The following is a 57,671-nucleotide window of genomic DNA, read 5'->3' on the forward strand; positions in this document are numbered from 1 at the left end:
GCAATGATCAGACAATCGACCTAGATAAACTAGTTAAGGCCAATGAGACAGTAACAAAATTAGTGGATAATAAAGATGGATCTTATACTTACTATAATGAAAAAGAAATAGATTCACAAGGAAATGAAATTACAGGTTTAGGGTTGACTTTTAAAACAAATGATGGTTATTCTTTAAGTGATATTGCTAGTTATAATAAAAGTCTAGCAGTTAATAAATCTTATAATTTTGGAGAAATAGTAGGTGAAAATATAACCTCTGAAGGAGAATGGCGTTATAAACCTAAATCAGGTGTGGATTTTAATACTGCAATTTATAGCGTTAGTTTTAAATCAAATGCTCAAAAGTCTACAAAAAAATATGTGCATTTATCAAATATTATAAAGACTACATTTGAAACTATAAATGACTTTACAGTAAGGAAAAATTCAGCTGCAAAAGTTGTAGTTACTATATCTATAAATAATCAAGTAGTAGCTTCTTATAACGAATACTTGTCTTTGCCTTTAGGGGGGGGAGATCCTATTTTAATAAAAGATACAAGAGATATTGAAATAGATGCTGTAGAGTTGCAAGAAACTAATAATAAATTAGATATAAAAGTTTCTGTTGAATCATCAACATTTATGTATAACAAAGGAGCAGAAAACGGAAATTTTGCAGAAGGGAACGCTAAGTTGATGACTTTTAGTGTAGAGGATTTATCATTCCAATTATTCGAAAAATAGAGAAAGTCATGAGAAAAATACATTTATATATAATCTGTTTTTCTCTGTGGAACTTTGCTGTGTTTGGGCAGGAATCTGTAGAAGAAAAATTTATCAATCAAGGAGAGTTGATTGTATTAGAAGGAGGAATCTTAAGTATAGGTTATAATTTTGAGAATAGTATTTCTGGAAATTTCGAAAATAAAGGAGAGGTTTATTATTATGATCATTTTAAAAATGACAATCTTTTTTATCCAGGTACTTTATCAAAAAAGGCAAAAGTATATTTTCATCCCAAGAAAGAATTAATAAGACAAGAAATTTTAGGACAAAGTGTTAGTGAATTTCATAATGTAGAATTTAGAACTGATAATTCTAACCAAAGTTTTTTACTTGGTAATGAAATTAGTGTTAAAGGAGAATCCAATTTTATTTCAGGAATCATAAAGGTTTCTGAGCAAGAAGGCATGTTTACTTTTTTGTCTAATTCTAAATCAATAGGCGCCTCAGATAAAAGCCATGTAGAAGGGTATGTAGAAAAACAAGGTAAGGATTCCTTTATCTACCCAATTGGGGATAGTGGCTATTATCGTCCAGCAAAATTATCTGCATCTTCTAGTGAAAAAGATTTATATATGAGTAGATATGTCTATTCAGAGGAAGATTTTTTCTTAGATAAGTCTAGTAAATCGGGAGTTATAGAGGATTTGAATACAAAAGAGTATTGGGAAATAAAACGCTCAGACTCTAGTTCAGGGAATGTATTATTAACACTAAGTTGGGATGATCGAACCACTCCATCAGAATTGTTGACAAACCCAGAGAAAGAATTACACATTGTACGTTGGGATGCTAAGCAACAGCTTTGGGTAGATGAAGGAGGAGTAGTTGATCTATCAAATAAAGAGATAACAACAGTTTCAGGTTTAAAAGGTTATGGGTATTTTACTCTAGCAAGGGTAAAAACAGATTTACTCTTAGAAGGAGATTTAGTTATCTATAACCTAGTATCTCCTGATGGAGATGGAAAGAATGATTATTTTATCATTGATAATATTAATCGTTATCCTAACAATACAGTAGAGATTTACAATCGATGGGGAGTTAAGGTATATGAGACGTCAAATTATAATAGTTCAGATAATGTATTTAGAGGTTATTCAGATGGACGTGTAACAGTGGAGAAGTCAGATAAATTACCTTCAGGAACCTATTTTTATATAGTTACTTATGAATATAAAGATACTCAAGGCTCTCGTATGATTAAAAAATCAGGGTATTTACATTTAGAAATGGACTAAAGTTAGAATTATGGAATTGAAAAAGAGAATTATATTACTTGGGATGAGCCTACTAGGGGTAGGCTTAATCCCTTCCCTTTACGCTCAACAAGATCCACAGTATACCCAGTATATGTATAATACTAATATGATCAACCCAGCTTATGCAGGGAGTCGTGGAACACTGAATGTGTTTGGGATGTATAGAACACAGTGGGTAGGACTAGATGGAGCACCTAAGACAGCGAATGTATCAGTGTCAACACCTCTTGGAGAAAGTGGTTTAGGATTAGGAGTTAACTTTATCAATGATCGCATTGGGGCGATGGATGAGAATAATATCTCTGTAGACTTAGCTTATGCTATTGACTTAAATGAGAATTACAAATTAGCTTTTGGTTTGAAAGGAACAGCTAATTTATTAAGTGTTGATTATACAAAGCTTAACATCCACAACCCTACAGATCCTGTAAGTCAAGAGAATATTAATAATAAGTTTAATCCTAATATTGGAGCAGGAGTTTATTTATACTCTGATAAAGCATATGTAGGGTTATCAGTTCCGAACTTCTTGACTACAGATCGCTATGATGATAACGATATCACGACTATGCGTCAGAAGATGCACTTTTACTTAATGGGAGGGTATGTATTTGATGTGAGTGAGAACTTGTTAATTAAGCCAGCAGCTTTAGTTAAGGCAGTAAGTGGAGCACCATTACAGGTCGATTTAACAGCTAACTTTTTGTTCTATGACAAGTTTACATTAGGAGCAGCTTATCGTTGGGATGCATCAGTGAGCGCCTTGGCAGGATTCCAAGTCAATGAAAATCTATTTGTAGGTTATTCTTATGATTTTGATACTACAACGCTTCGTCACTATAATTCAGGTTCACACGAGATCTTCTTAAGATTTGAATTATTTAACCGTCGTAGTACAATTAATGCACCACGATTCTTTTAGTTATTAATAATATATAAAAATATAGAAATGAAAAAGATATTTATTTTAGGAACACTAATGTTGTTGTCATCTTTTACTTATGCTCAACAAATTGAAAAAGGTAAAAAACCATTAGTAATAGATGAAAAAGTCGTTGAGATTGAAAGTAAAGTTTATTTAGTTATAAATAAAAAAGATGCACAGAAACTAAATACAGGAGGAACAACATATAACGCAAAGTTTGATGGAGCTGTAGAGGGAATAAATAAAGAAAAAATCAAGATAAGTAGCAATCAAGAAGAAATAATATTTCCTCCAAATAAGGTTTTTAGAGTAACAGGAGCTATTGGAGTACGCGGAGCTAACGCTTCAGGAATAGGGACATCTAATCCGGGATATATAACTAGTGAATTTCAGATAATTAGTGGAGGAAAATCTTTAGTTAGTACAAAAGGATATACGGAATCTTCAACAGAAACTTTCGATGATGGCGGAGTAACTCAACCTGTGATGATTTTAACATCAAATGAAGATGGAGCTCGCTTAAATTTGAAAGTTAGATATGGGGGAGGGCAATCAGGAACCAATGGATACTATCTGGCAGGGCAAGCTACCAATTCCACAGTAGGAACTTATATTTTGATAGAAGAATTATAATAAACGTAAATATTATACAGACCAATGTTTAGTGTTTTTTGCATATTTTTAATGTATAAAAAATACAATTTATTTAATGGGTTTTAATAACTACAAGAATAATGTGATTTATCTTAAATAACCTCCTAAAAGGAGGTTATTTAATTATATATATATTTAAATATACAATTTAAAACAAATAATTTTTTTGTTTTGTAAATAAATATTTTTTTAATTAGTTATAATTATTACAATATTTATTGTTAAATTTAAACTAAATATTTTTTAAAATTTAATTGTATTATGAAACAACAAAACACCTTATTTTCAGAATTGAACTTATTAAGGGGAAGTGATCAATATCCTTCACAAGAAATCAAAGAAAGACTAGTGGATTTGTATCTTCCAGGATCTGTATCAGATTTAGCCATTAACTTATCTAATATTACCTCACAGTTCTATGCCTTGCAATTGCAATTAATCGGGCAAAGACATGGGGTAGATCAAATAAGAGTACATTCAGAAGCATTATTCTATGATCTAGGAAGAGTAAAAGCACAACAAGCCCTAGATAAGGATCCTGATATGGATAGGGATTGTAGATCATTGATCTTAGTGGCTATTTCTGCCATTTATACCTCTAGCCCAGAGTTTAAGTTTCAAGTCAAAGATTATACTCCAGATTATGCAGTTATTGAATTAAAAGGGGCAGATCGTTATCACAGGGCGGCTAAACTCTATAAAATCGATCAGTATCTAAGTTTTCCTACTTTAATTGCTTTTATGGAAGGAATTAAAGATTATCTTGGATTAAATCATATTGAGGTTCAGGTACCTCAGTGTTCTTATGATCAGCATTCAAATATAACATGTACCTATATATTTAAACAAAATCGTTTATAGCATGAAGAATATAAATGAATTTATAGGGGAGAGTTATCCGTATCTATTTGAACTAGATAAACTAATTATAAACCAATCCAGTGTAGAATATACCACAACTAGTTCTGAAAATCAGTTTAAGGAATTTAAAAAGATAGGACAAACTGCCGCAACACTAGCTAGTATATCATTGCTACAGGATATGGGGATCTGTGAGAAAACCTTTTTTCTAGCTGAAAAAATTCGAATAAGAAAGATTAGTAATACCATAAGGGATCAAGAGTTAAGATACTGCGCTAGAACTGTTTGTTTTTCAGAGCGAAAAGGTAAGGTATTATTAGATATTTTTGATACTCAGTCACAATTGGTTTATACTTCTGAACTAGAATATGTGGTTTTTAATCAGAATGCTTTTCAGCAAGTTTTTAGTGGTTTTTATACCCAAAGGATCCCTGTTAAAAATGACCTAGTATATCAAGAAGTGGAAATTGATTTAGGAGGTAAGCCAGCACATTTTAATATTGATATTCCAGCATTTACCATAGAGCATTGTAAAGGTCACTTTGATAATTATCCAATTGTTCCTGGGATTTTTATAGTTGGTAGATTGTTAGAAGGCATTGAAAAATTCTTCAAACTTCATGATAAAGAGTTTCAAAATAAAACTTTAGTGGTAGATAACCTGGAAACATTTTTAAGAACAGCCACCCCTATTAATAGATCCTTGCAATCTTTGGTTACTTATTATCAAGTATCAAGAGATAGTTATTTGTTTGTTTGCCCTGTTGGTGATAAAAACACAGAGTATGGTTATTATATCATTACTATAAAGCTTTATTAAATTAAGCTACAATGTAGCCTTTAAACAAGAAGATTATTTTAAGGTAAACTCAATGTTGATATTCTAGGGTATTTACCTTTTTAGTTTAGACTTGTAGTTTTATGTATTAATTTTTATTATTAATAAGATGGTTATAATTGGTTTTGGAAAAGTATTTTTCTAAAACCAATTATTTTTAAAATCAAAAAACACATCAATTATTACTAATGATGTGTTTAAAAATACTAATATTTGCAAATTTAAAGCGAACTTAGATGTAAAAATTACTTCTAATATTATGCTCTTTTTACATTTATGGCATTGAAACCTTTTTGTCCTTTCTCTATGTTATATGTTACATTATCACCTTGTCTAATGTCTTCTTCTAAACCTGTAGCGTGAACAAAAATATCTTCATTTCCATTTGTTATAAATCCAAATCCTTTTGTTTCATTGAAAAATTTTACTGTACCTTCTTGCATAATCTTAATTATTAGTTTAATATTTTAATTGTCCCTAATAAAGTATTTACTAGGGATTTTATCTTAGATAATTTATTCTATACCCCTCTTAATTTATAAACTAGAAGGCTTTTTTTTAAATAGTTGAAGGTATAGTTGTAATATCCATCCATTCATACTTTTTGATATAATCATTTCTTCTAAGGTAAGATCATTTCTATGATCTTGGTGTTGTATTTCTATTCTATTCATATATATTGTTATTGGCTTGAAATTCTTTGTGGAATTCATAACCTATTTGTTTTTTATAATAAGATAATTTGGCTATTTAGTATAACTAAATGAATCTTTTTGTGTAAATATTTATTGTATTAGTTGGATTTGTATTACTTACTTTAGTTAGATATAATCTTCTTAAATGCGTTGTGCAATCTAAACTCAATATTATAAATAAAGTATTAACTATCTAACTTTTTAATATGTTTGTTAAAAATAATATTAGTGGTTAGGTTTAAGTATTTTATAAGTTGTAAGACATAAAAACACCTAATAAATGGTTGTTTTTTTATTCCTATTATATAGAAGGAGTATTTTTTAGATACTTTAAAAGATGTTGATTAAATTGAAAAAGAACAACTTATTTAAATCATCAATTACTTTTATTAAAAGAGGATAAATATTTAAAATCATACAATGTCTATTTTTTATTTACTTTGATACAGTAGAGGTGTTGTATAAAAGATAACCATGTTTTGAGTACATGAAATTTTGCTTAAAAAAATAAAAAAATGATTTTTTTAAAAGTGCTATTAAATAATAGAATTTATTTTATACTGAAGTTTAAAGAGTAATAAATTCTTAATATAGTGTAGAACTACTAAAGTAAATAATCAGCTGTTATTTTGATAAAAAAATTAGCCTATTCATATTTACATCGGCAAATGTAAGTATATTATTTGTAATAAAAAAATATTTTTCATTATTTACCTAAATATAGTCTACCTATAAACAATAAGAACGTTATAATTGGTTTTGGAAAAAGTGTTTCTCTAAAACAAATTATTTTTTAAAACCAAAAGCGTTATTTTATTTACGATAAAGCATACTTTGGTAGAATCATAGATTATAGAAGACACTTGATGAAAAATAAAATTATAATAGGACTTATAATAGTGTTGAATCTTTTTGTTATTGGTTATTATACTAATTTGCAACAAGAACAAAAAGTGCTAAGCAATTACACTACAGGGTTTAAAGGAGTAGTTGTAGAGAAATTTAATCCTCGTGAAAAACTACCTCATACCTTTTTAAGAATTAAAATTCAAGATGATAAATTAATCAATGTATATCCCACTACTATCATTGGAAGTTATGCCACAGTTGGAGACAGTATTATAAAAATGGAGAACTCAAATAAGTGTATCGTCAAGAAAAGTAATGGAGTGATAGAGCATTTTTCTTTTGAAGGTCAGTATATTGAATTTTTAAATGAGTAAGATAAAAATCAACAATTAGAAATAAAGATTACACAGATGAAAAAAACAAAACCGCTTGTAAGTAAGAGCTTTAAAAATTTATCAATACTATTTTTTACTTTGTTTACTTGTCTGCTGGCTTTTGGTCAAAACAACCAGATTAAAGATGTTATTTTAGTGGATGCGACACAGCTTAAAAATAAAGACAAAATTGCACAGCTTGTTCTGTTTAACGTTAAATAGTACTGCTGAATGGATTTCTTTCAATGAAAATAAAGAAAATCGGCAATGTTGTATATTCCTGTGAAAGTACACCATCATTCCGACATAGTACACCAGTTAGACTACCTCTTAATAATCTTTTACTTCACTGATATTATCAGATTTACTAAATTTTTCTTGTTCTTAGAGATTTTCTTTTTAAAGTTAATCGATGTGTAGAAGCAGTCAGTCTGTCAAGTATGACGTCTGCTAAAGTTGGTTTATCAATAAAGTTATACCAATTCTCAATAGTTAGTTGAGAAGTTATTATTGTACAACTCTTTCCATAGCAATCTTCAAGTATATCCAGTAGTGTTAATCTAGCACCTGGAGTTAAAGGTCTAAGTATAAAATTATCAAGGATTAATAGGTGTTGATTAGATATGTACTTAATTCATTTAAGGTAAGTACTATCTAATCTTGTTTGAGCTAAATTTTCAATAAACTTACTCATACTAAAATAAGGGGTTTTCTAATCTAGCATACAAGCCGATCTGCCTATATAGTGCAAGCTAAGAAGCTTTTTATCTTAGCCCCTACAAATTACTTTAATTTTGTTGATTAAAGTTTAGCCCTAATACATTTTTATTTTCTTTTTTAGTGATTAAGGGTAATTGATAATTATCTTCAATACACTTATCTATTAAGTGGTTAGAAGCTAAATTTATTTTTCTTAAAAAAAAATGATTATTAGATTTTATTTTTTTTAGAATTAATTCAATTGGTTCGCTTTTTGAAAATAATATTCTTTGGTCATGATTGATTATTATACGTTTGTAATCAGAGTTTAATAAGATTGTAGCAAAGAATGAATTAGAAGGCAATAATGATTTTGAATATAATTCTATATAATGGTCAACTTGTTTACTGTAAGAGAGAAAAGCACATGAATCTCGGGTTAGTATTAACCATGTATTACTCATATAGGGTATGATTGTATTTTCAGTAAAAGTAGCTTTTTTTAGCGCGATTAAGCCGCTGTAGTTATACTTATTACTATTATAAGTATCTAGATCGTACCTACTTTTATCATAATAGATAAAATAATTATGCTCTTTATTATTACTTAAGTATTCACAAATTCTGTATTGAGATTTTAAGGGGTAATGATCATCAGTTAAGTTAATGTAATAGTCCCATTTAGCGCTGACATTTAATAAGTATTGCATCGCATTTAATTGAATTTTGTATTTATTATGACTATCTGTTTGTAGATAGAAACTATCTAGTATGTATACATTTGATAAGTGGACTATGTAGGTTTGAATCATGTTTTTTACCTCTATAGAACAAGTATGATCGATATAAATAAGATACAATTGATCTTTGTTGTATAATTTTTTAAACATAGTTAAAAAATGATCTGGATTGTATTTTATGGTAATAAAATAAGCTACGGTAATTAATTTATTTACTGTATTATTTTTAGTTTCAAATTTCAATTCGGGATAATTTTTATCTTGGTTAGTTGCCATTGGTTATATCTGATATTGTTTTCAATAATTTAGAATTGTATCATTTATATAAGATGTAAAATCTTAATTATAAATAACATATGCAATATAGTGATTATATTCAGGTAAATTTTATTGTAAAAAAATTAAGTGATAGAATATGAAAAATAACTGTATTATATAAACATTATTTTTTATTATATAAATCTTAAAAGCTTAAAAACTCTACATTTACTAAATAGTAATTAAGCTATAATAAAATTCTTTATTATGAATAATAATAATAATAAAAGATTGGAAGTACTTAGAATTTCAAATTGGGATGAATCGTCAAAAAAGTTAAAAGAGCAATTTTCGCAATTGACAGACGTTGATTTGAAATATGAAGTGGGAAAGGAGAATGATTTATTAAATCGTCTTGAGAAGAAAATTAATAAAAAACGCTCAGAAGTGATTGATTTAATCAATAAATATGAAAAACAGAGTAAAGTGTAACTTTTTTTTATAAAAGCGCTTTAATTTAACTATTAGTGCACTTTAGGGTGCACTTTATTTTTTAAATTATGTTTATCTCAGTTAAAATTTGAATTATGCAAAGTATATTGTTCCGTCTTCACCCAGAAATAAATCAATTATTATGGGGAGGTCATTTATGGACAAGTGGTTTTTATGCAAAATACAATAGGCTTGTATGGGAATAAAGAAGTGATATGAGAGTATATAGAAAGCCAAGGTAAGTTAGATAAAGATTATCAGAAAGTATATACTGTACAACTTACTCTGTTCTCACAATACCTCTTGGGGTTGCTCCAAGGTTATTTTATTGAATGTTATATAGAATCAGGGTAAGAAAAACAGGCATTGGTATTGAACGATAAAAGTTTTTTTTGATATGCTTACCTTTTTTTGATCAATTTTTTTTGGAGAATCTCCGCTGTAAGATTTAACTAAATAGGGTTTTGTTAGAAGAGGAAGATTTATATAGATCTTCCTCTTTGTTTGTATAGTTTATATGTTAATTCGTTTTTTTTAACTATTACCATCAGATAATCAATTCTTTAGGTTACCTTTAGATAAAAGTTCTTAAGTATGAAGATTTTCATAAAATACATGGTGAGTTTTCGCTGTAAGATGATAGTGAAGATGGTATTAGATAAACTCGGAATCATTTATGGTAGTGTAGATCTTGGTGAAGTTGAATTAAAACAAGAACTTACCAATGAAGAGTTTATGCAATTAAAAAAGGCTTTACTTCACACAGGATTAGAACTCATAGAGAGTAAACGAGCTATTTTGATTGAGAAAATTAAAAAAGTAGTAATCGAAATGGTCTATGGTGATATAGATGTTTTAAAAATAAAAAAATCAGATTACATAAGTAAACAGCTAAATTATGATTATACTTATCTGGCTAATATATTTTCTGAGTCTACAGGTACTACAATAGAACAATTTGGTATTGTTCACAAAATTGAACGAGTAAAAGAACTCCTGATTTACGATGAATTGAATCTATCTGAGATTGCCTATAAGCTTAACTATAGTAGTGTAGCACATTTATCTGCTCAATTTAAAAAAGTTATGGGGTTGACTCCAACTTTTTTTAAAAAGCTTAAAGATAAAAAAAGGATAAATCGCGAAGATGTGTGAATGATATAATAGATAATGATTATTATGTAATTATTTTATCATCAGTAATTTATATTTTTGTGTTCTAGTAATTAAACTATAATACAAAAAGGAGATATTGACAAGAAAGATAAAAAAATAAAGCTTTAACTAGTAGTTCACAAAATGAAATCACGAATTATCGTGAAGTAGCTAGTCATTTAGAATCAGCTGTAAGATATCATTTAGATGCTGCGAGACATTATGAGGATAGATTGGTTGAAAAGTTGTAGAATGTAATACTAAGGCACAAGCTTGTACAGAAAAAGCAATCAGTAAAACTGGTAAAAAAATATGTACTAGCCTTTAAGGAGAAGTAAACAGAATATCAAATTTTAATACTATTAATTCTTAGCCATAATAAATAAAACATAATTATTAACTTGTTACTTCTTTAAAAACCACTTGATATTTGTTGTGATCAGGTGGTTTTTTGATTATTGATAAAATTAAATTCTAGCAAAAAAATTTCCTATACCATGATTATAAACTCTTTGACAATCAATAAGTTTTAATTTGTAAAAGATAATAAAGATGAACGCATTAGTAGAAAATATTGATTTTAGTATTTATATTGAAGAATTTAAGAAGCAATTGAAATATCTGTTTCGAGAAAAGTATAATTATAATGCTATGGGACTTACTCGTGATTTTCCTGTTGAATTAGTGGATGAAATTATGGATCTAAACCCCTTATCTGTAGCTATTCCTAAGGTCTATGGAGGTAGGGGGGTAAAAGTAAAGGAATGCCTGCAAATTCTCTCAGTAGCTTCCTATGAATCTTTACCTCTTTCGTTGATCTTTGGGATAAATATCGCTCTTTTTTTGGAACCTTTAGCTAAATACGGACAGGTTAGTGTTCAGCAAAAGGTGTTTAAAGAGTTTATAGAAAACAAAGCAATGGGGGGATTAATGATTACAGAAAAAGCACACGGAAGCGACGCTTTGAATATGAAAACAGCTTTTGAGCAAAAGCAAGAGATGTTTTATATTAAAGGACAAAAACATTGGCAGGGTCTAAGTGGTGTGGCTGATTTTTGGATTGTAGCGGCTAGAGAGAGTAAGCTAAATGGAGAATTAGCAAGAGATATTGATTTTTTTGTTTCTGAAAATAACAAAGAACATCAACATATTCCTATGGTTCACCGTTATAATAACTTGGGTTTATATGCTATTGCTTATGGTATTAATGAAGTTGATATAGTTGTTCCTAAGGAGCAAAAATTACTTAATGAAACAACAGGTATTAAATTAATGCTTGATACACTTCATCGAAGCAGGCTGCAATTCCCAGGTATGGGATTAGGTTTTATTAAAAGGCTTTTAGATGAGTCTTTAGCACATTGCCAAGAAAGACAGATAGGGGGCAAACCTTTGTTGATTATTGATTCGGTTAAAAATCAAATTGCAAAAATCCAAGCCGCTTACACGTTATGTTCTGGTATGTGCCTTTTTAGCGTTAATGCAAGCGGAATTGACAAAAATGTAGCTTTGATGAGTATTGAGGCTAATGTACTAAAAGCATTAGTCACAGATTTAATGCAAGAATCAGCTCAAATTAGTTTACAATTAGCCGGAGCTAATGGATATCGATTAGACCATATTGCCGGAAGATCTTTAGTTGATTGTAGACCTTTCCAAATTTTTGAAGGATCAAACGAAATGCTGTATACCCAAATTGCGGAGGGGATAATAAAATTGATGAGAAAAGCTAAAGAAACGAATCTATATGATTTTTTAAAGTCTTATGAACGCACGAGTTTGAGTGCTGAATATTTTATATCTCAATTAGATTTAAGTGTTGATAATACATTAAAACAACGAGATTTAATACTTATAGGTAAAATGATAGCTCGAGTTATAAGCTTTCAATTTGTCTTGATGCTAGAGGGGTTTAATATGCAACTTATAGAAATTACACGTCAAAGCCTTCTTTTAGATTTAGCTTCTTTCTATGGTCAATTTAATGTACAAAATGATGTAAATCCCATTTTAGATTATGAGATCAATTCAGATTGGACTACTTTTTAACAAAAATTAAAATCAAGTTTAAATATTGAATAATTGCAATGGTTTACTACATAATTTAAGAAACTTAAAATAAAGAAAAAACTTGATAAATAAAATGTGTAAATTATTTAAAATAATTTATGTTTTGTCGAGATATTAGTATTTAGTGTGTTAAATATTTGTTACTTGCATAATGTCTTTAAAAATAAAAACAATCTAGAGTATAAAGCACAGAGTTTCTAACAATTATGAAAGCTAATTTTAAAGAAAAACTTGGACTATCTAGGATTCGTTTAATGTGCTTATTTATTGTTGTTCTACAAAAAGTAAGGTTAGTGTATTTCTCTAAAATATCCACTGCATTTGCCTAGTGTGCAGAAAATTGCAGTAACTATAAGATGTGCTGAGCATTTTATATGTACAGTAGACTTTCAATTAGTGTGGGGTTCAAGACTGATCTTGATGCAATTAACTCTTCTGCCACTACAAGCCAAGAATTATGATCACCCCATGAATCGTTTATAAATACAATAGGTGTACCTTGCCCTTTTTAGAGGCTATAGCTAAATCAATATCACTAGTATTGATAAGATAAAGACGGGTATTTTCAATTGTAAAATATTCTAGTTCTGTTTTTGTTTATTTATAATTAAAGTTTTTAAAATCAGTGTCTTATTTTATGGTTTTAGCCACTAGCATATTGAGACATTTAGTTTATTTATTATGATGTAAAGATTTTCTTTTAAAATGAAAAAGACCACTGTAGGCTAAGTCTATATGTAAGTGGTCTTTTTTGGCTTTATTTTTAATTCCTATACTAGTAGTCCTTATCCATATAATCCTCAAGTGATTGTTTTAATTTATCTAAAAACATTGTTCTTGAGTAATTTCTTGTTTTCATCCGGTGAAAGGTATGATGAATATCATTCAGGTTAATATTAAAGTAGTTCTGAAATAGATAGGCTATTTTTCTTATTTCTAGTTCTCCTTGATTAATAGCTCTACTAGCATATAAAGCGTATATAAGTTCTATTAGTGCTGCTGAGGAATCAGACCAAGATAAGGCATTGTTTATGGTTATGCTTTTAGAAAATCTAGGAGATTCTATTTGATTTAATCTTATACTTAGATACTCATAAAGCAGCTTACTTGATAAAATACGAGAGAGTTTATAATCATAATATGTTGAGAATTGAAGATCTATTTCAAATGCAAAGCTGTTTACTCCTTTTAAAACATTGATATTACCTCTTGTGTAATATTCTATATCTTTATCTGTTCTGTGGCTTTTGTAGTATTTGTAGAACTCGGAACTAGTATAGTATAGCTTATATTCAGATGAAACTTGTTTTATTTTTTTTAAGTAGTATTGTTTTTGAGTTTTGCTTGCAGTATTGGGAGAGTGAGTTTCTATTTTATATATTTTGTTATAATACATTAACTTGGAGAGAATCTTGGGTTTAAGAATCTTAAAGAAATAGATCTCTTCTTCTTGATTTGAAAACCCATGGGTTATAATCATTTGTTTTTGCTTTTGTAAAATACGGCTAAGGTATGTGGTCATGTATTTAGCCTCTTTAATAATTTGACTTGGATCTAGAGTTAACTTTGACTCTTCTTTTAAGATTAAGTCTTGAGTGGTTTTGCTGTTGAGTTGTATCATAATTTATTTATTATTGGTTAATCTAAGGGGTAAGAAATAAATTACTATAAAGTTGTTTTATTATTTAAGGTTGTAAATTACTGATTTTAAGTGGTGTATGTGTTAAAATGTTTACTTATTGTGATTTTTAAGGTAATAAGTCTTAATTTGTAATGTTTTGTAAAACAATGAATTATGATTTTGTGTGATATTATAACAAAAGTCTCTTAGGATTTTCTTGTTATTCTGTAAAGCTTATTTAGGTAATGAGATTAGATTTAATTAAAGATTTTAGCGGTGTATTAAAGCAGTGTTTCTCTTTGTTTTTAGAGGGGTTAAATGATAAAACAGTTAATGATTTAGACCATGGAGTATTACAGCATGCTTGTTTTGTTTTTGATAAGCTGCTTTATTTTGTGTGTCTAAAAAAGTATTATGGATTAAATCTTAAATTATATCAAAATCCTAATGTAAAATCTTTTGTTGTTATTAAAAAGCAAAGTGCAAAGTGGGACATCTCAGGGATGATAAAAAGCGATAAGTTATTTGGACTAGAAAACTCCGAAATTATTGATTGGTTAGAAAATACTACACCTTATGATGTGTTGAGCTCTAAAAAAGTGATAAACCAGGTAATTGTTAAAAATTCAAATGCCGTTTTGTTATCAGGTTTTAGCATCAATATATCTTCAGTGAATCAGGTATTTTATATCTGGGGAATAAGAATTAAGATTAAACCAATTACTTCAGGGAACATTGTAATTAGCAAACAGAAAAGGATTTTGTATAAAAAATACTATCAGGATTATTGTTTATTAAAACAAGAAGACCCTAGTATTAGTTTAAAGTGGTATACCCAAGAAATAAATATGCACACTAGAACCTTTCAGCGCAATTTTAAAAAATATTTAGGTACTTCCTTTTATGATTATCATATTCAAAACAGACTCATTGAGTCGTTGCTTCTTTTAATGTTCTCTTCTTATTCTGTATCAGAGATTGCCTACAAATGTGGATATGAAAGTTACAGAGGTTATTTAAGAGCTTTTAATAAAGATCAAAAGTATCAACCTTTACATTATCGCAACCTTTAAGATATGATCTTAGAGTAAGAGATTTGTTATACAATAACAAGCTAAGCTGTAAATATTATTGCTAAAGAAGGCTTTATAGCAGTATTATAATAAGTTGATTTCAAGTCTGGAAGAGAATACCAAACAAGGATAGTATACATGTTTTTACAGAAGAGTTACCTTGATATATTATTGGATAAACTTATTTTAAAGGGGTATCGAGTAAGTCCTGTAAAAAGAAGTATCTCTTTTTATTTTAAAAGAAAAGAGTAAAGTATTAATGAGTGAGATTGAGCCACAAATAATGGCCCTTGGTAATAAGTCTTAACCTTTATTTTTTGTATTTGGCTAAAAAAATATAGCTAGATCTTTTGCATAAAATTATTTTTAAGAGGCTACTTAAAATAATATTGTTTTACTTGTTTTTGGTTTCAAATCTTTTCAAAGTAAACCTATTTGTCCTTTTTTATCATAAAATTGTCCTTTATACAGACACTTTTGTCCCTTTTATACACAAGTCTATCTATATAAATGATAGAGCTTTGTAAATCAATTTAGTAGATAAAAATAGCACAGTAACTACATTAAAGTGTTTTGCCTTTAGAATTCTAGTATTATTTATAGACTGTTTTATTATAAATACCTCGCGAGTTTTTTATAAAAGTGGTGGATTGATTTAAAAAGCTAAAGTAAATCAACTAAGTAGAAGATTTTTGTTTGTTAACCTTAAAAATGAGATTATATTTTAAATCAACTAGCAAAAGGCTAGTTGTTGTAACTAAAAACATTTATTATTATGAAAACACTAATTAAAAACCTACTAATGCCATTGGCCGTTTTTGCAATGCTAACAGTAGGTGCATTTACTATAAATGCTAGTGAAAAAACAGATAATGCTGTTAACACAGAATCTGTAACGGATTTAAAAGCAGATGATCCTTTTAGTGGAGATATTTATATTAGAACTTTAGACCCTATAACAGAAGAGTATGTCTTTACTAAAGTAGGTACAGTTGAAGAAGGTGATTGTACTCCAACTGAATTTGTTGAAAGATGTACAATTAAGATAGATGGTATAGATTATGATTTATGGGGAGAAGTAGCACCTAATGTATATTTACCTCTTTATAAATTATAAGAGTTTACAAAATTAATATTTAAAACGGTAAAAGGGGGAACTAAAGATCCCCCTCTTTTTATCTGTCTAGTAGGTACTTATCGAATATTTATTATAATCAAGCCCCTTTTTTATCCATGGGATGTTTTTCTTGTTTTTTAAATGATAATCAAACCAGTCTAATACTTTTATACTTATATCATTTTTCTCCATAGGAGTTGATAGACTAAAACCATGATTAACATTTTTGTAGAAAAGTGCTATAACGGGTTTTTGTTCTCTTTTAAGGGCTATAAACATTTTTCTAGTATTTTCCCAGTCAACATTATCATCTTGCAATCCTGTAAAAAGAAGCATAGCAGTTTTGGTTTTATAGGCGTTTAGTATAGGGCTATTGTTGTAATATTTTTCAGGATTTTCAGAGAATTTAACCATCATATTAGATTGAGATTTCTCAGCCATAAACCAATCAGGCATTCTTCTATAATAACTGTATCTAAACATCATCCCACCTATAAAATCATGAACACCAGCTCCAGATACAGATGCTTTAAAGATATCAGTAAGAACAGATACAGATGAGGATTTATAACCTCCGAATGAGTGACCTATTAGCCCTAAATTATCGATATCTATACTTGGTTCAATTTCTAGGGATTTGTTAACAGCATTAGTAACGCAGTCAACAGCGCTAACTCCTGGTCCTTCTTCAGTTACATACGTCTGTGCACTTAGAACGAAATACTCATTTTCGGTTAGTAATGAACTATTAAAACCAGAATCAGAATCAATATGTACAGGAATTGAAAATACATCTGGATCAGATACTAATTTTAGATCATATACTTGAACTATCATTGGATATTTCTTTGTAGGATCATAGTTTTTAGGATAGAAAAGGTATCCATGTAGCTCTTTATTAAATTTATCTGTGAAAGTGAAATCAATTCTTTTTCGCCATTTATACAGATCTTTATTAATATCAGATTCAATTAGTGTACTTACTTTTTTATTTTGAATGCTTAATATCTTCATTGGTAAATTATAATCTTCTATTGTAAAAAGTACAGTTTTATAATCATTACTAAATGTCTTATTTGATGTTGGTGTAAGTGATAAATTGGTTCTAGTTCTATAAATTGATTTTATTTTTTGTTTATCAAACATATATATAGTTTTGTTGTTTTGTTGTGTAGCTATAAAATAAAAAGGCTTGTTAGTATCTACATAAGAAGCATATGATGGTATTGACTCTTTGTTTATTAGTCTACCAATATGTACTTTGTCTGTTTTTTTAAATTGAGTTAGGTGTATAGTTTTTCTGTTTTCTAAATTATAAGAATGTAGATTGCCATTATAAGTATAAAAGATGTTTTTTGAATCTTGTGACCAAACAGGAGAAAAACCTTTGGTTAGATTATCTGCATCAAAGGAATGTTTTTCTAATGTTTTTATATTTAATACTTCCCATTTATCTTTAGTATAGTTAACTGGATATAGAATGTGTTTTCCATCAATAGATGGATAAAAAGGAGATTGAGAGGTCATCGATAATGACGTTACATTTTTTTGTTTATCTATATCGTATAATGAATATTCTATAGGAGGGAAGTAAGTATCAAAGTCTATATTTTTAAAATAATTATAAGATAATAGATAACCAGGAATACCAATATTTAAATAGTCTTTATCAATTTTTCTTTCAAGTGATGTGATAGTGTCTTGTTTGTTTTTATAAACAAAGGCTTTATAGATTTTTTTATACTTTGTTTTAAAAGTGCTAGGTAATAATTGTCTAGAATTTCCTTGCCATATATCTAAGTATTCACTCTCTGGTATAATCTTATCAGAATTGAACTGGTAGGAAACAAAAAGATCATTATTTAAAAAGAAGCTTAATTTCAAGTTTTCAATATCTTTATCTTCAGTAATATCTATAACTCCAGTTTTATTAGAGTTAAGATCTATTACATGGAGTTTATTGTCAATGTGTATAACAAAGCCATCTTGATTAATATTCCATTTTAATGTCTTTATATTGTCTTTTAAATCAATAATTTTATTTAGTGTAAAATCTTTTAGATTTATCTGTATTAATTCTTTCTGTTTGGTTATCACAACAAGTTTATTTGAATTAGGCGATAAGTAATATTTGTCTACTGCTTGAAGTGATAGTTCAGTTTTAATTTTCTTTAGATTCTCATTAAGTTTAGTGATGGTAAATTCACTGTTATTTTTTAAGGTAAATAATAGATTTAATTCAAGACTTGTATCAAACTTTGCTACCTCTTTAATTAGTAATGAATCATTGTGGTTTAAAGAAAAAATAGCAAGGTCTTTTTTGATGTTTCCAACAACTATTCCTTTGTTTAAAAATGATTTATAAAAATTTGAAAAATGTGTAAAATCTTTTTTTTCTTTTGTTGTTGTATTTACAAAGTATGTTTTATTAGGTCTCGGATTTTTGTTGTATCGTTTTCCCACAACAGCCCACTGACCATCAGGAGATAAAGCAGCAGGGGACAAACTACTCCATGTAGGATCATTAAAAAAAACATTTTTGTCCGTTTCTTGAGAGATTGTCTTTTGAAAAGAATAAAGGCAAAGAGTAAGAAGTACTAATATTTTTAATTTTATTTTCATTATTTTATAGGTAAAGGTTAATAATTGTATCATTTTTAGCTGTAAAGTCAATATGATTAGAATGTCCATCAGTTATAAGGATCTGACTATTTTTGGGTGATTTTAAAGAGAATTGACCATATTTATCAGTAAAATGAAAAGAGCTTGCTCCTTCAGTGTTATATAAAAAACTATTAACTATGTATATGTTTTCCAAAGGAGTCTTTGTTTTTTTCTTGTTTACTATTCCTGATACAGTTATTAGATTATCTTGATTAACAGTATTTAAAAAGTTATAGTAAGTTTGATATGCGGAAGGATTCTTTTTTTCAAAATCTTGAATTATTTGTTGAGGTAAAGGCTCTAGTTCTATGTTAATTATTTGATTTTGAGTAAGACCAGTAATGTGTTTTGGCTGTTTGTATAAGAATTTATCAGGTATAAGAGCTAGGGTATCATTTTTATCAATGGTTATTTTGTAGTATCCTTGTTTATTTACAAATGCCATTTTGTTCTGGCCATAAGCTATTTTTTTTCTCGGTGACTCTTCTTTTAGGAATTTTGTTATATCTTTTGAAAAAGCCCATTTATTTTTAATGTTTACAGTTGTAACACCCAAAGGAGCATTATCTGTGTTTTTAACTGTAATTTGCCCCTGTATAGTAATGCTACCATCAAGATTTTCAAGACAAGAGTTTGTTTGTGGTTGTTCTTTGGTATTTAATTGTTTGTCTTGGCAAGACAAGAAAATAAATAGATTAACAACACATGTAATTATCAATATTACTTTTGTTCTCATTTTTGTATGTTTTAAAGGTTAGTATCCTGGATTATTAGGAAGTAAGTTTTTGTTTATTTGTAATTGTTTATAAGGGATAGGAAATAAGTTGTGGTGAGGTTTAAAGTTTGGTTTTATGAGTTTTAAATCTTCAAGTAGATCAGTTATTTTTAAATCAATAAAGCGTCTAGCATTTTCTGTAAAGAATTCTTTACTGCTTTCTTCTAAGTAATTTGTTATAAATTCTTGACTACTTAAGGTATAAGGTAGGTTCTCTAAGCCTCTTTTTTCTCTTACAATGTTTAGCGTTTCTATGGCTTGTTTTGTGTTTTCTTGTCTAAATTGGCTGTAGGCTAACTGAAAGTATACTTGCTCGATTCTATAGAAAATTGAAAACTCATCTGTATTGTTTTGTTGATTTTTGTATTTGTATACTTGATAGAACTCTTGATTATTAATATTTATCTTTTTTAACCACTGTTGTTTTCGTTTATCACTACTATCAAAAAGACTTAGTAAGTGGTTACTCATGGTAGAGCTATTGTTTGTGAAATTAGAAAAAAGATAGAGTGATGCTTCTGATGTTATATCAGAGGCAAATCTTGGTGCAATTTGCCAAATTGTACTTTTTGCATCTTTTTTAAATGTTCTAGCTAGATTATCTTCTATGCTGTATAATTTTTGCTCTAAAATTAAGTGGGCAGTATTTTCTGCCTTGTCATATTTTTTCTGTAAAATATAGTTTTCAATTAGTAAAACCTGTGCAATGGATTTATTTATGTAGAATTTATTGGGATCTCTATATGAGTAATCTAGTAGCTCTATAGCGAGAGTAAGATCTGATTCTATTTTTAAAAGTATCTCTTGATAAGGAAGCTTTTGTAACGACTTATTTATGTTATAATCTGTAGATGTCGTATAGGGAATATCTCCATAGAGAATACTTAAGTAATGGTAATATAAGGCTCTTAGAGCATAAGCTTCTCCTAGTAACGGCTTTTTTAACTCTGCTTTTAAAAAAGTAGAATTGGTGACTCCTTCAATAAAAGCATTAATAGGATATATTTTTTGATAAGAATCATTCCACCATGCAGTTGTTCTGGAATGAGTATCTAAAATAGTGTTTTCATACATGTCTTTTGCCGCAGTTTCTGTACCTGTGTAGTTTAGTTCATCTGTAAAAAGACTAAGGTTAAAACTAACTCCTGTATTTGACTTATTAAAAATAGAGGAGTAAGATAAATCTAGATAAAGCCCATTTAGTGCTGATTTAGTTGTTGCTATATCTTTATAGATTTCCGAATGCTCTATTTTATCATTTGGCATATCTACTTCTATTTGATTAGTACAAGAAGTAAAAAGTAGGCCTACAAAAATAAAGGAGATTGTTATTTTATATGTATAGGTAATGTTTTTCATGATTTTTAGAATTAAAAGGTTAATTGAGCTCCAAAGGAAATTGTTCTAAGAGGAGGTAATCCTCCAAAAGAAATAAACTCAGGATCCATTCCTTTATAAGAGGTAATTGTCCAAAGGTTTTGTCCTTGTAAGAATAGTTTTACAGATTCCATCTTAAGTTTTGGCATTTTTAAAGTATAGGATAGGGCTACGTTTTTTAGTCTTATATATGACGCATCTGAAATTGTAGCAGTACTTTCTGTGTATGGTAGGTTATTGTTAGGATTACCTATATAAGCAGGCATATAGGCTGCATTTGGATTTGACTTAGAGTAGTAATCTGTCATAACAGCAGGAAGGTTAATAGATGATATTCCAGGAGGACTATAATATTTATTAATATTGTAATTATCTGTTTTAATAAAATAGAATAAAAAGTCAAGACTAAAGTTTTTGTAGGTAATTGTGTTTTGTAAACCTCCAAAAAACTTTGGTGCAAGGCTAACTATCTGTTGTTGATCTTCGGATGTTATTTTTCCATCCTCATTGTAATCTTTGAATGTGAAATTTCCTGTTTCGGGGTCTAATCCCTCATATTTATAGAGTTTTACAATGTTTATTGGTTTACCAATAACATAAAAACTACTCTCGGTCCCTTCTTCGAGCCCAGGATAAGAAAGGAGTCTATTTTTAGTAAAAGAGATATTAAAGCTAGTGTGCCAAGAGAAATCTTTGGTTTTTATGTTTTGACTAGAGATAGCAAATTCCCAACCTTGATTTTCTACAACAGCTAGAGAGTTACCAGTAATAGAGGTAAATCCTGTTGTGGTGGGTAGAGTCATACCAACTAATTGATCTGAAGAACGATTGTTATAATAGGCAATAGAGGCATTTATACGATCTTTAAAAAAACTAAGCTCTGTAGCTACTTCAAATTTTTTAGTTTTTTCCCATTTGTATGTTGGGTTAAAAAGAGCAGTTGGTTTTAGAGTAGGTATATCATTGTAGATAGCTCCCACTGAGTAGGTATCTAAATAAGCATAATCTCCGATATTATCACTACCCGTTATTCCGTAACTTGTTCGCAGTTTACCAAATGATAACCAAGGAATACTTTTAGCAAAATCTTCTTTAGAGAATATCCATGCTGCTCCAAAGGCTGCGAAGTTTCCAAATTTATAATCATTTCCAAATCTGCTAGATCCATCACGACGAGCTGTTAGGTTTGCAAAGTATTTAGAGTTATAAGAGTAATTAACTCTAGTAAAAATAGAGGCATATTTGTATTGATTACTTACATTAGGGAAGAGAGTTTTTTCTTTTGCAGCTCCAATATTTTTAATAAAAGCGTTTGAAGAGAAATTCTTACCATATAACCAAAGAGATTCAGAATCTGTTTGTTGGTATGAAAAACCTAAAAGCGAGTTTATTTGATGTTTCCCCTTTGATAAAACATAGTTTAATTGAGGCTCTATTATAAAGCTATTGTGATTTTGATTTGAGAGGCTAGATTCAGATTTTTCACTTGTTGGGTTGGCTGCTGGATTTAGTCTTGTGTGAGGCAAGATTTTCCTTTCTTCAAATTGATTGGTTGTATAACCAATGTTTAGTTTTGCGTATAGGTTTTTTAAAAGCTCATAAGAGATATTAGAGTTTAATATAACAGTTGAGGTTTTATTCTCATAAGTACTTTTAAGCTGTGCTAATGGATTTATGAAAGTGTTGTTCTCCCTATTTAGGCTTCCATCTTCTTTGTATAGCGAAGGAGCATTCGGGGGTAAGGTAAGGGCTTGTCTAGTAAGATCAGTAATTGGAAGATTATTACTCTGGTTAGAGTAGGTAGTAGAGGAGTTTACTGATAGTCTACTGTCTTTACTTTTATAGTTGTAGCTAAGTAGGGCAGAGTTTCTCTTATAACCTTTGTCTGTTGGAAAAACAGTTGTGTTTTCACTATGAGAATAATTGATATTGAAATTTGAAAACTCATTACCACCTCTTACCCCTAAAGAAAACTCTTGACCTGTTGCAGTGTCTCCGATTAACTTTTTTTGCCAGTTGGTATATCTGTTTTTATCCCACACTCCATTTATATCATAAGCATTGGCTGGAATTTCTCTATTGCCATTTAAATAAGCCTCTTCACGCATTTTTATATACTGCGGGGTATTCATCATATCTAAATATTTACCTACTTTACTAAAACTAGTAGAAGAGCTTAGGGTAAAGCTTGTTTTAGATTGATATCCTTTTTTTGTGGTAATAAGCACCACACCATTAGCTCCACGCGATCCGTAGATAGCCGTAGCATCGGCATCTTTTAAGATTTCGATGCTTTCTATATCACTGGGATTTATAGCGTTTAAGGGGCTTATATTATTGGATAAAATTTCGCTGGAAAGACCTCCATTATTTCGTCCAAGAACATCTGAAATAAAAGGAACCCCATCGATAACGTAAAAAGGATTATTTCTTCCTGTTGTTTTTCCAGCTAAAAAGTTCTGTCCTCTAATCTCAATATCAATTCCACCGCCAGGGATACCTGTAAGATTTGTAATATTTACCCCTGGAGCTCTTCCTTGAAGAGCTTGAAGAGGATTATTAATAGGTTGAACTTCGATATCCTTGGCAGTAACACGAGCGATGCTGCCTGTGCGCTCACGGTCTTTTACAGAGTAGTAACCAGCGTTTATAACTACTTCATCAAGAGTGCTTATCTCTTGAGTTAGTTTAATATTTAAAGAGGATTGACCAGTGTAGGTAATTTGTTTAGAAGCATAGCCCATCATTGAAAAGAGTAGGGTTTGTCCTTTGGCTATTTCAATTGAAAAATTACCATCTATATCTGTTATAGTTGCTATATTAGATTCTTTTACCATAACATACACCCCTGGCAGCTCGGCTGTGGAGTCACTAACTTTACCAGTTAGTTTTATTTTGTCTTGATAATCTAGATAAAATAGATTATCTTTAGACATAGTATATGTTGGATAGATAAGAATGAAACTTAACATTAAAGCTATCCTATAACCAGACTTGGTTAAAAATTGAGTTTTCATAATTTTTATAATTGGATTTAATACAAGAAGACTTTAATCCTAAAGATTTTTATTACAGAAGTATCTAAATAAGCCTTTGTATTAAGGGTTAGTTATTGGTTTATACACAATTGTTTTAATAGAACTATCTCCCTTTGCTCTTTAACATGTCTCCCAAAATGCATAGCAAGAGCTTAGGGAGGATAGTCATGGACTTTTAGTATGACTTAAAATCCCTTTAAGCCATACAATGTGTTGTTTGTGTTTTGTGCCTACAGACTTAACTACTTTTAAAACCTTCTTACTAGTTAATTTCAAACAAACCCAACTAATTAAGCAGTAGCCTGTAGACGTTTTTTTCCATAATGTGATAGTGTTTTATTTGGTTAATAATAGTACAGTGGATCGTCTTGTTTCATAGCATTTTTATCCTTACTAACTAAATTATTTACTGCCTATTAGGTTTAAATAGATGTGATAACTAATAGGCAATAGAGGTCCTGTACGCATTCAGAAACTTTTCTGAACCTAGCGTAAAATGTAATTTTACTTGGTAAACTATATGTGAATCCCTTAGAGTTAGGGCTAAGTTGTTTATGAATTCAAAGTCTTAAAAAAAACATAACTCTAAGGCTAGTTACACAAGAATCTAATCATAGGCTAAATGTGAGTTTGGTTACTACTAATTGTTGTTTATTGTAATAAATAATTGAAAAAATTTCGAATTGAATCATTCGATAAGTCCATTAAGGATAAGGTATTGTAAGTACTAGAAAAAGAATACTAACAAATCTACCTTGCTTGTTTAAACCTTTATAGCCTAATTGGGAGACGGCTAGAAATAAAAGGTTTATGCGGTATGTTGAGGTATAGAACACTTGTTTCTAATACCTTAATTCTCTTGGATAGTCTAACACCTAGATGTTAGACTATCGCATTTTATCATCTTTTATTTAAAAATTACTAGTTATAGTAAGTTTTCTTTTTGGAAAACATTAAGAAAGGATTTACTTTTAGAGTGCGAATCATTTAAAGAAAAACCAATCTTGCTTAAAACACTAGTGTTTTTAAGTAAAGATGTAGTGTAAATAAATCAAGGAATCACGGCCTTTTTTTATCACACTATTTGTATGAGAACAATTTAGAGTTTGAACCTTATACTGTGTTTTTCTTTTTAAGAATCACAACAGAGAGTGGTTAAAACAAAAAATCGCTCACATAGATTATAATTTATAGGTCTTATGATGCAAAAGAAAAGGGAGGGCCCCTAACTGTACTAATCATAACACTTGATAAAACGACCACTGTTACAATTTTCCAGTAAGGAGCCCTCCCTTAAATGAGAAAGCAAATATATCACTTTTTCTTGAAAGGGCTATTCTTACTGTGCTCGAAGTGGTCGTTACTCAAGATTCGAGACTTATAAATATTTTTTTATAAGCAGAGCTTACATAAAAGATCTCTGTTTAAGATTTAAAGGTAAAGATATTAAAAATATTCCTAGTTACAAAATTAATTAAATAAAGAATATTCGGTATGCATAAAATAGGTAATTATATTGATTTAAGAATGAATAAGTTAGGCTTTACAGAAGAAATGGTAGCTACGAAGATGAATATGTCTCAAAGCCAGATTAATAAATTGAGAAATGGAAACGTATCTAAACTCAGTGCTTTTACTTTTTATAAAGCTGTTCTTGCTTTAGGTGGTGATTTTAATGAAGCAATAAGAATTGTTTTTCCAAATTTTCAAAAAGTAAAGCTTAAGAGAGTACCAGAGAAGAAAAGAAATCAATTCGGAACTTTTATGTTAAAATTTGAAAATGTAAAAAACACACCTAAAATTATATCAATAAAAACTGGGATTCCTGAAGCAAGAATTTCGGATTTGTTCTTTAGAAAGGGGAGTCTTGAAGCTTTAGAATTACTTTTAATTGAAAAAGCAATAGATAAAGAACCAGGGGAGCTTTTTATGAATTATTTTCAAAATCAATAAATCTAATTATGTATGTACTATCAAAGAACTTTAAAGAGTTCATTCAGAGTCAAAAATCAGAGAATAATTCTGTAAATGATATTATTTCTATTGTTGTAGCAAAAGATACTACAATTGATAAACTAAAAGAATACTTATTGGAACATGATGGTGTTTTAGAACGTGTAAGAAATTCAACTCTAGATTATTTGTTACTGTATGCTTATGATACTTTAAAGGATGATTGTATAACAACAGAGGAGTTGAATGATTTTATTGCCTTAAAGAAAATATTTTCAATTAAAGAAGGGGATTTTATAAGGTATAAAGAGTTTGAAGTACAAGAGATTTTAAAACAACAATTCATTAGAATGTATTCTGATAAGTTTATAGATAACAAGGAGGCTATTACTCAAGTAAACCTTCAAATTATGTTTGACCTTAGTTATGATAAATTTGAAGAGTTTAAAAAAGAAGAGGTAATATCAGCCCTTATTGATGGAGCAGATCCTAGAAATTTAGACATATCAACTTTGCCTAAAGGTTTTATTTTATAGTGAAATAGACTAATTATGTACTATCTAAAAAGCCATAATAAGCCAAATCATTCCCCTAGCTTCCTATTTTTATATAGTAGCTTATTTAAAGTGTTTTTTGATGTGGTTTATTATAATAATTAAAGAAAAAGAAAATTGACACAACAACACAACATACTAAAGTATTGGAGAGACATTGAGGTATTTAATCTACCTGGTTTTAATAAAAACGCTGTTTTATTAGATTTAAATCAGATCCTGCCTTGGATGCTTGACCAGATAAAAGCTAAAGATAATTGTAAGTGGAGGTACACACTTTTTTTTGGTAAAATTGGCAATAGCAATATTATTAGCTATTTAAATACATTACTTAAATCAGAACAGATTCAAGATTGGCAAGAACCTGTAACTGGTTTTAGCTGTTTATCCGCCTTAATACTTAATGAAAACGGATCTATAGAACAAGATAGTTACATACTTGCTAGTTATATACTAGGAATTAACGCTCTTAAAAGCGGTAAAGACTTATCTACTATATCTGAAGAACTAGAAAAGGTTAAGGAAGATTTTCTAGAAAGACATAATATACTTGATAACTCTAGTGACTCACATCAGCAAAGTGATAAGCCTTTTTGCTTAACACAAATCCAAAATGAGATTGCTTATCTGTCTTGGCTAGCTCCTTGGCTTAATTCTGATATTAAAGTGTTTGTTTTAAAAGAGCAAGTTTATAAGGATAGTGAGGCTGTAATTAGCTTTTTAAATAGTTTTTTCCTTGATGATCTTAACTATTTAACTAGTATAAAAACTAGTGAATTCAGCCCTAGTTTAAAACAGTATCTTACCCTTAAACCCAGTATTGATAAAAGAAGAGACTTAATAAAAGACAAACAGCATTTATTTGAGGCTCTTAATCCTTGCTATCTTACAATGGGAAGATGGCCTTCTAAAATTGAATATGGACTTTACTCGGCTCAAAGCGCGGCGGTAAACACAATCTTTAAAGACCTTAAGGACTCTGAGGGGATTCAAGGTGTAAATGGGCCTCCTGGTACTGGTAAAACCACATTATTGTTAGATGTTATTGCTGAGGTAGTTGTAAAAAGAGCACTTGTTATATCAGATTTAGGTTGTGATCATATTTTTGATCAAGGACATAATGTTATACCTAAAGAAAATGGCTTTGATTTATATACCTATCCTCTTAATGCAAAACTTCAAAGAGATTTTGGAATTGTTGTGGCAAGTAATAACAATGCAGCAGTTGAGAATATAACTAAAGAGTTACCTGCTAAATCAAAAATAGATAATGAAACATTTTCAAAGGCTAGTTATTTTTCAAACTATTCTCAAAGACTTATACATCAACCTAGTTGGGGAGTTTTAGCAGCAGCCCTTGGAAATAGTGAAAATAGAGCAATTTTTAAACAGGCCTTTTGGGAATCTAATGAAAAAGAAAACCATTTTGGTTTTGAAGCTTTACTTTACAGTGTTTATAAAAAGACAGATAATACTGATCTTTACGCTAGAGAATTTGAAAAGCAAAACCAAAAATTCAAATCCTTGACAAGCGAGTTTACTCAGTTTCAGAGTCTTTCTAGTAAATTTCATGATTTACTCCCGCAGTGTATTGAAAATCAGAATCAAAAAGATAAACACTTATCTGAGATAATATTAATTGATAAAAAAATTAAGGATTGTGTAGATAGAGAAAAGTTACTTTTAAATCAAAAACAGGAATTAGAAAATGATTTTAGCAAAATAGAATCTACTTTAGGGGTTTTATCACTTAGAAAACCTTCTTTTTTGTTTTTTCATAAACTTTTTAAAACCAGTGATTTTAAAAGTTGGGATGCTCAAGCTAGTGCAATACTACAAGAGTTTAATAAAATAAACAAACAAATATCTGATTTAAAAAATCAGATAGACAGCTGTTTAAAAAACATAAAGGATTATCAATTAGAAAAAAAAGCACTAGGTCTTGAGATTGAAAAAATCGATGAGTTTTTTATCTATTATAATGATATTAAAAAAGAATTAAACCACAAATACGGCATTGATACTAATGATATTTGTGATTTAAAATTTTTAGATAAATCAATCAAGCAGATACATCTTTTAAACCCATATCACTCAAAGAAGATAGCGCATTTAAGAAGTGAGATATTTTTAACATCTTTAAAATTACATGAAAATGCAATTTTAGTTAATGCAAAAAAAATTAGAAATAATCTAAATGCATATTTTCAGCTAATACAAAACACGATAAAGACAGATGATAAAATCTATCAGAATCTTTGGGATACATTTTTTATCTGCGTTCCTGTTGTATCAACCACACTAGCCTCTGTGGGTAGGTTATTCTCTAGTTATAGTAAACAGCAAATAGGCTGGTTGTTACTTGATGAGGCAGGTCAAGCTACAGCTCAATCCGTTGTAGGGTTGATTCAAAGGTCTAAAAGATGCGTAGTAGTTGGAGATCCATTACAGGTAGAACCTGTAGTTACAATGCCTGTCGAGCTTGTAAAAAGACTAAGACAGGAATACAGGGTTGATATTTCGTGGTCTTATTCTAAAACATCAGTACAACAATTAGCCGATAGAATCTCAAAATATGGAACTTACATGGATGTAAGTGGAACTGATAAGAAAATATGGACTGGTTTTCCGCTTCGAACACACAGACGTTGTGATGATCCAATGTTTAGAATTGCCAATGATATTGCCTATAACGGGCAAATGGTTAAGGCCACTAATCTAACCTTTGAGGAGGAATCATTAGAAGTATCGCAGTGGTATAATGTCAGTGATCAAGTAATACTTCAAGACAGACATGTTGTTATTGATGAGGTAAGACTATTAAAAGAAAAGATTTTTCAATTAAGAAGCTCAGGGTTTAATAAGCAGATTTATGTAATCTCTCCCTTTAAATCAATAGCTCGTTATTGTCACAATGAATTTTTATATGACAAAAAGATAGAATGTGGAACCATACACAGATTCCAAGGAAAGGAGGCAGATGTTGTGTTTTTAGTTTTGGGTAGTGATCCTAAATCACAAGGAGCAAGAAACTGGGTCAGCCAGAAACCCAATATGCTAAATGTAGCCTTAACTAGAGCAAAGAAAAGGTTTTATGTAATTGGTAATAAAAATCTATGGGGTAATTATGATTATTTTAATGTAATGGCCAAGGAGTTAAAATAGCTTTAGAGTATCTATAATAAAAACAAAAAACACAGAAGGTTAAATACTACTGTGTTTTTGTTTTTTTACTAACCTAGTGCTTTGTAATTGTACAAGATTTTTAAATACTAGTCTTAGTCCTATTTTTTTATATGTATGATGCTTAACTTTAAAAAATTCACTAGTGACTTAAAATACAAGTAATTGTCAATCTAAGCCTAATTACGCCCATAAATACCATAATGTCTTAACCATTATTTCTTATTATTAGTTTTCTTGTATCTAATATTTATGGTCATGGAAAACAGTGTAAACAAAAAAACTAAACAAACAAAAAAATTACCTCCCAAGAGATATCGATATACTTTTAAACTAACAGAAAAGGAGCAATTAGACTTTAATAAGATTCTAATAAAGTATCAAATCAAGAACATATCTAGATTTGCGGCCTCGTGTGTTTTAAATCAAAAGATTAAGGTTGTTGTAATAGATCAAGTAGCTCTTGAGTTTCATGCAAGTCTTACAGGTTTGATTAATCATTTTAAAGCTTTAGGGGTAAGTTATAATATTCTTGTTAATAGATCTGACTTATCTTTAGATCCAGATTCACAACAGATTTTAAAAGATATTGAAAAGACAACTTTAGAGCTTTCAAAATTATGTAGAGTGATTATTGATCTTATACTTGATTTTGAAAAAATGATTATTTGTAAAAATTCAGATCTATGATTGCGCAAATTAATAATAGCGATAGCATTATAAATGCTTTAAGATACAATCAAAATAAGGTAGATAATCAATCAGCTTGTATACTAGGAGTTAATAAAATAGCGCTTCCTATAGGTGAAATTCAGAATGCAAGCAGGTATTTTTATAGTTATTTTGAACCTTATTTACTTAATAATGTAAAAACAGTTACTCCTGCCAGACATATATCACTTAATCCCAATCCTGTGGATAAAATAAATGATGTAACTCTTTTAGATATAGCAAAAAGCTATATGGAAAAAATGGGATATAAAAACCAACCTTATATTATTTATAAACATTTTGACCTTCAACGCATACATCTTCATATTGTATCGGTTGCAATAGATTTACAAGGATATAAAATAGAAAAAGAGTTTGATTTTGCTTTAGCAAAAAAGGTTTGTTTAGACCTTACAAAACAATATAATCTAACAGGTTATCAAAAAAGATATAAAAATAATTTAGACCTAGCTATTGTTGATTATAGAAAACCAAACATCATTCAGCAAATAGATAGTGTTGTTAGTAGTTTACCTAAGTATTATAGTTTTGAAGATTTAAAACAGTATAACGCTATTTTAAATCTTTTTAAAGTCAAGGCTAGATTAGGGAACAATAAAGAGTTTAATTCTATAATGTATTTTGCTCTTGATCATCAAAATAAAGAAATTAGTAATCTAGTAAGCTCAAGTAAACTTTCTTTAAAAGTAGATATAGGTTTTTTAGAAAAACACTTTAAAAAATCTATTAAAGCTAAGGACTTAAATATTGATAACAAGGTTAGTGATCAATTAAGGTCATATCTTTTTCAAAGTAAAGATTACAAGCACTTTAAAAAACTACTGAATCACCAAGGAATTAATTTAGTTACGGATAGCTTAGATAAAAGCAAGTTCTATTTTGTTAGTCATAAATATAGACGAGTTTTCTCTTTTGCCCATATTAATAGACAATTGTCTAATAAATTAGATAATGATCCTTTTTTTAATCCTCTTTTAAATAACTCTAAAAAGAAACAAGATCCTATTAAGAGGCTTGTAGAATATAGATTTATTGAGTTAAATAAAGAGTTTGATAGCTTAAGGGTTCATCCTTGTTTTGATTTTGTGGATAATTATTACAACTCTTATAATAAAGCAGAGTTTATTAGTTTTTTTAATTTTCTATTTAATGGCCCAGTAGATGATTTAGATCAGAAACAGTTTATGAATTTTAAAAAGAAAAAACGCAAAAAGAAAAGACATACTCTTTAAAAGAGTGAAACACTTTATATAGGCATATATGTAAGGGAAGTATTTAAAAAACAGGTGTGGTTATTTAAAATTTGAAGGTATGATAAGTAAGTTTTTAGGTTTTTACTTTTCAATTAAAAGTTTTGTTTCTTTTCTTTTAGGCGGTAAGTCTAAAGACAATAATACTGTATTAACTACTGATATTATTGGTAAAAGCTCAACTAAAATAAATTACAAAAAGCTAAATAAAACTAGAAGGTCCTCAGAGAGCCTAACGGATTTACTAGATAAAAAACATGATGACTCTTTTAAAGAAATAGCAAAAAGACTTAAATAGTTATGATCTGTTTTGTAGCAAGGTCTTGTTTTAAACAAAAAAATAATAAGAGTATTGTTTTAATACCCAATTATTTCTTATTTTTTTATTTCTCGTCTTGTGATTTTTTTGATTTGAAAAAAAAGATAAATCCAATAATTAGATTCAGTATAGTGATAAATATTTCTTTGTTTAATTCATCAAAGTTATCAGTTCTATTATTATAACAATACACTAGATTAATTAATATAAAAAGTGATGCAGTTATAAGTAGGTAACTTATAAAACGTAGTTTATTTTTCATTTCTTTTTCCTTTTTTATGTGATTAAGACACACGTTCAAAAAATAATATTTACTTGTTAATGTGTTTTAAATAAGTATTTTAAGTGTTTTTTTTATAGCGTTTTAATATTGTTTTATTTTTTACTATAAATTTTGTAAAGAGTTTTTATTTAAAAAAAATTAAAGAATCTAAGATAGTTGTAATTTTTATAAAAAAAACAATTTTATTAATAATTTTTTGGCTTGTTTTTTTTAGCTAAAAATTACTTGAAGATTAATACTTTTTCATTTTTTTTTGCTCTTTTTATAGCTTTGAAAGGCATATGCTAACTTATTTTTAAAAAGTATAGAAATAAACAGTTCGTTTTTTAATTATCTGTAAATCAGATGTCAATTGGCTTTGTAACTCAGAAAAAATTTGTATACAAGAAACATTTTCTGTCTTTTTATTTTTATCCTTTAAATTCTTACTGTATCTAGTCTTGTGACTAGTTAAGTATAAAATTTTTGTCGATTATATAAGATTTTCTGTTTTTTTGATGTCAATTGGCTTTACACCTTTTTTAAGCTTTTGAATTTTGTATGGTTAGCTAACAAGACTATTAACCATTAAAAATTTAAATCATGAATGTTACTCGTTTAGAATTCATCTCTTGGATGGAACGACTCTCTACAAAACTTGATGCTTTAAGTGAGCATATTGCCAAGGTTCAGCTCCAAACTTTAAATATCGATGGAGAAGAGCTTTTAGATAATCAAGATGTTTTACAGATTTTAAAGATTAGTTCTCGCTCGCTTCAAAGATATAGATCTGATAAAAAGCTTCCTTATTACAGATTAAAAGGTAAGATATACTATAAGCTCTCTGATGTGCAGCAGTTCATACGAGACAGCTTTGCTGTTCCGGTAAGAGAGTAATAAAAACGACTCTAAAGGTCAAACACATACTTTTTTGTGCCAAAAATAAATACAAAGCGGTGTAGGAAATACTTTTAGGTATTAATCAATTAACCTATTAATTATGGAAGTAAAAAAAAGCAGTGAATCAAAACATGATATTTTACTTGTTAGTGATTCAAAGGATAACAAAATTAAAGCCGTACAGGGCTTAAGTGAAAACGGTAATCTTAAAAGTGCACCAATTAATAAGAATAATTTAAACTCATTTTTAAGATTAGATAAAAATGGAGATTTCTTTTCTAATTTTTTTACCAATTTCTTTTCTCAATTAAAAGAGCCCACTAGGTTTAGTTTTTTTAGGGTTCCGGAGAATTTAGCCATTGGTCTATCAAAGCAAATGCAAGGCGAGTTAGACTTAAAAAATACTTTAAATCATCAGCTTTATTTATCTCATCAAGTAGATCCACAGAAAATGATTCAAAGTATTGACAATAGTACCAATAAGGATATAACCTCAAGTAAAGAGTATAATCCATATAAATACAATATTGATCATATAAACTGGGAATCTCTTAGTCAGATAGGGCTTTCAAAAGAGAAACTCGAAGAGATGGATCTTTTAGAACCTTTATTAAAAGGATATAAAACAAAAGATTTAGTTCAGGTTAATCTTAATCTGGGGTCTGCTGAGTTTTCATTAGATGCGCGTCTTGGACTTAAACAGGCCCCTAACGGAGAGGTTGTAATGACTCTTGAGGGAGTAAAAAAATACCCAAACCTAAATGTACCTTTTCAAGGACATGAGTTTACCAGGCAAGATAAACACAATCTTTTAAAGACAGGTAATATGGGAAGGGTAGTGGAGCTTTTAGATCCTGAGACTAATTCTTATATCCCATCGGTTGTAAGTGTGGATAGATTAACCAATAATATAATGGTTACTAGTGTTGAGAAAATGCAAATTCCAACACATATAAAAGGAGTTGATCTTTCTGATAATCAATTAAATGAGTTAAAACAAGGAAAAGCGGTTCTGGTTAAGGATATGAGCTCAAGTAAAGGAAATCCTTTTGATGCTCATATTCAGTACAATGCCTCTAAAGAGCACATTGAGTTTTTGTTTGATAACACAAATAAAAATAAGAAAATTTCAAATCCTGAAGACTTAAAGATCTTTAGAGGAAAGGCCTTGGATGATAATCAGTATAAAGAGCTCTTAGAAGGTAAGACTGTGGCTATTGATGGACTTATTGATAAAAGAGGCAAGCCTTATAAGGGTTTTATAAACTATGATAAAATAAACAATAGAACTAATTTTTCTTTCACTGATCCAAGTAACCCTAAGACCATAGAGAGTCAAACACAGAATAATAAAGAAACTCAAAACAGAAAAAAAGGTTTAAAAATTTAATATGGAACTTATTATAACACAATCAGCAAGCGTGGCTAGAATTCTAGCCACGTTTTTTAATGCAAACAATAGGCATTTTGATTATTATAGCTCACAGACTCATTTGGTTGTATGGATAGATGATTGCATGGTAGATTTAAAGCCTTTAAATTTTAAACAAGATAATGACTCTTTTGGGGCTAAAGGCTTTTTAGAGTATAAATTAAAGCTTGTAAAAAGGACTAATAAAAATACTCCTTGTGTAGCCCAAAGTAAAAAAGTGCAGTTAATAAAGCGGCTCATCCTTAAATCTAAATCTATTGTTATAGCCATAGAGCCAAGTCAGACCCAAAGAAGAAAATTTGAGTATTTTAAAGAATTTTTTAATATAACTTTGCCTTGTAAAACCCTATGGCTTTATAGTTTAGAGAAATCCTTTTTAAAAAATCACTTATATTTAGATAACACCACCTCTTGTTTTAAAACTTATTACAACAGGGATTTTATCTTTAAGATTGTTCAAAATAGGTTAAGTGGGTATTATTACAATCAAACAGGAACAAAAATTAAACTAGGTCTTATTAAAACTGCTCTTATAGCTTTGTTATCTAAGAAACACCTAAAGAGTGAGGCTAGTAAAACTAAAACTCGCTATAGAGTAAGTGTCGAGCTTAGTTTTAAGGGGAAACTATTTTGTTGCTTTTTTGAAAAAAAATATAAAAAAATAAAACAAGCTGAAGATTTAGCTGGTTTACTTAATAAAGATTCAAAGGTAGAGATAAGTGAAAAAAAGATAGAAACTCTAAGGCAAAAGCAGTTACTCCTATATGATTTTATAAGTCTTATTATAGGTGTTAATAAATTATATGGGTTTTCTTTTAGTAAATCAAAGCAAGCCTTACTTAGTCTTTACAGACAAAGATTTATTAGTTATCCTCTTACTTTAAATAATTATTGGCCTAGTTGGTATAAATCAAGTATACCAAGATTATTAAACGCCTTAAGAGATTATCCCTTGTTTAAACAAGAACTGTTAACTTTAAAATTAGCTAGACTTAATTATAAAGATGTGATAATAGATAGTGATTTAAAAACTCATGGTATTATACCAACTTTTAAAATTCCAACTTGTTTAAATACATGTGAAAAAGTAATCTATCAGATGATAGTAAGAAGAACAATAGATTGTTTTACCCCTAAAGAAGATATAAAAAAAGCTAGTTTTAATCTCTTTATAGATGATGTAGGTCTTGATTTACCTTTAGAGATTTACAACGGTGGACTTTTAAAAGGAAGTAAAACAAACACACTAGAGACATTAGAGCTAATTAATAATATTCAAACCTTTAAAGTAGAGTCTGTAAGTGTTGTAACACAAACAAAAAAACAGTATCCTTTGTTTAGTATAGAAAGTTTGTTTAAAAAAGTAAAAAAAGATTTTATTAAAATCTTACATGAAAACGGTATTGAGAAAATGCATTATTGTTTTTTTACAGATCTTTTTCTTGGTCTTAGTTTAACCCTTGATCAGTTAATAAAACAAGAATATTTATATATAGATAATAAAAAGCTTGTTTGTACAAACAGGGCTCTTGATTATTATTTTAAAACAAAAGATTTACCTGTTTCTAGTTTTATTTATTTGTTTGATTTTGAGGTTTTATTTTTCAAGGCAAATCAAGCAGATATAAACAAGGAAATGTTTTATAAAATCAGTTGTGAAAAGCTTAAGGAGTTAAACCAAAGCATTTCTTTTTTAAAAGAGTCAAAAGAGCCTTTAAAAGGATCTTGTCCTATGTGTTTAGGTAGTAAATTTGAACTTAGCTATCAAAGGCTTGTTTGTTTAAATAAAACTTGTAATTGGACCATACCTAGATTAGTCTTTGGAGTACACCTATCTAAGAAAGAGCTTGAAGAATTACTAGGGCTAAAAAAAATAAATAAAGTATTTGTGCTTACAACGAGAAAGAACATTTGTTTTAAGGCGTATTTGTTTTTAGATAAAAATGCAAGGCTTAACTTTGATACTGTAGAATAACAGTTCAGTTAAAAGATAGAGATAGTTTTTGCTTTAAAACACCTATCTCTATTTTTGTTTAATTTATTTGTTGTTATTAAGTAGGTGTACTAAATCAGGATCGTTTTCAATGCGTTTAATTTCATTTTTAACTAACAGCTCAATATCCTTTTTTATTTGATTGTAATTATCTGTAATGGCTCTATCTAGGTGATCATTACCTTTGTAATCTGTAAAAGAGGTAAGAGTCGGTATTTTCTTATAATTCATTTCTTGGCTTTTTATCCTATTAGAGTCTATTAGTATTTGTGCGTGGAAAAACTTCTGCTTTATTTTCTGGGAAAAATCATCAGATACAGCCCCAACGAACATCCCCTGGCTTAAAGAAGATATTTTAGAAGCAGGAATTAGCATATCAAGCTGAGTGGAAAAAGAGGTGGATCTATCTTGACGATTAATAGATATGCTTTGGCGTTTTTGAAGTATTTTTCCAAAACGCTCAGATAAGACCTTAGCTGTATCTCCAACTACTTGACCAGAGAAAATGTTACCCACTGTGTTTTGAATAACCTTACTCTCTTTATCTCCATAGTCCCTTACTAGTTGAGAAAAGTCTTGAAAGCCTAAACACACTGCCACTTTGTTACTTCTAGCTGTTGCTATTAAATTATCAAGACCTCTGAAATAAATAGTGGGAAGCTCATCTATTATAACGCTACTTTTTAGTTGATTTTTTTTGTTTATTAACTTTACAATGCGAGAGTTATAAAGACCAAGTGCTGCTGAGTATATGCTTTGACGGTTAGGATCATTACCAACACAGAGAATCTTGGGCTCACTGGGATTGTTAATATCAAGGGAGAAATCATCTCCACTCATAACCCAATACAGGGAGGGAGAAATCATACGAGACAGCGGAATTTTTGCCGATGCGATCTGTCCTTGAAGCTGATCTTGAGCTCCTCCTTCCCAGGCGTCCATAAAAGGAGATAAATAGTTCTCTAAGGAGTCGTACGAGGTTAAAATAGTAAAAACATCTTTGTAGGGTTTGTTAAGTAGCTCAATAGCATGAGGAAATGTGCAGTACTTACCATTTTTATAAATCTTTAAAAACCAAATAATCGCTGCTAGAAGAATAATTGGAGACTCAACAAAAAAGTCTCCTTGTTTTTGTATCCAAGATCGGTTAAGATTAAGCATAATGGTATAGGCTGATTCATAGGCATCAGATATGTCTGTTATAAACCTAGGATTTATTGGGTTACACCTGTGGCTTTTTCTTGGATTATCAAAGTTTATAACATAAAACTTAGGCGTGACTTTGTATTTATGAGCATGTAAAAGAAGATGATTATAAGCAATAGTTGAAAGATCATCGTATTTAAAATCATATATATACATGGCAAAGCCTTTTTGTATTTGCTGCTTGATAAAATTATTTATAACCGCATAGGTCTTACCCGATCCAGGAGTACCTAGAACAATTGTTGCTCTAAAAGGGTTAATTACATTAATCCATCCACTATGCCATTTTTTATGATAGTAAAATTTAGTAGGAAGATTAATCGAATATTGGTTTTCTAAAAGACGAGTCTCTTGATAAAAGCTTTCATTTTCGATATTAAAAACATCTTGTAAAAGCTCGTTATTTATAAGTCTACTTAAATATGCTCCACAGACAAGAAGTAGTATATACCCGATTGATAAAGTTGTGATGTATAGGATATTTGCAATAAGTAAGTTTATTTTTAAAAGGAAAAAGTTTAAAAAGAAAAGTCCTGTTCCAATAAAAAATAAAATTATTATTTTCTTATAGGTTATTTTTTGATTTTTAACTCCCTTGTTTCCCCAAAGACTCAGTCCTAGAAGTAAAATAGAAAATATCTTAGTATAGAGTGGATGGGCAAATAGATTTGCTTTGGTGTTAAATCCAAAAAGAATTTTATTAGCAACAGGATGAGTTATATCTAGTTTTATAAATAAGGGATAGCAAAACCAGTACATATGCATAAGTAGTATAATAATGCTAACTGCTCTTAAAAAAGATAAGATCTTTGATAAAGCTCTTAAATCATCTTCGCTTTGCATAGTTTTATATTTTTAAAAATTAGAATATTAAAAATATAGGTTATTGTTTTTCTTATATATTACTGGTTATTATAGGTATTGTTTGTCCTTAAAAGACTGCTTTTTTTATGATTAATTTAAAAAGTAAATAGAAGTTTGTCTTTGTAGGAGAAAAGGAGAGCGTAGTAGGTAAATTAAAGCATGTAGAGACTTAAGATATTAAGTGTGATATTACCTATTAAAGTGTTATAATTATTTAAAAAAAGAAGGGGGAGAGTCTTAACTAACAAAAAACACCCTTCCACACAAAAAATCACATTTTTGCTAGTACCAATATTTTAAAAGTGTACATTTGTAACTTATTGTTAAAAAACATTGACACTTACTGACGAAAAAGTATCTTTAGACAGTAACAATAATGAAAAAAATATGGAAAAAGAAGTTAAGATCGCTGTAATAGGACAAGGCTATGTAGGATTGCCTCTAGCACTAGCTTTTGCACAGCATTTCCCAGTAGTGGGATTCGATATTAAAGAAAGCCGTGTAAGTGAGTTACAGCAAGGAATCGACCTTACAAAAGAGGTGGATGAAAGCCAACTAAAGGTGTCTATATTTACCTATCAAAATTCAGGAGGGATTAAAGGGTATAAACCCAGTACGAATATCAGTGATATCGCAGAAGCTAATGTGTATATCATTACCGTACCGACGCCGATTAATCAATTCAACGCACCGGATCTAACTCCACTAAAATCGTCATCAAAATTAGTGGGAACTGTACTAAAGCAAGGAGATATTGTAATCTATGAATCTACAGTATATCCAGGATGTACAGAAGAGGAGTGTATTCCTGTTTTAGAAGAGACTTCTAAATTAGTATTCAACCGTGATTTTTATGTAGGATATTCACCAGAGCGTATTAATCCAGGAGACAAAGTCAATACCTTAGAGACAATTATCAAAGTTACTTCAGGTAGTACACCTGCAGTAGCAGAAGAGATAGATCAGTTATACCGCACGATTATCAAAGCGGGTACCCATAAAGCACCGTCACTTAAGGTAGCAGAAGCTGCTAAAGTAATAGAGAACGCGCAGCGCGATGTCAATATTTCTTTTGTTAATGAGTTAGCGCTAATCTTCGACAGATTAGGGATTGATACCCAAGATGTATTAGAAGCAGCAGGTACCAAGTTTAACTTCCTTAAATATAAACCAGGACTAGTAGGAGGGCACTGTATATCAGTAGACCCATATTACTTAGCGCATAAGGCGATTCAAGTAGGGTATTATCCTGACGTGATTCTATCAGGTCGTCGTGTGAATGATGAGATTCCGGTGTTTATTGCGAGCAAGGTAGTGAAGTTGATGATTCAGAAAGGAATTGACGTGAGTCGTTCGAGAGTGTTGCTATTGGGCTTTGCGTTTAAAGAGAATTGTCCTGATACCCGTAATACGAAAGTGGCTAAGATCTATGAGGAATTAGTTTCTTATGGTATCGAGATTGATGTATATGATCCATGGGTAAACCCTGCAGAGGTGAGAGAAGAATATGGTATTGAGGTGATGACTAGAATAGAAGGTATAGAGCATAAAGGCTTTCAAGTGAATGACCATAGGCTACCATTGAGTGCTAAACGCTATGATGGATTAGTTTTAACAACAGCACATGAGGATTTCCGTACTTTAAATATTGAAGAAATGGTATCTTTGCCAGCGGTTGTTTATGATGCGAAAGCAACATTAAATAGAGAAATAATAGATAGTAGATTGTAATAATATTGAAATATATAAAAGCATAAAATGAAAAGTATTCAAAAAATTTGTTGTGTAGGAGCAGGTTATGTAGGTGGCCCTACTATGGCAGTTATTGCACAAAAGAACCCTCATATCCAGATTACCGTAGTAGATTTAAATGAAGCACGTATCAAAGCGTGGAATGATGAAGATTTGAGTAAGTTACCTATTTATGAGCCAGGTTTAGATGTGGTGGTTGGTGAAGCAAGAGGGCGCAATTTATTTTTTGATACCAATGTAGATAAAGCTATTGATGAAGCAGACATGATCTTTATTTCAGTAAATACGCCAACCAAGACGTATGGAAAAGGAAAAGGAATGGCCGCAGATTTAAAATATATTGAGCTATGTGCTCGTCAAATTGCACGAGTAGCCAAGACGGATAAAATCGTAGTAGAAAAATCTACACTTCCTGTGCGTACAGCACAAGCAATTAAACGTATCTTAGATCAAACAGGGAATGGGGTGGAATTCCAAATCTTGTCTAATCCTGAGTTCTTAGCAGAAGGAACTGCAGTTCAGGATTTAATGAATCCAGATCGCGTACTGATTGGTGGTGCAGAAACGAAAGAGGGACAAGAAGCTATTGAGGCTTTAGCTGCTATCTATGGAGCATGGGTGCCTCAAGAGCGTATTCTGCGTACCAATGTATGGTCTTCTGAATTGTCTAAATTAACAGCTAATGCGTTCTTAGCACAACGTGTATCTTCTGTTAATGCTATCTCAGAATTATGTGAGGTATCAGGGGCAGATGTTAGTGAAGTAGCCAGAGCAATAGGAACGGATAGCCGAATTGGAAATAAGTTCTTAAAAGCATCTGTAGGATTCGGAGGTTCATGTTTTCAAAAAGATATCTTGAACTTAGTGTATATCGCTAAGTCTTATGGATTAGATGCAGTAGCAGACTATTGGGAGCAAGTAATCATTATGAATGATTATCAGAAGCGTCGTTTTGCAGAAAATATTGTAACAACTTTATTCAATACAGTTAACGATAAAAAAATAGCTTTCTTAGGATGGGCATTCAAGAAGGATACAAATGATACAAGAGAATCAGCGGCTATCTATGTAGCCAATGAGTTAATTGAGGAAGAAGCACAGATCCACGTATATGATCCTAAAGTAACGGAACAACAGATGTTCTCTGATTTAGATTACTTAGCGACTCGTGAAGCGGAGTTGAATCAGAAACATTTGACAGTGCACCAAGATCCTTATACTGCTCTAGAAGGAGCGCATGGTATCGCAGTATTGACAGAGTGGGATGAGTTCAAAACGTACGATTGGCAACGTATCTACGATAAGATGCAGAAACCAGCATTTATATTCGATGGACGTAATATCTTAGATCGTCAAGCGTTAGAAGATATAGGATTTGAAGTTTATACAATAGGTAGAGGTAATAAATAAAAGAAGGAATTTCTTTGAAAGAAATAAATAAAAGTGGGTATTGAAAAAAAACAAATAAATAGTATTGGATTAGCAATTTTTTTAAGTGCAAATCCATTATCCTGGATTTTACCATTTAATTCAGTAATAGTGTTTATATGTCTTATAGGATTAGTAATTTTATTATTTAATAATAAAATTACTAACTTTTTAAATAGTCTATTAATACTTATATGTTATGTTATTGTGTTGTTTTTTTTCTCAATGCTTGATGTTAGAATAGAAGAAGAACGATTAAATTTGTATTTTACGTCATTTCTAGTATTTGGTATAACAGGAGTATTGTATTCTCAGGTATTAATTGATTATCGGACTTTTTTTAATACTATTTTAGTTATTAGTATTTTGTGTTTACCTATTGTCTATTCTATAGATAGTAGAAATTTCAATTCAGGAGAAGAAGCTTCCGGGTTTTATATGGGGGTTTCATATGGAATTTTACGTTTTTTATTAGCAATAATTATAATTGTTTTTTTAACGAAAAAAACAAAAAAAACACTTTTTTTATCACTTGTAGTAGGTTTTTTTTATATAGCTTTTTATTTGAAATATGGAACAAGGGGGGCTCTACTAAGTTTACTACTATTTTTGCTACTTCTTTATTTACTAAAAAAAGATGTTTTGAATTATCGAGTATTAACTTTATTTGGTTTTTTAGCTTTCTTAAGTTTATTGTTTTTTCAAGAAGGAGTGTTATTTTTAGATGGATTTTTAAATAAAAATGATATTTCAATTGAAGCGGTTAGTAAAATGGCTTATATGATAAATAGTAATATAGAATTGTCTAATGGGCGTGAAACTTTATATAATTATGCTTTTCAAGATATATCACAAAGCCCAATTTTAGGATTAGGTATTAGTTCTTATGAAAGTAGATACAATATTTATGTTCATAATTTTTTAATCCAGGGTCTTTATGAAGGAGGCCTAATTATGCTTTTTTTATTTGTTGGAGTATTACTTCTTTTTTTTAAGTTAATAGTGAATAATAGACTACCAAAGAATGATAAAGTCTTTCTTATATATGTATTTTGCTCAGGAATTATAGAATTATTTTTTTCAAATGTTTTGTGGAGATCTGTTTTCTTTTGGTATTTTGTTTGTTTAATTTTTATGTATAGAAAAAAAGTAAATTATGGGTATTAAGAAGCATCGAGTATTGTTTATAAGTGGCTTTCGTAAGGAGTTATTAGCTTTAAATGGTGTGGTGAAAAAGATAAGTTTAGAGATTGAAACGTTTGTAAAGTGTGGATATACCGTAGATTATGTAGAGTTTAAAGGAGGAAAAGTTTTTTTAAATCATAATGGGAAGTTAGATTATTTATGCGATGAAGGAAAGACTTTCTATAATACAATGCATAGTGTATTTAAAAGATTAGATAGTAAATGTGCTGTAAATTATGATTTATATTATTATAGATACGAACATTTTTGCTTTTCTATGATATCTTTCTTTAGAAAATCAAAAGAAGAAAATAAGAATCTTAAAATTGTAGGCGAGCTACCTACATTTATGAAAAAATGGTCTCCCGGATCATCATTTAAAACAAAGTTGAAGTTTATTGTAAAACGTCTTTTAGATAATAACTTTGAAAAATATATTGATTATATGGTGACTTTCTCTGATCATGAAAAAATATTTGGCATTAAAACTATAAGGATAGAGAATTTTGTTGATATAGAAAAGGTGTTTGTTAAAAAACAGATTGATAATAATAAAATTGACCTACTTGCCTTAGCTCAAATAACACCGTCTCATGGGTTTGATAGAGTTATTAAAGGGATGTCTTTTTATATTAACACTCAGGTGTCTAAACCAAAAATATTCTTACATGTTGTTGGAAATGGAAATCATAAGCAAGATCTAGTAGAGTTGACAAATAAACTGCAATTAAATGAATATGTTAAATTTTATGGTGCTTTAGGAGGGGAGGAATTAGATCATATATTTGATATTGCTGATTTAGGAATAGGTTCTTTGGCTTTTTTTAGAAAAGGGACATCAAAAGGATCTGAGTTAAAAGTAAGAGAATATACTGCACGTGGTTTACCATTTATTTATAGTGCTGTTGAACCTCAATTAAGAGGAGTAGATTTTGCATTGAAAGTTCCATTCGATGAGTCTGATATTAATATAGAAGATATTGAAGATTTTTATAATTCATTATCTCATGATAGTAACTTATTAAGTAAAATGAGAGATTTTGCGGAGCGTGAATTTACATGTAAGAAGCAATTTGATTTAATATTAAGCACAGTCTTTGACAATGAGTTTTAGTGATAATAAAGTTTTTACTGCTTCTTTGTGGTCTACCTTGTCTGAAATAGTCGCTAAAATTATTAGCCCTGTAGTATTTCTTATTTTAACAAGATTACTGTCTCCAAGTGATTTTGGAGTTGTTGCTGTTGCAACTACTCTTATGACTTTTATGATGATAGTTAGTGATTTGGGAACAGCTAAGTTTATAATACAGAAAGAAGATAGTGATGATTTAACTTTTAATATACTTGCAAGTAATTGTTTTTGGATTAATGCAATTATAGGGTTATTAATTTTTATGGTTATTTTTATTAGTTCTAATAAACTAGCAGTAATGTTTAATGAACCAAAATCAATCATGGTAATTAAAGTTATGGCTTTTCAGGTAATTTTTAATTCATTAAGTTCGCTTCATAATGCTTTGAAAAAGAAGAGTTTAGATTTTAAATTTTTGTTTTATACTAGATTGATAACTATTGGATGTCCTTTGTTTCTTGCTGTACCTATAGCTTTTTTAGGAGGAGGCTATTGGGCTATTGTAATTGCTAACTTAGTGGGGTCTTTTTTGAATTTTTTGGTTTTATGGTTGTTTAGTTCGTTTAGGCCTATTTGGAATATTGATTTTAAAACTATAAAAGGAATATTGGATGCTTCTATATGGAACACTATAGAAGAAGTTTTTATTTGGCTTCCTATTTTTTTAGATACTTATTTGATATCTAATTATATTAGCTCTAGTGAGTTAGGGCTTTTTACATCAAGTAGAACTGTTTATCTAACTTTAAGTACTTTGTTGTTATCCCCTCTATTACCAGTATTATATAGTGCTTTTGTTAAGGTTTCAAAAACAGGGGCATATAAGGAGAAGATATTGTCAGCTCATCATATTATCTTTTCTATTGCAATGCTAAGTTCTAGTTTAGGTTTTGTTTTTTCGGATTTTATTGAGAATGTTGTTTTTGATGATAAGTGGGTAGGAATTGGTGAAATTTTGAAATTTACATTTATATTAATGGGAGCTACTTATTTTAATGAAGTTATAATTCAAGGACTAAGAGCTAAAGGTTATTTTAAAGCAATAGGACTTAATGTTTTGATTTGTACTTTGATAACAATACCTTTTATTGTTTATTCAATTAAGTATGGTATTCTAGTTTATGTAGTAGTTCGTTATTCTTCTTTATATCTAAGATTTTTTTATATATTTTACAAATCAAGAAAAGTATTAAATATTAGTTTTTTAAATTGCTTTAAGCAATCAAAAAATATTTTAATTATTTCGTTATTTCTTATATTCTTTAGTGTAATTATTGATTCATATACGTCATTGAGTTATTTTTTTATTTTGATGTTAAAAATTATAATGTCAATGGTTTTTATTGGTGTTTTTTTGTTTTATGATAAAAGAATCCTGTTTTTAATTAAATCAAAAATTTTTAACAGATGATGAAAAAAAATTTAATAATCCTTTTTTTGTTCATAATATGTCACTGTGTTTATTCTCGTACTGTTGATGTTAGAGATTATGGTGCAGTAGGAGATGGTATAGAGAATAATACCTTTTATTTTAAAAAGGCAATTTCAGAATTAAATAATAATGATACACTATATATTTCTAAAGGTAGTTATGTGATTGATTATTTCAAAATAGATAATTTATCAAATATAATTATAACAGGTGGAGGGGAGTTAAAAGCAAGTAGCAGTGCTGCAATGTATTTTTTTTTAATTAATAATTGTGATTCGTTAAATATTGACGATTTAATATTAAATGGTTCTAATATTTCAAGGGTTGGTGTTGAAATATGGGATTCAAGTAATGTTTTTTTTAATAGTTTGGAGATTTTTGATTTTTATGGTAAAGATAACAATTGGAGTGCAGGGATTTTAATTAGATCGAAGAATCATAACTTAAAAATTATGAATTCTAGAATTTACAATATTAAAAGTGATAATAATGGTGCGATAGGAATCTATTATTTTATAAAGGAAGCCGAAGTTGATAATAATCAAGGAATTTTAATAACTAAGAATTTAATTGAGAATATTAATTCTCCTTTGGATGCAGATGCTATAAGGTTACAAAATTTAAAAGTGAAATCAGAGATAGTAATACAAAATAATTTAATACAGAATTTTGGGAAGCGAGCTATTAAGATTCAGACTGATAATGTTAAGATTTTAAATAATAGAATTTATCAGTATGGCAATTACGGGAATGCTTTTTCGGTTATTTCTATTTATGGTAGTAATGTATTGGTTGAGAGCAATTATTTTGAATCTTTTGAAGATTCTTCTGCAAATATGTTTTCTGATATAAGTTCAGTTAGAAATATTGCTTTACTAGATAATACTTTCATTATTAGTGATAAGGCAAAAGCTTTTGTAAAAGACTTTATAAATATTAAGCATCATACCTATGATGATGATGATTTTTCTGAGAATATTAATGTTAAAAGGAATTATGTTAAAAATATTAGACATTTTTTATTTTTAAATTCAAATATTTTTGATAGTTTTTTAGAGGAGAATATAGTTTTGGATTTAAGGAACGCTTTGATAGGCACTAGTCCTGATATTAAGTTTAATAGTATTGAGATTAAGACTAAAAAAAATAGTTGGAATAATGGTAAGTATAGAATGTTTATAACATCTAACCCTAGTATTAAAAATGTAATGATCGAAGAAGAATAAATATGAAAATATTACATGTAATAGATAGCTTGTCTTTAGGTGGGGCTGAAAAAATGCTTGTAGAATCTTTGCCTATTTTTAAAGAGAAAAATATTATCGTTGATATAGCTCTTTTAAATTCAAGAGTCACTGTGTTGTATGAAGAAGTGGTCAACATGGGTGAGAATAGAATCTATAATTTGAATAAAAAATCTGTATATAATCCTATTAGTATTTTTAAGTTGATACCAATACTTAGAAGGTATGATATTGTACATGTCCATTTATTTCCAGCTCAATATTATGTAGTCATAGCTAAAATATTGAGTTTTTCTAAATGCAAACTTATTTTTACGGAGCATAGTACTTCTAATAGAAGATTACAGAATAAAAAATTAAGGTTTATAGAGAAATTAATGTATTTTTTTTATGACAAAGTTGTGTGTATAACTCTAGAAGTAAAGTTAGAATTACAAACAAAATTGAAAATAGATGAATATAAATTAACTATAATAGAAAATGGTATAAATCTTAAAAGTATTCACAAATCAATTGTTTCTTCTCGTGATAGTTTTGGCTATACTAATGAAGATAAATTGATTTTAATGGTTGCTGGTTTTCGAAGAGAAAAGGATCAGGATACATTGATTCGATGTATTTCGCTTCTACCAGATCGTTATAAATTGATTTTAGTTGGAGATGGTGAACGAAGAGAACAATTAGAATTTTTGATTGAATCATTAAAACTAAGGGATCGAATTAAACTTTTGGGAATTAGAAATGATGTCTATAGTTTGATGAAAATGGTAGATGTAGTGGTTCTTAGTTCTCATTGGGAAGGTTTCGGATTAGTTGCTGTTGAAGCGATGGGAGTAGGGAAGCCAGTTATAGCATCACAAGTTAAAGGTTTAGATAAAGTTGTAAGTGGAGGAGGAGTTTTGTTTAAAAAAGGAAATGAAATAGACTTAATGGATAAAATTTTGAAATTAGAGAATGAAGAGTATTATCAATTAATTTCAAAGGCTTGTGTCGAGAAAGCAGAGAGATATAGTATTAATAATACAGTAAATAAACTTATCAATCTATATGGAAAGATATAAGATAATTAGGACTTCGACGGTACCTCAATCCTTAAATGGTTTATTAAAAGGACAATTGAAATTTTTAAATACTTTTTTTGAAATTATAGCACTTTCAGGGTATAATGAAAAATTAGAGGAGGTTAAACAGCGTGAAGGTGTGCAGATCATTGATGTAAATATGGAAAGAAGGATTTCTCCTCTTAAAGATTTAATATCTTTGATTAAACTTATTAAAATATTTAAGAGAGAGAGACCTTTAGTTGTTCATTCTATAACACCCAAAGCAGGATTGTTAACTATGTTAGCTGGTAAAGTAACAGGTGTACCTATACGTATGCATACGTTTACAGGTTTGATTTTTCCTACTCGAGTAGGTTTAATGCAGAAATTATTAATTAAGATGGATCAATTGTTATGTTGGGCCGCTACTAATGTGTATCCTGAAGGTAATGGGGTTAAAAATGATTTAGTTACCTATAATATAACTAAGAAACCATTAAAAGTATTAGCTAATGGTAATGTAAATGGAATTAATTTACAGTATTTTGATAGAAATATTTTAGATGAAAGTGAATTATTAAATCTTAGAGGTAGTTTAGGTATTGATGAAAATCATTTTGTTTTTGTATTCGTTGGGCGATTGGTTGGAGATAAAGGAATAAATGAATTGGTAGAAGCTTTTGAAAGAATTAGTAAAACTAAACTTGTAAAATTATTATTTGTGGGGCCTCTAGAAGAAACTTTAGATCCTTTAAAAATTAAAACAATTAAGACTATTGAAAATAATGTAGATATTATTAGTGTTGGATTTCAAAAAGATGTACGACCTTATTTTGCAATATCTGATGCGTTAGTTTTTCCAAGTTATAGGGAAGGTTTTCCTAACGTAGTAATGCAAGCTGGTGCTATGAACCTACCAAGTATTGTAACAGATATTAATGGTTGTAATGAAATTATTATAGATGGTAAAAATGGTATCATTATTCCTGTTAAAGATATAGAAGCTATTTCAGTTAGCATGATAAAGTTAATTGAAGATAAGCAGTATTATAGTTTATTGAGAAAAAATAGTCGAAAAATGATTTTAGAACGTTATGAACAACAAGTGGTGTGGGATGCACTAGTAGAGGAATATAACTATTTAATAAAAGAAAAGAATTTAGATGTATAAGTGTTTTTTTAAAAGATTATTTGATTTTTTAGCAGCTTTAGTAGGGCTTCTTTTACTAAGTCCTATATTTATATTTGTTATGCTAAGTTTGTTTTTTGCTAATCAAGGAAAACCTTTTTTCTTTCAAGAGAGGCCAGGGAAAGGAGAACGTATTTTTAAGATTATTAAATTTAAGTCAATGAATGATAAGAAGGGTCTTGAAGGTGAATTATTACCTGATGCAGAACGTTTAACAGCTATAGGATCTTTTGTCCGTAAAACCTCATTAGATGAGATCCCTCAGTTGATTAATGTTTTAAAAGGAGATATGAGTTTAATAGGGCCTAGACCACTATTAGTTAGTTATTTGAAATTATATGATACTTTTGAAAAAAGAAGACATGAAGTGAGACCAGGTATTACAGGTTGGGCACAAGTTAATGGTCGTAATGCTATTTCTTGGAAACGTAAGTTTGAATTGGATGTTTATTATGTAGATAATATGTCTTTATTACTAGATATAAAAATACTGATTAAAACTATTGGGAAGGTTTTAGGTTCAAAGGATATTAGTTTACAACCAGTAAAAAAATTAATTGATGAAAAAAGAGAACAAAATTAGTGTTAGTAAAATTAATGTAGACGATATTTTGGAAAGAGTTAAGTGGCTTAACCACCCGGATGTCTATCAGTATATGAATATGCAGTATCCAATAACAGTTCAAGAGACTAAAAATTGGTATGAGCGTATTGTTTCTAATAATACTCGTATAGATTTAGTTTTTAGAAATAGTACTGAATGTATTGCTATGGCAGGTTTGACATCATTAGATTTACAAAATCAGTTAGTAGAATTTTATATTATGGTAAATCCTGAGATTCAAGGAAAAGGATACGGGAAGATGTGTACTGAGTTTACTATTAATTGGGCATTTGTAAATTATAATATTAATAAAGTATATTTATATACAAATGAATTTAACGAAAGAGCGAATAAATTGTATTTAGGTCTAGGATTTGAGTTAGAAGGGACATTACGATCTCATAAATTTAAAGGAGGGAAATTGATTGATAGATGTGTATATGGATTATTGAGAAAGGACTGGGAGAAAGAAAAATATTGCAATAAAGATATTAGATTAGTGTTTTAGTATGAATATATTATTTACATGTGCGGGGCGTCGTAATTATTTAATTAATTATTTTAAAGAGGCTCTACAAGGAAAAGGAAAGGTATTTGCGACTGATATGCAATTAACAGCACCTGCATTAGTGGATGCTGATGTAGCAATTCAGGTACCAGCAATTTATTCTGAGGATTATATACCTTCTTTAAAAAAGATTATAAAAGAGAATCGAATTGATTTGGTTATTTCTTTAAATGATTTAGAGTTACCTATTCTTTCAGCAGTGAAAGGTAATTTAGAAGAGACAGGAGTAAAAATTGTTGTGTCAAATGAGGATGCGATTAAAGTAGCTTTTGATAAATGGGAAACTGTAAAGTTTTTGAATTCAATAGGATTGAAGTCTCCAAAGACATATATTGATTTTAATCTAGCTAAAGAAGCTATTGTATCAGGTGAGTTACAATTTCCTTTAGTTATAAAACCTCGTTGGGGAAGTGCTTCTATAGGTATTGATTTTCCTGAAGATTTAGAAGAACTAGAATTAGCTTATAAATTGCAAAAAATTAGATTAAGTAGAACTATATTAGCTGAAGCTAGTAAGGAAGACTTTGATCATGCAATTTTAATTCAAGAGAAAATAGCTGGTGCTGAGTATGGAATGGATGTATTAAATGATTTCTCTAGTAATTATCAAGGGACATTTGTACGTCAAAAATTATCAATGCGTTCTGGTGAAACGGATAAAGCAATTTCTATAATTGATGAGAGATTTGAGAAAGTTGGAAAAGCTATTGGAGAGAATTTAAGACATATAGGTAATTTAGATTGTGATGTTTTTGAATATAATGGAGAGTTATATGTTTTAGAACTTAACCCTCGTTTTGGAGGAGGATATCCTTTTTCTCATGAAGCAGGTATGAATACAGCCGCTGCTTATATTAGTTGGATGGAAGGAAATAAAGGAATAGAAAAACAAAATAATTATACTGATAAAGTCATGTTTTCAAAATGTGATAGATTGCTAAAAGTGAATTAGTTTATTATATGTACCACTCCTTAGGAGTGGTATTTTTATTCCCTAAAGAAAAGAATAGTCTCCCTAATTTAAGTCATTGTTATATTTCAGAAATGTTTACTTTTAACGAGCCGTATTACTTACTAACGAAGGTTAGTACTAGTAAGTATTAGAATTCTTATGAATAAGAACACAACTATGATTAAAAGAAATATAATTTTCTTAGGCTTGTTAAGTGGAGTATTTACTTCCTGTGTTGGTGTTAAACCAGTAACAAGTGAATATGAGATATTCTACGAAAGATCAAAAGGGATAGTAGAGTCAGAGCTTGGAAATGGTAGGGTGCTATTCTATAATGGAGGTTATTTTATTCCGGATTATACTCTTATGCTGGCTACGATGGTTAATTTAAAATTAAACGGTAAGTCTGCGCCAACTACAGAATTGGGAGAATTCTTTATCTTGAGATTAGACTATGGAGAGTATGAAATAGAAACAGAAGTACGCGATGTCTTTTGGAAAAGATCTAAATATAAAGTAGAGATTACTGCGGATACAAAAGTAATTAATATCATAGGTGGGGGGATAGGAAAGAACGTAAAAGTAGTAGATAGATTACCTAATCCCTTTGATAACTATAGATATGTAAAAATGTCTGCATTTAAAAACGAAGGACTTCGATAAATTAGTACCTTTAACCATTCAAAAAAGAATAAAAAACTACGATATAATGAAATCAAAAATTTGGTTATCTTCTCCTCATATGGGGGGACAAGAGCTGAAATATATACATGAGGCTTTTGATACGAACTGGGTGGCTCCACTAGGACCTAATGTAAACGGATTCGAAGAAGACTTAGAGTCTTTCTTAGGAGAAGGAGTGCAAGTAGCGGCTTTAAGCGCTGGTACAGCCGCTTTACACATGGGATTAATTAACCTTGGAGTAGAGGCAGGAGACGAAGTAATCTGTCAAACGATGACGTTCTCTGCATCTGCTAACCCAATCGCATATTTAGGTGCAAAACCTGTGTTCGTAGATAGTGAGGCAGATACATGGAATATGTGTCCGGTAGCACTAGAAGAAGCGATTAAGGCACGTACAATAGCAACAGGTAAAAAACCAAAAGCAATCGTACCAGTACATTTATACGGAATGCCTGCTAAAATGGATGAGATTATGGCTGTGGCTAAGAAATACGAAGTTCCTGTACTAGAAGATGCTGCAGAAGGATTGGGAAGTACGTACAAAGGTCGTCAATGTGGTACATTCGGTGAGCTAGCTGCATTAAGCTTTAATGGAAATAAGATTATCACCACTTCGGGTGGGGGAGCTCTGGTATCTCAAACTAAAGAGCACAAAGAACACACTGTGTTCTTATCTACGCAAGCACGTGATAATGCACCTCACTACCAACATTCCCATATTGGGTATAACTACCGTATGAGTAATATCGTAGCGGGGATTGGACGTGGACAGATGGAGGTATTAAATGACCGCATCGCAGCTCGTCGTGCGAATAATCAATTCTACCAAGAGTTGTTTAAAGACATCGCAGGAGTAACGGTATTTGTAGAGCCTACGGCTGATTTCTTCTCTAACCATTGGTTGAGCTGTATTACGATCGATGAGGCTGTAGCAGGTAAGAATAGAGAGCAATTGCGTTTGGCGTTATTAGAAGAGAATATCGAGACTCGTCCATTGTGGAAACCGATGCATATGCAACCTATCTTTGAAAATGCGCCATATTATGGAGGACAAGTAGCAGAGTATTTATTTGACTGTGGATTGTGCTTACCTTCTGGAAGTAATCTAACAGAGGAAGAAAGAGAGCGTATTGCTGTAGCAGTGAAAGCGTTCTTTAAATAGGTGATTTTGTGAAGTGACAGTTTTGTTTTTTTGTGATTTTGAAAGTTGCAGAAGAATAAAACTGAAAGTATATAGAAAAGCTGTTGTCTTAGATAACAGCTTTTTTGTGTTTTTGTTATTCTGTTTTTCTGTAGTTTTGTAAAAGAAAGTAGGCTTATAAAAAGCAAAAACACGAAAATACAAAACGACAAAAAGCAAAGATTATCTTTTATTATAATAGATCTCTATTCCCTTCTCTAAACAATAGCGTTTGGCAGTAAAGTCTTTACCTTTATATTCTTCTCCGATGACGCGAACATCGATTTGGTAAGAGCGCATAATATCTTCTAGGTCTTGTTCTGTAATATAAGGTACGATCTCATCTACGTATTTACACCCTTTGAGTTGGATGTATCGCTCTACTAAGGTCTGTGATTTAAGTCCTTTATAGTTTTGATCTGTATGTGGATTAGTCTGTAATCCTACGATTAGGTAATCACATTGTTTTTTGGCTTCTTCAAGCATTTTGACATAACCTGCATGTAAATGATCAAAGGGACTAAAGGTTATTCCTATTTTCATAATTATAGACTTTGTTTTGTTGTGGTGCAAACTTACTGCTTTTTTTGTATTTCTATCTATTTGTTCCCTTAGTGTATTTGATAATGTGTATTGTGTGTCAAATAAACGTGATATACATGGCTGATGCCGTAGGTAAATAATTCGATTATAAATTTCTAATTCTTTTAGTGTAGCTTCTTGTTTCAATTTATTAGGGTATACATTCTGTATCGTTATTTTACTCAAAAAAACAAGATATTCACCCAATGTGATGGACATTACAAGGGATAAATGATTATATTTACAGAATCAAATTACTCCAATAAGATGGAAACACCTATATAGAGGTGTTTTTGTTGTTGCTATATTTTAGGAAAAGATATAGGATTTTGGAGGAAATAAAATTGTTTATTGTTGTTAAGGAAAAAGATAGATGAGCGAATTATTTAAAACGCAAGAAATTACATATAGCAGAGGGGAGGCTATAAAAGTATATGAGGATAAAGATATTGCTTCTGCTTATGTAGCGGAACGCATCGCGAGAATTATAAAAGAAAAACAAAATAAGGGAGACCGTGCGATTATCGGATTGGCAACGGGATCTACTCCAAAAGGGGTGTATAAAGAGTTAATACGCTTACACAAGGACGAGGGATTGAGCTTTAGAAATGTGACTACCTTTAACCTGGATGAGTATTATCCAATCTTGCCGATAGATGACCAGAGTTATGTGTCGTTTATGAAGAGTAATCTGTTTAATCATATCGATATTGACCCAAAGCATGTACATATCCCAGATGGGACTTTATCGCTAGAGGGCATACAGGCGTACTGTGATCTATATGAAAAGAAGATTGTGGACTTTGGAGGGCTTGACTTGCAGTTGTTAGGTATCGGACGTACAGGTCATATTGGATTCAATGAACCTGGTGCTATACTAGAGTCTAGAACGCGTCTGGTAACGCTGAATGATATCACCCGTGAGGATGCGAAGGACGACTTCGGAGGGAAGGATAAAGTACCTACACAGGCAATCACAATGGGGGTACAAACGATCACGCAGGCGAAGGAGGTAATCTTAATGGCGCTAAGCCAACGCAAGGCGGAGATTATAAAAAAAGCATTAGAAGGAGAAATATCTGCTGATATACCTGCTACTTTCTTACAAAAGCTAGCTCATGTAGAGTATATCTTGGATAATGAAGCGGCATCGCTGTTGTCTAGAAATGAATAGGTGTCCCCTTCGGGGAATTACGAATTTCAAATTAGGAATTACGAATGTTTGCCCTACGGGCATAGGGTATGTATATCCATTTGACAGTAGAGACGCAGCACCTTGCGTCTACCACACCGATTGTCCGTGCCGTATGTCATCCTGAGTGTAACGAAGGAACCCATCCTTTTTGAGAATTACGAATGCTTTCCCTTCAAGGAATTACGAATTATTGCCTTTCAGGCATAGGGGTATATTTATCAAGGATTATAAATCTGTTATAACAAAAATATAGAGAAGCTGTTGTCTTAGGACAATGGCTTTTTCATTTCTATGTAGTAGACGTCTATATTTAATTACGAATTTCAAATTAATAATTACGAATTAATGTTTGCCTACGGCAGTAGGGGTGGTCCCTAATTCTTAATTAAAGATAAAGATTCCTGTTCTCTCAAAAGAGGTGTTGACTCAAAAAAAAGATAGTTTCGACATTTTGATATTGTTAAAAAAGGTAAAAAGACTATCTTTGATGGTTAAAGAAAGAAATAAACTGTAAAAAAGATGAAAATATTAGTTACCGGAGGATTGGGATTTATAGGGTCTCATACAGTAGTAGAATTACAGCAACAAGGGTATGAGGTAGTTATCGCAGATGATTTGTCTAATTCTTCTATGGAGGTACTAGATGGTATCGAAGGGATTACCCAAATACGTCCTGCATTTGTGGAGTTGGATCTACGAGATGGTGCTGGAGTGAGTAAACTTTTTGCAGATTATAAGGATATTACAGGAGTAATTCACTTCGCGGCTTCAAAGGCTGTAGGTGAGAGCGTGGAGAAACCTTTAATGTATTATGAGAATAATATCGTTCCATTGTTAAATTTATTAAAGGAATTAGATAAGAAAGAGAAGAGTCATTTTATCTTTAGTTCTTCATGTACAGTGTATGGACAAGCGGCTGTGATGCCGATTACAGAACAGGCTCCAGTACAAAAGGCTATGTCTCCTTATGGAAATACAAAGCAAATAGGGGAGGATATTATCACAGATGTGACTCGTGTAAGTAATATAAGTGCGGTGTTATTGCGTTATTTTAATCCTATAGGAGCACATGCTTCAACTTTAATTGGGGAATTGCCTAATGGAGTACCTCAGAATTTGATCCCGTTTATTACACAAACCGCTATTGGGTTGCGTCAGGAGTTGTCTGTATTTGGGGATGATTATAATACGCCTGATGGTACTTGTATACGAGACTATATCCATGTGGTGGATTTGGCCAAAGCGCACGTGACTGCACTGGATAGATTGATAAAAGAGAAGAATGTAGAGAAGGTAGAGGTCTTTAATGTAGGGACTGGGAAAGGGTCTTCTGTAATGGAAATTATTCAGGCTTTTGAAAAGGTATCTGGTGTTAAGCTTCCTTATAAAATCGTAGCTAGAAGAGAAGGTGATATTACTCAGGCTTATGCTTCTACTACCAAAGCGAATGAAGTACTGGGTTGGAAGACGGAGTTGTCATTAGAAGAGGCACTAGACAGTGCTTGGAAATGGGAACAGAAGGTGCGTAATCGTTAACCACTCTACGGGAGGGGGAATAGATTCTAACATTAATAAAATAGAATAATATTAATACAGCAATAGAGAAGTAAAAACAATTTTTAACAATTTGCCCTTTTACTATCGCTTATAAAAAACTCTATTGCTTTTTTATAAGAGCCCACCTTTTGGTGGGTTTTCTTTTTTATAGACAATCTAGGGGAATTACGAATGGCTTTCCCTTCGGGGAATTACGAATTAAAAATCACGTCCATTCGACACACAACGTTAGGGGTGTATTACATACATCCAAACACAACACATACCCCGTTCAGTATGCCTATGCGATACTAGTATTCCCCTCCTTAGGAGGGGTGCCCGTAGGGTGGGGTGGTTCTTTCATGGAATTAAGAATTAAAAATTACGATTGATAGCCAGTGAGCATAGGATGCGTACATCACGTCCACCAGTTCGCGCGAATTTGCAATCCGTGCGGAGTATAGTAAAGCCAAATAACTAAGTTGAAAAATGAGTGTTTTTTGACTTAAAATATTTATTTTGTCTCAAATAGAAGTGTAATTGTATTTATGATGTTAATATATTTGGCATTTTGTAATTTATTAATCACTCTTATTTATATTTTCCCAAAAAAATAAATAACCTTTTACCTTACCATAATAAAAAACCTTTCTTTTATAAGAGAGGTTTTTATTTTTTACAATATAACTAAGGAGATATCCTTTGATAAATATTTGAATTCCTTTATTAGTTTAGAATAAATATAAATAAAATACATAAATCAGCCTGCTAGATAAGAATAAATTGTTAATTTTAGCCCGTATTAGGTATAGAAACTATGAGAAAAATAATAGTAACAGGTTTTGCACTATTGTGTTTAGGGGTTTATGATCATTATGGGCAGACAATCTCTACTCGTAATGCGGTGAGGGCTACTTATGATTTAGATAAAGCGACTAGAGAAATCAATGCATATACTACCAAAGCAGCTAAAAATAAACAGGAGGCTTTTCTGGAGGCTGAGAAAAGGAATG

Annotated in this window: 49 protein-coding genes (1 of these 49 running past the window's edge); 38 read left to right on the plus strand and 11 right to left on the minus strand. The window is 30.1% G+C overall.

Annotation, left to right across the window (positions count from 1 at the left end):
* From AABL85_RS13705 to AABL85_RS13730, 6 genes are all read left to right on the plus strand, one after another.
* Positions 1 to 728 (plus strand): hypothetical protein (locus tag AABL85_RS13705; RefSeq protein ID WP_341310469.1); only part of this gene is annotated, 728 nt, incomplete at its 5' end.
* An 8-nt stretch (positions 729 to 736) separates the two neighbouring features.
* On the plus strand, positions 737 to 2,008 hold the full coding sequence (locus AABL85_RS13710) for a gliding motility-associated C-terminal domain-containing protein (RefSeq protein ID WP_341310470.1): 1,272 nt from the start codon (positions 737 to 739) through the stop codon (positions 2,006 to 2,008).
* 43 nt (positions 2,009 to 2,051) lie between these two features.
* The gene (locus tag AABL85_RS13715) at positions 2,052 to 2,951 is read left to right on the plus strand and encodes a PorP/SprF family type IX secretion system membrane protein (RefSeq protein ID WP_423212987.1); all 900 of its coding nucleotides are present in this window, start codon (positions 2,052 to 2,054) and stop codon (positions 2,949 to 2,951) included.
* A gap of 27 nt (positions 2,952 to 2,978) precedes the next feature.
* Positions 2,979 to 3,587: a hypothetical protein gene (locus tag AABL85_RS13720; protein WP_341310472.1), complete on the plus strand. Its 609-nt coding sequence runs from the start codon at positions 2,979 to 2,981 to the stop codon at positions 3,585 to 3,587.
* A gap of 282 nt (positions 3,588 to 3,869) precedes the next feature.
* Entirely contained in the window at positions 3,870 to 4,469 is a 600-nt protein-coding gene (locus AABL85_RS13725; protein WP_341310473.1) for a hypothetical protein, read from the plus strand.
* 1 nt (position 4,470) lies between these two features.
* Positions 4,471 to 5,289, plus strand: a complete 819-nt coding sequence (locus AABL85_RS13730) for a hypothetical protein (protein WP_341310474.1) — start codon at positions 4,471 to 4,473, stop codon at positions 5,287 to 5,289.
* A 275-nt stretch (positions 5,290 to 5,564) separates the two neighbouring features.
* Here AABL85_RS13730 and AABL85_RS13735 read toward each other — a convergent pair whose 3' ends face one another.
* Both AABL85_RS13735 and AABL85_RS13740 read right to left on the minus strand, forming a co-directional pair.
* On the minus strand, positions 5,565 to 5,750 hold the full coding sequence (locus tag AABL85_RS13735) for a cold shock domain-containing protein (RefSeq protein WP_341310475.1): 186 nt from the start codon (positions 5,748 to 5,750) through the stop codon (positions 5,565 to 5,567).
* 93 nt (positions 5,751 to 5,843) lie between these two features.
* Entirely contained in the window at positions 5,844 to 5,981 is a 138-nt protein-coding gene (locus AABL85_RS13740) for a hypothetical protein (RefSeq protein ID WP_162264448.1), read from the minus strand.
* A gap of 887 nt (positions 5,982 to 6,868) precedes the next feature.
* On the opposite strand from AABL85_RS13740, the gene AABL85_RS13745 reads away from it, so the two are divergent.
* Complete coding sequence (locus tag AABL85_RS13745) at positions 6,869 to 7,225, plus strand: hypothetical protein (protein WP_341310476.1); 357 nt, start codon at positions 6,869 to 6,871, stop codon at positions 7,223 to 7,225.
* A gap of 36 nt (positions 7,226 to 7,261) precedes the next feature.
* Positions 7,262 to 7,447 (plus strand): hypothetical protein, encoded by a 186-nt coding sequence (locus tag AABL85_RS13750; RefSeq protein WP_341310477.1) that lies wholly within the window; start codon positions 7,262 to 7,264, stop codon positions 7,445 to 7,447.
* Between the two features lie 145 nt (positions 7,448 to 7,592).
* Here AABL85_RS13750 and AABL85_RS17425 read toward each other — a convergent pair whose 3' ends face one another.
* Positions 7,593 to 7,859 (minus strand): ATP-binding protein, encoded by a 267-nt coding sequence (locus tag AABL85_RS17425; RefSeq protein ID WP_425355298.1) that lies wholly within the window; start codon positions 7,857 to 7,859, stop codon positions 7,593 to 7,595.
* A 154-nt stretch (positions 7,860 to 8,013) separates the two neighbouring features.
* The gene (locus AABL85_RS13755) at positions 8,014 to 8,940 is read right to left on the minus strand and encodes a beta-1,6-N-acetylglucosaminyltransferase (RefSeq protein ID WP_341310478.1); all 927 of its coding nucleotides are present in this window, start codon (positions 8,938 to 8,940) and stop codon (positions 8,014 to 8,016) included.
* Between the two features lie 249 nt (positions 8,941 to 9,189).
* Between AABL85_RS13755 and AABL85_RS13760 the strand changes: the two genes are divergently transcribed.
* The 3 genes from AABL85_RS13760 to AABL85_RS13770 all read left to right on the plus strand — a co-directional run bounded on the left by AABL85_RS13760 (position 9,190) and on the right by AABL85_RS13770 (position 12,618).
* Positions 9,190 to 9,414, plus strand: a complete 225-nt coding sequence (locus tag AABL85_RS13760; RefSeq protein WP_341310479.1) for a hypothetical protein — start codon at positions 9,190 to 9,192, stop codon at positions 9,412 to 9,414.
* A gap of 594 nt (positions 9,415 to 10,008) precedes the next feature.
* Positions 10,009 to 10,569, plus strand: a complete 561-nt coding sequence (locus AABL85_RS13765; RefSeq protein ID WP_016649218.1) for a helix-turn-helix domain-containing protein — start codon at positions 10,009 to 10,011, stop codon at positions 10,567 to 10,569.
* 552 nt (positions 10,570 to 11,121) lie between these two features.
* Complete coding sequence (locus AABL85_RS13770; RefSeq protein ID WP_341310480.1) at positions 11,122 to 12,618, plus strand: acyl-CoA dehydrogenase family protein; 1,497 nt, start codon at positions 11,122 to 11,124, stop codon at positions 12,616 to 12,618.
* A 796-nt stretch (positions 12,619 to 13,414) separates the two neighbouring features.
* Here the strand turns inward: AABL85_RS13770 and AABL85_RS13775 are convergent.
* The gene (locus AABL85_RS13775) at positions 13,415 to 14,260 is read right to left on the minus strand and encodes an RteC domain-containing protein (RefSeq protein WP_423212985.1); all 846 of its coding nucleotides are present in this window, start codon (positions 14,258 to 14,260) and stop codon (positions 13,415 to 13,417) included.
* 245 nt (positions 14,261 to 14,505) lie between these two features.
* Between AABL85_RS13775 and AABL85_RS13780 the strand changes: the two genes are divergently transcribed.
* Together AABL85_RS13780 and AABL85_RS13785 are read left to right on the plus strand one after the other, a co-directional pair.
* Positions 14,506 to 15,333 carry an AraC family transcriptional regulator gene (locus tag AABL85_RS13780; protein WP_341310482.1) on the plus strand — a complete coding sequence of 276 codons (828 nt, stop codon included), beginning with the start codon at positions 14,506 to 14,508 and terminating at the stop codon, positions 15,331 to 15,333.
* 775 nt (positions 15,334 to 16,108) lie between these two features.
* Complete coding sequence (locus AABL85_RS13785; RefSeq protein WP_341310483.1) at positions 16,109 to 16,450, plus strand: hypothetical protein; 342 nt, start codon at positions 16,109 to 16,111, stop codon at positions 16,448 to 16,450.
* 66 nt (positions 16,451 to 16,516) lie between these two features.
* Here the strand turns inward: AABL85_RS13785 and AABL85_RS13790 are convergent, their stop codons facing one another.
* The 4 genes from AABL85_RS13790 to AABL85_RS13805 are packed head-to-tail and all read right to left on the minus strand — an operon-like array spanning position 16,517 to position 24,283.
* On the minus strand, positions 16,517 to 19,072 hold the full coding sequence (locus AABL85_RS13790) for a S9 family peptidase (protein WP_341310484.1): 2,556 nt from the start codon (positions 19,070 to 19,072) through the stop codon (positions 16,517 to 16,519).
* A 4-nt stretch (positions 19,073 to 19,076) separates the two neighbouring features.
* On the minus strand, positions 19,077 to 19,850 hold the full coding sequence (locus tag AABL85_RS13795; RefSeq protein ID WP_341310485.1) for a hypothetical protein: 774 nt from the start codon (positions 19,848 to 19,850) through the stop codon (positions 19,077 to 19,079).
* A gap of 18 nt (positions 19,851 to 19,868) precedes the next feature.
* On the minus strand, positions 19,869 to 21,248 hold the full coding sequence (locus AABL85_RS13800) for a RagB/SusD family nutrient uptake outer membrane protein (RefSeq protein ID WP_341310486.1): 1,380 nt from the start codon (positions 21,246 to 21,248) through the stop codon (positions 19,869 to 19,871).
* An 11-nt stretch (positions 21,249 to 21,259) separates the two neighbouring features.
* Entirely contained in the window at positions 21,260 to 24,283 is a 3,024-nt protein-coding gene (locus tag AABL85_RS13805; protein ID WP_341310487.1) for a SusC/RagA family TonB-linked outer membrane protein, read from the minus strand.
* Between the two features lie 1,515 nt (positions 24,284 to 25,798).
* On the opposite strand from AABL85_RS13805, the gene AABL85_RS13810 reads away from it, so the two are divergent.
* The 9 genes from AABL85_RS13810 to AABL85_RS13850 all read left to right on the plus strand — a co-directional run bounded on the left by AABL85_RS13810 (position 25,799) and on the right by AABL85_RS13850 (position 36,864).
* Positions 25,799 to 26,257 (plus strand): helix-turn-helix transcriptional regulator, encoded by a 459-nt coding sequence (locus tag AABL85_RS13810; RefSeq protein ID WP_341310488.1) that lies wholly within the window; start codon positions 25,799 to 25,801, stop codon positions 26,255 to 26,257.
* A gap of 8 nt (positions 26,258 to 26,265) precedes the next feature.
* Positions 26,266 to 26,793, plus strand: coding sequence for a hypothetical protein (locus tag AABL85_RS13815; protein ID WP_341310489.1), 528 nt, complete (start codon positions 26,266 to 26,268; stop codon positions 26,791 to 26,793).
* A 135-nt stretch (positions 26,794 to 26,928) separates the two neighbouring features.
* On the plus strand, positions 26,929 to 29,976 hold the full coding sequence (locus AABL85_RS13820; RefSeq protein ID WP_341310490.1) for an ATP-binding protein: 3,048 nt from the start codon (positions 26,929 to 26,931) through the stop codon (positions 29,974 to 29,976).
* 276 nt (positions 29,977 to 30,252) lie between these two features.
* Positions 30,253 to 30,684, plus strand: coding sequence for a hypothetical protein (locus AABL85_RS13825; RefSeq protein WP_025124787.1), 432 nt, complete (start codon positions 30,253 to 30,255; stop codon positions 30,682 to 30,684).
* On the plus strand, positions 30,681 to 31,958 hold the full coding sequence (locus AABL85_RS13830; protein ID WP_341310491.1) for a relaxase/mobilization nuclease domain-containing protein: 1,278 nt from the start codon (positions 30,681 to 30,683) through the stop codon (positions 31,956 to 31,958). Before AABL85_RS13825 ends, AABL85_RS13830 begins: the two co-directional genes overlap by 4 nt.
* A 79-nt stretch (positions 31,959 to 32,037) precedes the next feature.
* Positions 32,038 to 32,274: a hypothetical protein gene (locus AABL85_RS13835; protein ID WP_341310492.1), complete on the plus strand. Its 237-nt coding sequence runs from the start codon at positions 32,038 to 32,040 to the stop codon at positions 32,272 to 32,274.
* A gap of 886 nt (positions 32,275 to 33,160) precedes the next feature.
* On the plus strand, positions 33,161 to 33,454 hold the full coding sequence (locus tag AABL85_RS13840) for a helix-turn-helix domain-containing protein (protein WP_006258064.1): 294 nt from the start codon (positions 33,161 to 33,163) through the stop codon (positions 33,452 to 33,454).
* Positions 33,455 to 33,557: 103 nt separating this feature from the next.
* The gene (locus AABL85_RS13845) at positions 33,558 to 34,847 is read left to right on the plus strand and encodes a DUF4099 domain-containing protein (RefSeq protein WP_341310493.1); all 1,290 of its coding nucleotides are present in this window, start codon (positions 33,558 to 33,560) and stop codon (positions 34,845 to 34,847) included.
* A gap of 1 nt (position 34,848) precedes the next feature.
* Positions 34,849 to 36,864, plus strand: coding sequence for a DNA topoisomerase (locus AABL85_RS13850; RefSeq protein WP_341310494.1), 2,016 nt, complete (start codon positions 34,849 to 34,851; stop codon positions 36,862 to 36,864).
* Positions 36,865 to 36,927: 63 nt separating this feature from the next.
* On the opposite strand, the gene mobC is transcribed toward AABL85_RS13850, so the two are convergent.
* Positions 36,928 to 38,931 carry a conjugal transfer protein MobC gene (mobC, locus tag AABL85_RS13855; protein WP_341310495.1) on the minus strand — a complete coding sequence of 668 codons (2,004 nt, stop codon included), beginning with the start codon at positions 38,929 to 38,931 and terminating at the stop codon, positions 36,928 to 36,930.
* Between the two features lie 408 nt (positions 38,932 to 39,339).
* Between mobC and AABL85_RS13860 the strand changes: the two genes are divergently transcribed.
* The 13 genes from AABL85_RS13860 to AABL85_RS13920 all read left to right on the plus strand — a co-directional run bounded on the left by AABL85_RS13860 (position 39,340) and on the right by AABL85_RS13920 (position 53,327).
* Positions 39,340 to 40,683, plus strand: coding sequence for a nucleotide sugar dehydrogenase (locus AABL85_RS13860; protein ID WP_341310496.1), 1,344 nt, complete (start codon positions 39,340 to 39,342; stop codon positions 40,681 to 40,683).
* A 27-nt stretch (positions 40,684 to 40,710) separates the two neighbouring features.
* The gene (locus AABL85_RS13865; RefSeq protein ID WP_341310497.1) at positions 40,711 to 42,114 is read left to right on the plus strand and encodes a UDP-glucose 6-dehydrogenase; all 1,404 of its coding nucleotides are present in this window, start codon (positions 40,711 to 40,713) and stop codon (positions 42,112 to 42,114) included.
* A 33-nt stretch (positions 42,115 to 42,147) separates the two neighbouring features.
* On the plus strand, positions 42,148 to 43,299 hold the full coding sequence (locus tag AABL85_RS13870) for a hypothetical protein (protein WP_341310498.1): 1,152 nt from the start codon (positions 42,148 to 42,150) through the stop codon (positions 43,297 to 43,299).
* Positions 43,289 to 44,431, plus strand: coding sequence for a glycosyltransferase (locus AABL85_RS13875; RefSeq protein ID WP_341310499.1), 1,143 nt, complete (start codon positions 43,289 to 43,291; stop codon positions 44,429 to 44,431). Before AABL85_RS13870 ends, AABL85_RS13875 begins: the two co-directional genes overlap by 11 nt.
* A complete protein-coding gene (locus AABL85_RS13880) occupies positions 44,421 to 45,860 on the plus strand; it encodes an oligosaccharide flippase family protein (protein ID WP_341310500.1) in 1,440 nt (479 codons plus the stop codon). The genes AABL85_RS13875 and AABL85_RS13880 overlap by 11 nt, the downstream gene beginning before the upstream one ends.
* Positions 45,857 to 47,107, plus strand: a complete 1,251-nt coding sequence (locus tag AABL85_RS13885; protein WP_341310501.1) for a glycosyl hydrolase family 28-related protein — start codon at positions 45,857 to 45,859, stop codon at positions 47,105 to 47,107. The genes AABL85_RS13880 and AABL85_RS13885 overlap by 4 nt, the downstream gene beginning before the upstream one ends.
* Before the next feature lie 2 nt (positions 47,108 to 47,109).
* Positions 47,110 to 48,186, plus strand: a complete 1,077-nt coding sequence (locus AABL85_RS13890) for a glycosyltransferase (protein ID WP_341310502.1) — start codon at positions 47,110 to 47,112, stop codon at positions 48,184 to 48,186.
* The gene (locus tag AABL85_RS13895) at positions 48,173 to 49,339 is read left to right on the plus strand and encodes a glycosyltransferase family 4 protein (RefSeq protein ID WP_341310503.1); all 1,167 of its coding nucleotides are present in this window, start codon (positions 48,173 to 48,175) and stop codon (positions 49,337 to 49,339) included. The genes AABL85_RS13890 and AABL85_RS13895 overlap by 14 nt, the downstream gene beginning before the upstream one ends.
* Entirely contained in the window at positions 49,332 to 49,940 is a 609-nt protein-coding gene (locus AABL85_RS13900; RefSeq protein WP_341310504.1) for a sugar transferase, read from the plus strand. Before AABL85_RS13895 ends, AABL85_RS13900 begins: the two co-directional genes overlap by 8 nt.
* Positions 49,918 to 50,469, plus strand: a complete 552-nt coding sequence (locus tag AABL85_RS13905; protein WP_341310505.1) for a GNAT family protein — start codon at positions 49,918 to 49,920, stop codon at positions 50,467 to 50,469. Before AABL85_RS13900 ends, AABL85_RS13905 begins: the two co-directional genes overlap by 23 nt.
* 1 nt (position 50,470) lies before the next feature.
* Positions 50,471 to 51,481, plus strand: coding sequence for an ATP-grasp domain-containing protein (locus AABL85_RS13910; protein ID WP_341310506.1), 1,011 nt, complete (start codon positions 50,471 to 50,473; stop codon positions 51,479 to 51,481).
* Positions 51,482 to 51,658: 177 nt separating this feature from the next.
* Complete coding sequence (locus tag AABL85_RS13915) at positions 51,659 to 52,144, plus strand: hypothetical protein (protein ID WP_341310507.1); 486 nt, start codon at positions 51,659 to 51,661, stop codon at positions 52,142 to 52,144.
* Between the two features lie 46 nt (positions 52,145 to 52,190).
* Positions 52,191 to 53,327 carry a DegT/DnrJ/EryC1/StrS family aminotransferase gene (locus AABL85_RS13920; protein ID WP_341310508.1) on the plus strand — a complete coding sequence of 379 codons (1,137 nt, stop codon included), beginning with the start codon at positions 52,191 to 52,193 and terminating at the stop codon, positions 53,325 to 53,327.
* A gap of 201 nt (positions 53,328 to 53,528) precedes the next feature.
* Here the strand turns inward: AABL85_RS13920 and AABL85_RS13925 are convergent, their stop codons facing one another.
* Complete coding sequence (locus AABL85_RS13925) at positions 53,529 to 53,888, minus strand: adenylyltransferase/cytidyltransferase family protein (RefSeq protein ID WP_341310509.1); 360 nt, start codon at positions 53,886 to 53,888, stop codon at positions 53,529 to 53,531.
* Positions 53,889 to 54,300: 412 nt separating this feature from the next.
* Between AABL85_RS13925 and nagB the strand changes: the two genes are divergently transcribed.
* From nagB to AABL85_RS13940, 3 genes are all read left to right on the plus strand, one after another.
* On the plus strand, positions 54,301 to 55,101 hold the full coding sequence (gene nagB / locus AABL85_RS13930) for a glucosamine-6-phosphate deaminase (RefSeq protein WP_341310510.1): 801 nt from the start codon (positions 54,301 to 54,303) through the stop codon (positions 55,099 to 55,101).
* A gap of 540 nt (positions 55,102 to 55,641) precedes the next feature.
* A complete protein-coding gene (gene galE, locus AABL85_RS13935) occupies positions 55,642 to 56,658 on the plus strand; it encodes a UDP-glucose 4-epimerase GalE (RefSeq protein ID WP_341310511.1) in 1,017 nt (338 codons plus the stop codon).
* 817 nt (positions 56,659 to 57,475) lie between these two features.
* A protein-coding gene (locus AABL85_RS13940; RefSeq protein WP_341310512.1) for a S8 family serine peptidase crosses the window boundary here: on the plus strand, positions 57,476 to 57,671 show its 5' end (the start). 1,844 nt of this gene lie beyond the right edge of the window; 196 of the gene's 2,040 nt are visible here — the first part of the coding sequence; the start codon lies at positions 57,476 to 57,478; its stop codon lies beyond the right edge, outside the window.

Origin of the sequence: Myroides odoratimimus, assembly GCF_038039805.1 — a bacterium.
Classification (GTDB): Bacteria; Bacteroidota; Bacteroidia; order Flavobacteriales; family Flavobacteriaceae; genus Flavobacterium; species Flavobacterium odoratimimum_B.

What these genes read in the sequence shown, in the direction of transcription:
- AABL85_RS13715 (WP_423212987.1), top strand. Translation starts at nt 2,052, where the DNA reads ATGAGCCTACTAGGGGTAGGCTTAATCCCTTCCCTTTACGCTCAACAA.
- AABL85_RS13890 (WP_341310502.1), top strand. Translation starts at nt 47,110, where the DNA reads ATGAAAATATTACATGTAATAGATAGCTTGTCTTTAGGTGGGGCTGAA.
- AABL85_RS13865 (WP_341310497.1), top strand. Translation starts at nt 40,711, where the DNA reads ATGAAAAGTATTCAAAAAATTTGTTGTGTAGGAGCAGGTTATGTAGGT.
- AABL85_RS13885 (WP_341310501.1), top strand. Translation starts at nt 45,857, where the DNA reads ATGATGAAAAAAAATTTAATAATCCTTTTTTTGTTCATAATATGTCAC.
- AABL85_RS13795 (WP_341310485.1), bottom strand. Translation starts at nt 19,850, where the DNA reads ATGAGAACAAAAGTAATATTGATAATTACATGTGTTGTTAATCTATTT.
- AABL85_RS13805 (WP_341310487.1), bottom strand. Translation starts at nt 24,283, where the DNA reads ATGAAAACTCAATTTTTAACCAAGTCTGGTTATAGGATAGCTTTAATG.
- AABL85_RS13900 (WP_341310504.1), top strand. Translation starts at nt 49,332, where the DNA reads ATGTATAAGTGTTTTTTTAAAAGATTATTTGATTTTTTAGCAGCTTTA.
- AABL85_RS13880 (WP_341310500.1), top strand. Translation starts at nt 44,421, where the DNA reads ATGAGTTTTAGTGATAATAAAGTTTTTACTGCTTCTTTGTGGTCTACC.
- AABL85_RS13725 (WP_341310473.1), top strand. Translation starts at nt 3,870, where the DNA reads ATGAAACAACAAAACACCTTATTTTCAGAATTGAACTTATTAAGGGGA.
- AABL85_RS13895 (WP_341310503.1), top strand. Translation starts at nt 48,173, where the DNA reads ATGGAAAGATATAAGATAATTAGGACTTCGACGGTACCTCAATCCTTA.
- mobC (WP_341310495.1), bottom strand. Translation starts at nt 38,931, where the DNA reads ATGCAAAGCGAAGATGATTTAAGAGCTTTATCAAAGATCTTATCTTTT.
- AABL85_RS13710 (WP_341310470.1), top strand. Translation starts at nt 737, where the DNA reads ATGAGAAAAATACATTTATATATAATCTGTTTTTCTCTGTGGAACTTT.
- AABL85_RS13920 (WP_341310508.1), top strand. Translation starts at nt 52,191, where the DNA reads ATGAAATCAAAAATTTGGTTATCTTCTCCTCATATGGGGGGACAAGAG.
- AABL85_RS13765 (WP_016649218.1), top strand. Translation starts at nt 10,009, where the DNA reads ATGAAGATTTTCATAAAATACATGGTGAGTTTTCGCTGTAAGATGATA.
- AABL85_RS13825 (WP_025124787.1), top strand. Translation starts at nt 30,253, where the DNA reads ATGGAAAACAGTGTAAACAAAAAAACTAAACAAACAAAAAAATTACCT.
- AABL85_RS13755 (WP_341310478.1), bottom strand. Translation starts at nt 8,940, where the DNA reads ATGGCAACTAACCAAGATAAAAATTATCCCGAATTGAAATTTGAAACT.
- AABL85_RS13925 (WP_341310509.1), bottom strand. Translation starts at nt 53,888, where the DNA reads ATGAAAATAGGAATAACCTTTAGTCCCTTTGATCATTTACATGCAGGT.
- AABL85_RS13720 (WP_341310472.1), top strand. Translation starts at nt 2,979, where the DNA reads ATGAAAAAGATATTTATTTTAGGAACACTAATGTTGTTGTCATCTTTT.
- nagB (WP_341310510.1), top strand. Translation starts at nt 54,301, where the DNA reads ATGAGCGAATTATTTAAAACGCAAGAAATTACATATAGCAGAGGGGAG.
- AABL85_RS13760 (WP_341310479.1), top strand. Translation starts at nt 9,190, where the DNA reads ATGAATAATAATAATAATAAAAGATTGGAAGTACTTAGAATTTCAAAT.
- AABL85_RS13830 (WP_341310491.1), top strand. Translation starts at nt 30,681, where the DNA reads ATGATTGCGCAAATTAATAATAGCGATAGCATTATAAATGCTTTAAGA.
- AABL85_RS13845 (WP_341310493.1), top strand. Translation starts at nt 33,558, where the DNA reads ATGGAAGTAAAAAAAAGCAGTGAATCAAAACATGATATTTTACTTGTT.
- AABL85_RS13910 (WP_341310506.1), top strand. Translation starts at nt 50,471, where the DNA reads ATGAATATATTATTTACATGTGCGGGGCGTCGTAATTATTTAATTAAT.
- AABL85_RS13785 (WP_341310483.1), top strand. Translation starts at nt 16,109, where the DNA reads ATGAAAACACTAATTAAAAACCTACTAATGCCATTGGCCGTTTTTGCA.
- AABL85_RS13750 (WP_341310477.1), top strand. Translation starts at nt 7,262, where the DNA reads ATGAAAAAAACAAAACCGCTTGTAAGTAAGAGCTTTAAAAATTTATCA.
- AABL85_RS13775 (WP_423212985.1), bottom strand. Translation starts at nt 14,260, where the DNA reads ATGATACAACTCAACAGCAAAACCACTCAAGACTTAATCTTAAAAGAA.
- AABL85_RS13905 (WP_341310505.1), top strand. Translation starts at nt 49,918, where the DNA reads ATGAAAAAAGAGAACAAAATTAGTGTTAGTAAAATTAATGTAGACGAT.
- galE (WP_341310511.1), top strand. Translation starts at nt 55,642, where the DNA reads ATGAAAATATTAGTTACCGGAGGATTGGGATTTATAGGGTCTCATACA.
- AABL85_RS13790 (WP_341310484.1), bottom strand. Translation starts at nt 19,072, where the DNA reads ATGAAAATAAAATTAAAAATATTAGTACTTCTTACTCTTTGCCTTTAT.
- AABL85_RS13740 (WP_162264448.1), bottom strand. Translation starts at nt 5,981, where the DNA reads ATGAATAGAATAGAAATACAACACCAAGATCATAGAAATGATCTTACC.
- AABL85_RS13780 (WP_341310482.1), top strand. Translation starts at nt 14,506, where the DNA reads ATGAGATTAGATTTAATTAAAGATTTTAGCGGTGTATTAAAGCAGTGT.
- AABL85_RS13840 (WP_006258064.1), top strand. Translation starts at nt 33,161, where the DNA reads ATGAATGTTACTCGTTTAGAATTCATCTCTTGGATGGAACGACTCTCT.
- AABL85_RS13860 (WP_341310496.1), top strand. Translation starts at nt 39,340, where the DNA reads ATGGAAAAAGAAGTTAAGATCGCTGTAATAGGACAAGGCTATGTAGGA.
- AABL85_RS13915 (WP_341310507.1), top strand. Translation starts at nt 51,659, where the DNA reads ATGATTAAAAGAAATATAATTTTCTTAGGCTTGTTAAGTGGAGTATTT.
- AABL85_RS13730 (WP_341310474.1), top strand. Translation starts at nt 4,471, where the DNA reads ATGAAGAATATAAATGAATTTATAGGGGAGAGTTATCCGTATCTATTT.
- AABL85_RS13875 (WP_341310499.1), top strand. Translation starts at nt 43,289, where the DNA reads ATGGGTATTAAGAAGCATCGAGTATTGTTTATAAGTGGCTTTCGTAAG.
- AABL85_RS13835 (WP_341310492.1), top strand. Translation starts at nt 32,038, where the DNA reads ATGATAAGTAAGTTTTTAGGTTTTTACTTTTCAATTAAAAGTTTTGTT.
- AABL85_RS13800 (WP_341310486.1), bottom strand. Translation starts at nt 21,248, where the DNA reads ATGAAAAACATTACCTATACATATAAAATAACAATCTCCTTTATTTTT.
- AABL85_RS13815 (WP_341310489.1), top strand. Translation starts at nt 26,266, where the DNA reads ATGTATGTACTATCAAAGAACTTTAAAGAGTTCATTCAGAGTCAAAAA.
- AABL85_RS13810 (WP_341310488.1), top strand. Translation starts at nt 25,799, where the DNA reads ATGCATAAAATAGGTAATTATATTGATTTAAGAATGAATAAGTTAGGC.
- AABL85_RS13850 (WP_341310494.1), top strand. Translation starts at nt 34,849, where the DNA reads ATGGAACTTATTATAACACAATCAGCAAGCGTGGCTAGAATTCTAGCC.
- AABL85_RS13735 (WP_341310475.1), bottom strand. Translation starts at nt 5,750, where the DNA reads ATGCAAGAAGGTACAGTAAAATTTTTCAATGAAACAAAAGGATTTGGA.
- AABL85_RS13770 (WP_341310480.1), top strand. Translation starts at nt 11,122, where the DNA reads ATGAACGCATTAGTAGAAAATATTGATTTTAGTATTTATATTGAAGAA.
- AABL85_RS13745 (WP_341310476.1), top strand. Translation starts at nt 6,869, where the DNA reads ATGAAAAATAAAATTATAATAGGACTTATAATAGTGTTGAATCTTTTT.